We start from the raw sequence: 57,671 nt of genomic DNA on the forward strand, positions 1-57,671 counted from the left end.
TTTCTCATCTAAACTGAATTTAGGCAAAAAACTGCACCTCCATTGTTAGTCGTGTCTAACAAATGGGGTGCAGTTCACAACAGAGCTTATCTGTACTGGCTGCTTTTTTATATAGCCTACCTATTCGGAATCTTCTTCCACTATTGCATTTTTCGTAACGGACGTATTGTACACCGTTTTGAGCCAGTTTTCACTCGACCAGTTCAGCTTACCTGCACCCGCTCCATCCTTAGCCTGCAATTGAGCAACCAGATTGGCAGGGTCTTCGGCTGTATAGCTGTATGGCAACGTTGTGAACCCATTCCAAGAGAAGTCCTTGGTCTTGGCAGGATAAGGGGCTAACGGGCTATTCGCATCGTCACTGCCTCCTCTGAATACGGTACCGTTGTTCGAAAAGATTACGTCTTCGGCTTTGATTTTACCTGTGTAATCCGCTTTGTTAGGATCTTTTTGATTATTACGCACTGGAGAGAACACATCAATCAAATAAGACTTTTCTAGCAACACCGCGCCGTTTTCTGTTGAAATTGCACCATTACCCACGACATCAAAATGGTATCCTTTTGCGGCAATTGCTTTAGCCATATCAGAAGTAATTCTTTTTTTGGCTCTGGCCAATCCGGCATCGTCCATAACGATGTTATATGCATGAGCATTACCACCACGCAGACGAGGCATGCGATCCTGAATATCCAGATAGTAATTATGATGCAGCGTCACCTCCAGGTCTGCATTGTCGGAAGCCATTTCCGTAGCACCGATTAGATGAGCCTTCTTTTGTCCTGCTGCAATATCAATGATATCTTCTTTACTCATGCCTACTGCACTGCTTCTCAGATACGCGTACATAGGATAGGAAGACTTGTCTGCTTCCATCGCGTTGACTTGTTGGGTTACCCAGCTGTTGGAGCTGCGGTCATCTCCTTTGAACAAAGACCAGGAAATCGTAACTCCGTTACTACCTTTTTTCACATCTACCAAACCATCATAGGCTTTGTTAAATGTACAGTGATCGATCCATACCTTGGAACTTGTACCTTCGATGGTAACATAATCCCAGTCATTCTTATCATAGTTCCCTTTGGTTGCTTCATCCCACTCCCAAAGCTCATCAAATTCGAGGTTACGGAAAATCAAATTAGAGCTTCTTTTGATGACAAAGCCAGCATGTTTGATTTTCGCACCATTGGCAGAGAAAATCGTAACCCCATTCATATTTTCGATATAGACTTTGCTCACACCTGTCTTTTTCAGAACAGGATGCGTCTGTACAGGATTGTTGGCACTAAAAGGCATTACTTTGGCAGCACTAGGAATTTCATTCCAACCGAGATCAAGATCGTTCATAATCTCAATCACTTTGACTTTGCTGCCTTTCTTCAGTGCTTCGTTGAGATCTACAGCATTGTATACCTTTTTGTAGTTGGCATCTGTATCCGCAATGTTGCCACCACCTGTATTACCATACGAAAAGCCAGTCAAATTATAGTTATTTTTGGAGGTTACATCAGGGTCCACCCCAGGAGTCGGTTGTTCTGTACCTGGTGTCGGATTCACAGGCGGTGTTCCTGGATCTACCTCAGAAGAAGCACCGGATACCATCACATTATCGAATTGGGCAGCTGCTTTGGAGGTTACCAATCCAATGGCTCCAGCAGTGAGGCTGGTGTCTGTTGCGGACAGTTCCAGTTGATCATTGACATACATTTTGATTTCCGAACCGGATAGTTCCAGCTTGACTCTGTACCATGTATTCGTGTCCAGTTTGTATTTTTTATTCGTAGCCAGTGTCTTCATAGAGCCTTTGACTTTTTTTCGAATCTCAAGAGCTCCGTCTTTCTTGTTATACAACGATGCTGCATAGAAGTTGTTGGAATCTGTGTATCTACCTGCAACGTAGACTCGATTGGAGCCATTAAAATCATTTACATATACATCTGCTTGCACGCTATAGTTCGTCCATGAGGCATTACCTTTGACGGAATGGCTTTCGCTTCGACTAGATTGTTGGTATGTAGATCCATTCCCATCCTTGACCACAGACCAGTTCCCCGATCCTGCGGTCCAGCCTTGAGCTTCCCCTTGTTCAAAATCATCACTTATCTGTAAATTCCCATCCGCATGTGCATGACCTAGCAACGGTAATGATAAAGACAGTACCAACGTACTGCTTAACATTACACTTGCACATTTTTTTAACAAACTCGACTTCATATAACAGTCTCCTTCTCGATTAGATTCATGAATACTAAAGCAAAGGTTGCACCGTTTATCGGACATGACATGCCCAACGGTATATAACGTACTGATGAAGGGAATAATATTCCAACACCAATGAGGGCCCTAAGCGCTATACTCCAATAATTATAGACACTTAAATAAATATTAAAATATGTCTAATTACTTATCTTTTGTCTTAATTTCTCTATTAATTTTGCATCCTTTTTCGTGAACACACCAAATGATGTTTCATAAAATCACAAAAAACGATATTTTTTTATTTTTGAATAAGACATACGGTTGTCATATTGGGAATGGTACATATAAAGGGGTGAGTATCATCCATATCATTTAAAGGAGCGATGAGATGTCCAGTTACGAATACGCCTCCAAATCAGAGTTAAAGGAAGCCATTCATGCCTCCTACTTACGATTTGACGGTGAGTTCCAGGAGATCGACGAGAGCCAAAAGGATATTCGTATCCCTGAAGTAGATAAAACACCCGCAGAAATGATCGCCTACCAGCTCGGATGGCTTCATCTTGTCATGACATGGGACAGGGACGAACGGGAAGGAAAAACCGTGATCATGCCCGCCCCCAATTATAAGTGGAATAGACTAGGCGAACTATATCAATCATTTTACAAGACCTACTCCCACCAATCTTTACGTGAATTACGCGATATGTTCAAGTTGGCTGAGCAAAAGTGGCTGGATTGGATCGACACACTTAGTCATGAAGAGCTCTTCACTCAAGGCGTTCACAACTGGACAGGGACTAATCCGAAATGGCCCATGGCAAGATGGATTCATATCAACTCGGTGGCACCGTTTAAAACATTCAGAGCCAAGATACGGAAATGGAAGAAATACAAAGTCCAACAGTGATGAAAAAAAGTGTGCATTGTGCTACAATACTTGAGTTGTATCGGGATACATTTAGGGAAGGGTAAGTGAAACGCCATGCTTATTATTGGTATTGCCGGCGGTACAGGTTCCGGTAAATCGACGGTAGCACGCGCCGTCGTTGAGCGTCTGGGATCTAATAAAGTGACTTTCATATCTCAGGATAACTATTATAAAGACCATTCACATCTGAGCTATGATGAACGTGCTTTGGTCAATTATGATCATCCGTTTGCCTTTGACAACGAATTGCTTATTGAGCATCTCCAATGTCTGAAAAAAGGACAAGCGACACAAGCGCCAGTGTATGACTTTACAGTTCATGCCCGCTCCACGGACGAGACGGTAGAGCTACTGCCAAATCATATCGTTATGTTGGAAGGTCTGCACGTACTGTCAGACGAAAAACTCCGCAGCCTGCTTGACATCAAAGTATTTGTGGATACTGACCCTGATGTGCGCATTCTTCGTCGGGTTCTTCGCGATATTGAGGAACGCGGCCGCACCATCCATTCGATCCACGATCACTATTTGACTACGGTTAAGCCGATGCATGAGGCATTTATTGAGCCTTCCAAGAAATACGCTGACCTGATCCTTCCTGAGGGTGGACACAATGAGGTTGGTATTCAACTGCTGTCTATTTTGACTGAGAAATATTTAGCAGGAGATCGGACATGGGGTACTGTATAAGGTAATCCCGGTTGTTTAGGCTGTCGAGATTTTCTCGGCTGCCTTTTTTGTTGTTTTATATGCCATTTGGACTAAATTTTTTTGGAATCCCCGTGTGGTTTATGTTAGCATGTAAAGATTAAATGCTTTAGATTTAAGTTAAGTTGGAAGCGTTGTCAAATATGTGCCTCAGATGATATGACGTCCACGTGATGGAGGTCTTTTTTGAATCAGGATTTTTGCAAAATCCTCGAATAGGTATAATTACGGAGAGTGCTGCCATGAATGAGCTATGCAACATTTTGATTGTGGATGATGAGATATTGGTACGGCAAGGGATCAAACACCACTTGTCGTGGGAACAGTATGGATTTCGAATTGTAGGTGAAGCTTCTAACGGTAAAGAAGCATTGGAGCTAATTGAAACCTTGCGCCCTCATATAGTCATTACAGATATCGTAATGCCGATCATGGATGGCGAGGAGCTGACGCGCATAGTCAGACAGAACTATCCAGATATCGAAGTCATTGTACTTAGCAGTTACGGCGAGTTTAATTACGTGCGATCCACCTTTCAGCAAGGGGTTGCTGACTATATTTTAAAGCCCAAGCTGGACACGGATGAGCTGCTCCAGGTACTCCAGAGAACCGCTCGCAAAATTCCATCCATTCAATATCAAGCAGATGCCGGGAATAGTCAAATTACGATAGATCATGTGATCGAAAAGCTGATCTCCGGTTATAGCATGGACTATGACGCCGAGCTGCTCAAGCAAGCATTTCCTTATGCCCGTTTTGCGCTCATAGGTATAGAACAGCTGGAACAGCAGGATAAAGGGCGCTCCATCTCTGCCTCGGACCTATTTTCCAAGCTTACGGATCGAGTATCCTCTGCCTGTGAGTACATCGTACTGCGACAACTGCCATCTGATGTCTATGCGGCTGTGTTTTTAGCCAATCTTGATCCACGGGAAGTGAACGCCTGGATGGCTACGGTTAGGGAAGTTGCTCAGGAGACAAAGCGAGTCGATCCACAGACAGGCTGGGCAGTTAGCCATTTATTTGATGACTTCAATCAGATTAGTGACGTCTATCAGGATGAACTGCCAAAACTGCTGAGTTACCGCTTTTATTTCCCAGGAACAGCGCTGCTAATAGAAGACGAACTCCCTCCGCCTGTACAGGTGAACAGCTCGTTCAACTTAAAACAATTTACAGAAGAGATGAAGCGTGAGCATTTTGATACAGCTTTTCAGGATTTGAGATCCTATGTAGCCGCCATGTCCGGTAACTATACCTCTACCGCTTTTGAATTCAAATCGCTTCTCGGAAATATCGTGTTCAACATTACGATTTTGCTCGGGAATCAGGGGTATGATATGAAGGAGCTGGATGCGGCGAAATATTCCTATTTCAAAACAATTAATGATGCCCCTCATGTACATGAAGCCGTGCGCCTTCTGGAGACTTTTCTGGAGGAAGCGAACAGACAGATCATGGCTAAAACACAGCAAGGAAGTAGCGCAAGCATGAAAAAACTGCTGGAGTATATTGAGGAGCATCATGCTGAAACACTCAATTTGACGACACTTGGGCAATATTTTCACTTTAACCCTTCCTACTTGTCCAGTTATTTTACGGCACACCATACAGAAGGTTTTAGCGAGTATCTCAACAAAATTCGGGTTGAAAAAGCAGCGGAGTTACTACGGTCGGGGACGATGTCCATTTCGGATATTAGCAGCACGGTAGGCTATTCGGACCCCAGCTATTTTACCAAAGTGTTCAAAAAAGTGAAGGGTTACTCGCCCAGTCAGTACCGCCGGGAGCATCTCTATTAGGGAGTAAGCCACATCTGCCAGTAGAAAAGAGAATGAATATGAAAAGATATATCCATAAGATCAAATATCAAGGTCTGTTCTTCAAAATCTTTATTGTTATGGTGGTCAGCATCACTGCGGTGTCCTTGCTGACCTCTTTGGTGACGATTCGGATGTCTGAACGACTTTTTGCTGAGACATTCAGTATTACAAATGCCAAGGTACTCAGCCAGATTCAATCCAGCTTTGAATCCTTCAATGATTCTATCGTGAATGCCGTAACCCATGCTTCGGAAAATGGAACGGTCAAGAACTATCTGACTGGCGGTCAATCTGACTCGATTAACTCGGCGAGGATTTACTTCGGAATGGCACAGCAAATGAAGCAAATTAAATCGAACGTCGATGCCTATGATGTCGGTGTCGCTGTAACAGGTCTGAACGGCCGGAGCTTTTACTCCGACTCGTCCTATTGGCCTGTAACTGCGGAAGAGCTTAAGAGCAGTGCTATTACAGCCCGAAGTGTAGCACGACCGGCACAGCTTATGTATCAATTGGATACTGAATTGTTGCAGCAACAAATGAATAGTACCCCGCAAAAGCCAACACCCTATATCATCGCCTCCAAACCATTTATGGAGCGGACCAGCGGCACACTGTATGGCATGATCTACATCGCTATCCGAGAGCCTGAATTTCGCCGTTTCTACAACAATTTCACGAGCAACGGCAATGATGTGCTTATTTTGGACAAGTCGGGACTGATTGTATCGAGCAACCGCCAGGATCTGATCGGACAACGCTCCAGTGAGCTGCTAGGCTATGCCACAAAAATCAATGAACAGGGACTTAACTACATGAATGCGGATGTGATGAATAAGGAGAGTATCCTCCTTTCCAACTATATCCCTTCATTTGATTTTTATCTGGTGAACATGATTGACAGACAAGCCGCCATTGGGCAAATTATTGACGTTAAATCCGTCGTATGGATCTGCATTGCCATCGTACTGATTGCTTTGGTGATCGTTTTTCTGATATCCCGTCGACTGATTCGTTCGCTGACTCGACTGGTGAAGCAAATGTCGACCATACGCGAGAAAAATTTTGATAATTATATCCCGGTAACGGGCAGCTATGAGGTTAGACAATTAAGTCATGCTTACAACTACATGCTGGATGAACTAAATGACTATATCCGTAAGCTTTTAGAGACGCAAAAGGGTCAACGGAACGCAGAGCTTGCTGCACTACAACGGCAGATCAATCCGCATTTTCTGTACAATACACTGGCTTCAATCAAAATGCTGGTGCTCAAAGGAAACAAGGAAACAGCCGCCGAGACGATCAATGCACTCATTTCCTTACTGCAAAATACAATCAGCAATGTGAGTGAAACAATCACCATCGAGCAGGAAATGGCCAACATGCAAAATTATGTGTTCATTAACCATGTACGCTACGGGCAGCGGGTACAAGTGAATTATTTTGTATCACCCGATTGTCTGGAGTACCATGTGCCCAAGCTCATCATTCAGCCTTTTATCGAAAACTCATTTTTCCATGCGTTTAATGAAAAGAATGTAGGCCACATCTATATATTGGTGTCCAAAACGGAGGATACATTGATCTGTGAGGTGGTCGATGATGGAGATGGTATGGAATTGGACGGGCATACGGCGCAGGACGGACTGCCGAATCCCAAGAGCAAGCGCCAACTGTTCACAGGGATCGGCATCCAGAATGTGCACAACCGCATTACCCTTTTATATGGAGAAGAATACGGCGTGACCATCTCCAGTAAAAAAGGCGAGGGCACCAAAGTCAGAATGACCCTGCCATTGGTCTTAAAACCTGCCCCTCCTACCCCATAAAAAATATAGGCTGAACTAAACAAAGAAGGTGGAACAAGAACGGAGTGGGCGGAATGGTGCTGTACAAGCAACAGCGATGGGAAGCACCATCCGGCCGCGCAGTGGCGCTTCGTGAACAACTTTAGTTCAACCTAAAAAAAGTACCTAAACCAAAACAAAATACAAATGTAAGCGGTGCCTTTTTTGATAAATCATAATAATAACACCAATCCGTATAAAGATATTCCTAACGCCGACAAAGTATGGATGGTACACTAGATTTATAAATAAGGTAACCGCTTTCATTTAAGAGATTTAGAACTAGCAAGCAACATATAAAAAAAGAGTAGGGGTTGAACAAAATGAAAAAAATGACTTTCCTTCTGCTGATTGCAAGCTTGATCTTGCTATCCGCGTGCTCCAGCAATTCCGAGAAAGCAGCTACTACTACAGATTCAGGCAAAAAAGAAATCACCGTCTGGGCTTGGGACCCGAACTTTAATATCGCAGCTCTGAAGCTGGCAAAAGATCGATACGTTGCCAAACATCCAGATGTAACCGTAAACATTGTTGAATATGCTCAAAACGATATCGTACAAAAAATGAATGCCGGTCTTAACTCTGGTTCTACCAAAGGACTGCCGAACGTGGTTCTGATTGAGGATTATCGGGCACAGAACTTCCTGCAAGCCTATCCCGATTCTTTCCATGATATGAGCAGCACGATCAAAGCATCCGACTTCGCTGATTATAAAATCGGACCGACTAGCTACAACGGCAAGCAATACGGTGTTCCATTCGACTCCGGTGTTATGGGATTGTATGTAAGAACGGATTATTTGGAACAAGCCGGCTACAAAGTAGCAGACCTGACCAATATTGATTGGGACAAATTTATTGAAATTGGTAAAGCCGTAAAACAAAAAACAGGCAAAGAAATGCTGACTCAAGATCCGAATGACCTCGGTCTGATCCGTGGTATGATCCAAGCCGCAGGTTCATGGTACCTGAAAGAAGACGGTAAAACACCAAACCTGGCTGGTAATCCAGCTCTGAAAGAAGCGCTCTTGACGTACAAATCCTTGTTCGACGCTAACATTGTTAAAATGAATGCCGACTGGAGTCAGTTCCTGGCCGCATTCAACAGCGGTGCAGTTGCTTCCGTACCTACAGGTAACTGGATTACACCTTCGATCAAAGCAGAAGCTTCGCAATCGGGTAAATGGGCCGTTGTTCCTTTCCCTAAGCTGAAAAATATACCTGAATCCGTGAATGCTTCCAGCCTCGGTGGCAGCTCCTGGTATGTTCTTAACTCGGACGGTCAAGATACCGCTGCTGATTTCCTGAAAGAGACATTCGGAACAGATCCAGAGCTGTATCAAGATATGCTGAGCAAAATTGGAATTGTTGGTTCATTGAACGCAGCTTCCAGTGGTAAAGCTTATGACGTAGAAGATCCGTACTTCGGTGGGGACAAAGTATACAAGAAATTTGCAGAATGGACTAAACAAGTTCCAAAAGTCAATTATGGCCTGCACACGTATGCCATTGAGGATATCATGACCGTTGAAATTCAAAACTATCTGAACGGAAAAGATGTAGACGCAGTTCTGAAAGATGCTCAAGGACAGGCGGAAGCACAGCTTAAATAAGACAGTCCATCTAGCCAAGGCTAAACAATAAAACGATAAGCACTTAAAACCTTGGGCTTGCGAGTTCAAGGTTTTATTGCTGCACAGGGAGTTGACATGGTATGAAGACAGCCGCGCCCAAAATAACTACAACACGTCTCAAAGCAGGTATGACAGGATGGTTGTTCATATCCATCGCAGTGATCATGATTGCCGCTTTTTATTTCTATCCGATGATTCAGGCGCTTATCTTGTCCTTTAAGACAGGTACAGGGTCTAATCTGAGCTTTAACGGCATTGATAACTACAAGCGATTGTTCACCGATAAAATGTTTATAACCGCCGTGAAGAATACGTTTATCTATTTAATTTTCCAGGTACCTTTGATGGTCATTCTGGCTCTGTTCATTTCGGTATTGTTGAACGATAAAAACCTGAAATTCAAGGGCTTTTTCCGCACAGCTATCTTCTTGCCGTGTATCACATCCCTTGTAGCATACTCGGTTGTCTTCAAGTACCTGTTCTCGTCCGACGGTCTGGTAAACTCCTTATTGCTGAATCTGCACGTGATTGGCACGCCCATCCAATGGATTACAGATCCTTTCTGGGCCAAGGTTACGATTATTATCGCGATCACATGGCGCTGGACTGGTTATAATATGATCTTTTACCTGTCCGGTCTTCAGAACATTGACAATTCTATCTACGAAGCGGCCCGTATTGACGGAGCTTCCCCGATCCGACAGTTTTTCAGCATTACGGTTCCACTGCTTAAGCCGATTATCCTGTTCACTTCGATTACATCAACGATTGGTACACTCCAACTCTTCGATGAAATTATGAATATTACCAAAGGTGGGCCAGGGAACGCGACATCTTCAATTTCGCAATATATTTACAATCTGTCCTTCAAGTATTCATCCGACTTTGGTTATGCGGCGACCGTATCTTATTCCATCGTCATTATGATCATTATCTTGTCGATTATCCAGTTCAAAGTGGCAGGTGAGAAAAAATGATGAAAACAAAAAGAGCATTTACGTACGCCTTTCTGATCATTGTGTCGTTCGTTTCGATTTTCCCGTTCCTCTGGATGATATCCAGCTCCACGAACCTGTCGGTCGATGTGACCAAAGGCAAGCTTCTGCCTGGCTCCCATCTGATGGATAACATGCACAATTTGCTTGAAAAAGTAGACATCGTTACCGCACTAAGTAACTCTGCAAAAGTCTCTATCTCAACTACGCTGCTGGCTATGCTAATCGCATCACTGGCCGGTTATGGCTTTGAAATTTACAGAAGTAAAGCGAAAGACGTTGTCTTCAATATCCTGCTGATGTCTATGATGATTCCGTTTGCGGCGATCATGATCCCGCTCTACCGGATGTTCGGCAGCATTTCTAATGTCATACCGTGGATCGGTATTGATACACTCTCTTCTGTCGTCATTCCGACCGTAACTACGGCGTTCCTGATCTTCTTTTTCCGTCAAAGCACCAAGATGTTTCCAAAGGATCTACTGGAAGCAGGTCGTATGGATGGATTATCCGAGCTGGGTCTGTTCTTCCGGGTGTATATGCCTACGATGAAAACAACCTATGCCGCTGCCGCGATCATCACATTCATGTCCAGCTGGAACAACTACCTCTGGCCTCTGATTGTGCTGCAAACGCCGGAGAATCAAACGATTCCGCTGTTGATCTCGAACCTCGGCTCCAGCTATGCACCGGATTACGGTGTCATCATGATCGCCATTGTCCTGTCCACACTGCCGACTGCACTGGTATTCTTCCTGATGCAGAAACACTTTGTAGCGGGCATGGTGGGTTCGGTTAAATAACAAACTTCTGTGTACGATCTTCATTTCATTTTAAAAATAAGGAGTGTTCGCCTTGACCATCCATACCCCTAGTCTGGACTGGCTGACCGACGTAACCAAATTTGCTGTACATCGGCTGCCCGCCTATTCCGATCACAAATATTACGCTACGCTTCAGGAAGCGGAGCAGCAAGCTGATATGGCTTGGCGTCATAGCCTGAATGGGAGCTGGAAGTTTAACTATGCAACAAATCCAGCCAGCCGTCCGGTAGAGTTCTATACCCCAGGCTTTGAGTACGGCGGCTGGAGCGATATTCAGGTACCGGGTCACATTCAGACGCAAGGCTTTGGCCAAATGCAGTACGTGAATACGATGTATCCGTGGGACGGACATTCGGACGTTCGCCCACCCCATATTCCGGAGGATCACAACCCGGTCGGAAGCTATATCAAAAGCTTTGTTTTGCCGGAAAATATGGCTTCCGACGCGCAACCTGTGTTCATTTCTTTCCAAGGCGTTGAGTCGGCTTTCTATGTATGGTTGAACGGACAATTTGTCGGTTACAGCGAGGACAGCTTTACACCGTCTGATTTTGAACTGACACCATTCCTGCAAGCAGGCGAAAACAAGCTGGCAGTAGAGGTATATCAAAGAAGTACGGGAGCGTGGCTAGAGGATCAAGACTTTTGGCGTTTTTCCGGTATTTTCAGAGATGTGTACCTCTATACCATCCCTACGCTTCACGTACGTCACCTGCATGCCAAGGCAGATCTGGATGCTTCCTACACGCAGGGCCTTCTGGAACTGAAATTGACCTTGGAAAAGCCGACAACGGCCTATGCAACTGTCGATGTGAAAGATGCTACCGGTCATGTTGTAGCTTCTTTGAAAGCTGACTTTACGGATGGCACGGCTTCACTGTCAGCAACCTTGGAGCAAGTGCAGCGGTGGAGCGCGGAAAAACCCTATTTGTACACGTTGTTTATTCAAATTTATGATGCCAGTGGATCGCTCGTGGAAGTCATTCCACAAAAAATCGGCTTCCGTAAATTTGAGCTGATCAACAAGGTCATGCATTTGAACGGCAAACGTATCGTCTTTAAAGGTGTGAACCGCCATGAATTCAACGCTCGCACCGGACGTGCGATTTCCCGTGAAGATATGCTGTGGGATATTCGGACGCTCAAGCAGAATAATATGAACGCTGTCCGCACCTCTCATTATCCAAATCAGACGCTGTGGTATGAGCTATGCGATGAGTACGGAGTCTATGTAATTGATGAAATGAACTTGGAAACACACGGTTCCTGGCAAAAACTCGGTGCCGTCGAGCCATCGTGGAATATTCCTGCCAATCTGCCTGAGTGGCAAGATATCGTCATGGATCGCGCCATTTCCATGCTGGAACGGGACAAAAACCACGCGTCCATTCTGATCTGGTCTTGCGGAAATGAGTCGTATGCAGGCGAAGTGCTGCGCAATGTCGCTAACTATTTCCGGTCCACCGACCCGAGCCGTCTGGTACACTACGAAGGCGTGTTTCACAATCGTACGTACGATGATACCAGCGATATGGAGAGCCGGATGTACGCCAAGCCCGCTGATATCGAGCAATACTTGAATGACAATCCACAAAAGCCGTATATCAGCTGCGAATACATGCATGCGATGGGTAATTCCGTAGGCGGCATGCACAAGTATACAGAGCTGGAGAACAAATACGAGCTGTATCAAGGCGGTTTTATTTGGGATTACATCGATCAAGCGGTCATGAAAAAAGATCGCTACGGACGCGAGTACCTCGCGATCGGCGGCGACTTTGACGACCGTGCTACAGACTATGGCTTCTGTACGGACGGAATTGTCTATGCAGATCGGAAGGTTTCACCGAAGATGCAGGAGGTCAAATTCCTGTATCAAAATCTGAAACTCATCCCGGATACCAAAGGTGTGACCATTCGCAACGAAAACCTGTTCGAGGGAACAGGCGACTATGAGCTAGTATATAGCCTGCTGCATGAAGGCCAAGAAATCGCACGTAATGCCATTCATGTAGATGTAGCGGCTCAGACCGAAGCCTATATTCCACTAACGTTCCCTAATACGGATGGAAAGCCTGGTGAGTACGTTATTCACATCGCTCTGGTTTTGAAGGAAGCGACGCTCTGGGCTGAGGCTGGACACGAAGTGGCCTTTGGACAGCATATTTTCATCGTGGAAGATCCAAATCCACTGAAGATCCCTACGGTCGGTGCCTTACGAGTGGTGCATGGCGATGTAAATATTGGCGTTCACGGTGCAGATTTCAGCATGATGTTCTCCAAAGGAGCAGGCAGCCTGACTTCACTTCGCTACGCCGGACGTGAGATGATCGCCATGCCTCCTGCCCCATTGTTCTGGCGGGCGACCACAGACAATGATCGGGGAACCGCACTAGGCTTTGAAGCCGGTGGCTGGTTCGCTGCAAGTCTGACACGTAAATGTGTGGGCATCGAGGTCACGGAAGAACAAACAGACCGTGTAACCGTTACATTCCGCTACACGCTGAGCATTCATGCAGACGTACAGGTAACGATAGTCTACACCGTCTTCGCCGACGGTAGCCTGAACGTAAAATCCACCTATGAAGGTGTATCAGGACTGCCTAACCTACCGATCTTTGCCCTTTCGTTCAAGGTTCCGGCGGACTACCGCCATCTGGACTGGTACGCGATGGGACCGGAAGAGAATTACATCGACCGTGCCTTTGGCGCGAGACTCGGCGTATTCCGCAACGAAGCTGCGGATAACGTGTCCGGGTATGTTGTACCACAGGAATCCGGCAACCGTACAGGCGTGCGCCGTGTTGATATTACCGACGATTCTCAGCGAGGTATACGCATTACTGCACCTGCTACCGCACCGGTGGAATGCAATATTTCGCCGTATACAGCGTTTGAGCTGGAAAGTGCCTACCATCTGTATGAGCTGCCCAACGTGTATTACACCGTTGTCACCGTAGCTGGAAAGCAAATGGGTGTAGGCGGCGATGACAGCTGGGGAGCTCCAGTACATGAAGAATACCAAATCGCAGCCGATCAAAAGCTGGAATTCGAATTTACCGTGCAACGAGTATAAATAAGCACGCTCACTGTATATACAAGTAGATATAACAAAAGCCCTTCCGCTGCTTCGCTCATGAGAAGCTAAAGCTGGAAGGGCTTTTGTATTTACGTATCTGCAGAATAGGCAGCGATGGCCATATCTATTTCAATATAACTTCAATATCACGTCCAGGATCGCTGTACTTGTAGATGCCAGGATTTAGTTCCAATTTTCCGTCTAATTCAATGTCTTTGTAACGGTCAACATTAACTCCTGTGGATACCATACCCTTCGCAATGATCTCAGGCACTACTTCTTTGCCGTTAATTCGCATTGTTGTTTGGTTGACGCCTTTGAAGCCAGGGGAGCCGGATTTCGATTCGACAATCAAATCTTTTCCCTCTGTATAGTATGTGAAATCAATTTGATAACCGTCCGCATTAAGCTCAGCGAACTGTTTTTCTTCTTTAGGTTTATGAAGAGCGATCCAATTCTTAGACGTATCACGTTTCTGGATGACAGCATCTTTCAATATAAGTTTCATTGGAACATCAGACCAGTCCTTATACCACTCTGGGGATTCAAATTGATATAAGTGTTGATAATTTTCAGGACCAGCCCCTTTAAGATTCCATCCTCCGTTAATTTTTTTATCACCTATAACCAACTGAGCTGTTTTATAAAGAACATTTCCTTTTTTAAGTGAATCACGCTCTGTTACTAGAATTTCAATATCCAAGGGGGTAACAATTAGTTGGTCTAAGGTAGCGCCTGTACTTTCTTGGAATTCAGCGCTGCTATGCAGCTTCTTGGAATAAATCGCTTCACTTGCTTTTTTTCCATCCGCTTCAAATTCGAACTTCCAAGTACCTTCAATTCTTTTTGCTTCCTCAATGTAACGAAAATGAAGGTTTGCCTTTTTCCAATCTTGTGCAGTCATGTTGAATACCTGCTCAATATGCAAGTCTGGGCTGTCGCTAGGTAGAATAGTTGGGATTGCGTCTATCTCTTTGTCGCCCGCTTTCATTACCAAATGCGGGTTCCCACGTCCTAAATCGGATGGAGCTGCAGCAACTCTAAAGCGGACAACAGTCTTGTTGTTGGTTTGTCGAACGGATTCTATATAAATGTTAGGATACTGCTTGGTCCCGGTAACCAGGGTATCCCCGGCTTGATGATCCGTCTTTAAAGGAATATCCTGATCACGATAAAAAATTAGATTCTGAGCCTCAAGTGTGTAATCCTTTTTACGATCCTTTAAAGTATCAATAGTTTCATAAATGCCAAGGAGTTTCTGGCTTTTAGGATCGTAATTTAAATATCCGTGTGCTTGTTCCTTGGTATCAGAATTGCTAGTTACCATAGTTTTCTCTATAGCAAACCCAATATAACTGGTTGGATCGGTTCCTGGATCCAGAGAGATAAGCATTTTCATTTTTTCTCCATCCGTTACAACACCATTCAAATTCATTGTAATGCCTGCATTGGATGATTTTAGATCATACCGCTGGCCAATACCGTTATTTAGCGCATTGGTTACACTCCGTCCGCCTATTCTATCCCAATTGATGGTCACACTAGCGAATACAGGGATGGCAACGAGCAGAAAACATGAGAATAGGATACTTGCTGGAACAATTTTTGCTCTATGCATAGGTGCTTCTTGTGACTGTTGCAGAGTTGCTTTTCGTTTGGTTGCTTCCTGTTCTATATTTACCCACATTGCATCATATTCAGGTTGAGGAATGTTCTGTTCTTTTTCAAAATACCGACTCACTGCTACTCATCTCCTTTACTTGGGATATCACCATTTTTTTTAGCAGTTTAAGCCCCCGATTTAATCTAGATTTAGCTGTTCCTTCGGGTATATTCATAACTCTAGAGATCTCCGGCATAGTCAATTCGTTTACATAACGAAGGACCACGACCATACGAATTTTATCTGGAAGCTTGTTATATAGCTTGTGTAACTCTGTCTTCGTTTCTTGATGATATAAGCTCTCTTCCACCGGATTAAATGAATGAGGGCGTGACAATAAAAAAGTTCGTATTTCCTTCATCAGCCCAGTTTTTCGCCTTCTAAGCACATTACTGCACTCATTAGAAGCAATTCGCAAAATCCATGATTTGAGATCTTGTACTTTGGACCTGTCGGCCAAAAGTGCTTTGACAAACACTTCCTGGCAAACATCTTCTGCATCTGCTTGATTTTGCATCAAATAATAACAAAAATAATATATCTGCTCCTTATATAGTTCAAACAGCTCTCGATCAGTCATATACGTGCACCTCCCTTGTCGTGGTCTCATCTATTAAGACTAATAATGGAGTACAATCGTTCATTTACATCGAAAAAAGGCAGCCCTATATAGGACCACCTATTATTGATCGTTCGATTCCCGACACTCGGGCAAAACAAACCTACTGTGCCACATGCTCAATTCACTGCTTTTATCAATCAAAAAACCGCCCTGCTGTAACCGCCATCATTTGCCCTAAACCAGCATGAGTCTGCCGCACCGGGCTAGCTCGTAGCAAGATTGACATATGTCTTCGAGAAATCAAGGTTCTTCAAGTCTCTTTGATCGATCAAAAATTCCAAATACCCTGCGTCCCACCAGCACATACCGACCTCGTCCAAAGAAGATACCGAGAGCAGAACATGCCAATTTTCCGAAGCCTGATCGTGCTTTTCCCTATTCGTTTGATATTCTTGCAGCTGAGTCAGCACTTCGGATCGTAAATGCTCCGCATAATCGGTATTTCCTCTATGCATAGCTTGCTCGATTTCCTTATGAATCTGGCTCTCACTCTTATGCCAGTTAAACAGAAGATCCTCCAGCCCGTTTCGGCGTAGATAAGCATCCCGCCGGGTATTCCCTGCAAAAGATTGATGCTGCCCCCACACCGTGTCGCTATGTTCATATAGAAGCTCATAAAGCTCTTCGTACTGATCTATAAGAATATCTCCTAGCTCACCCTCCGATGGTAGCGTCAGGATCGGATGAAAAGAAATTGCATACGCGGTGAAATCCCGTTGCTCCGCCAACACCTCTACGCGCCCAGCGGGCGGTAATGTTTTCTGCAAAACGCTGCTGTCACCGTTATAGTAAAAGATTTTATGGTCAATATCATAGGCGGGCTCGTCCAGCCCAAGAAAAAAATAAAGTATGCCCTGATGAGGCAATCCCTCAAATGGTGAAAAAGGTAGCTCGCCCAAATTAATTTGAGCAATAAATGTATAATATTCCCCGTCTGAATTACAAGGCCACTCTATTGTGGGTGGCAGATCTGGATAGCCGGCGATCCGACTATTGCCAACGTGTTCATAATTTTCCTCATGCTCCACATGAAATTGTATAGCAGCTTGAGCTTCCTGATGAATCTCTTCTTTTAATTCTTCATCCAGTGAATACCCTTCCAGTATTCGAGTCAGTTCATCCTTTAATGGTGGTTGTAGCATCTCGCTCGCCCCTTTTTCATGAAGTATTATGTATTGCTTGCTCTCATTTGATCTCTTATATCAGATTACCAAATTACAGTCTGACAAGCTATTTCTCTGGTGACAGGTTGGTCAGTCCTCGGTCAAATCATCGATCTTCGCTGCAAGCGAATGGTGGATACATCCAGCTCTGCATTTACGATCCAAGCGGAAATGCACTAGACATTGTTCATAAATGTTTTGTGATAGGCATTCCGGTATTGGGAAGGAGTCATATGGGCTCTCTTTTTGAACAAACGCATAAAATACTTCTCATCGCTATATCCTGCCTCTTCGGCAACCTGTTTAATGCTCATATCTGTACGGGAAATCAACTCTTTGGCTTTGTTAATACGAATACTATGAATGAACTCCAGGGGACGCATGCCTGTATTTTGCTTGAACAAACGAGATATATAATCCTTGTTGTAATTGAATTTTCGAGCTAAATCCGTCACGGTCAGCGGCTCTTCGGCATGAATACGGGTCCACTCAATAATTTTGTTAAAACTCACATTCCCCTGTGAACTGACAGGATTGGAAAGCAAGCGGCTGAGCGCCAGTTCAGATATCTCGATCAGTAGCGAGGTGAACAAATAATTTGCGCTGTGATACGTAAGATAATGTGAGTTGGCTACATGCAAAATCTGATTGACAATAATATGAATCCGATCCCCGTTATCTGCCTGTACACATTGCGGTAAATAGATATCCCGCATCACACCGTGACGCTGCAAACGTCCATCCAAAGCACTTGTTTCCTGCTTCATTTCCTCATTAGATAATACATTCGGGGTCATGGGAACATCGAAATGGAACCAATAAAATTTCACGCCCGGCAACGATTCCCGGTATCCTTTATGCGTACGACCGGGGTACAGCAATAGAATATCTCCCTCGCCTACTTCAAAATCTTCCCGTTCCTCCCGTATATATACCGTCTCTTGGACACCCAGGATCAGCTCAAAATTCTCAATGGAACGACTCATATGCTTCCAAGGTACCTCGTTAACAAACTCGCCTGCCGAGATCAGTTGGATCGGAGCATCTACATTTACTTTTAGATAGGTCATGTTATCGCCTCTTTAAATTCATGTTCGGATTTGTCCACCCATTGTATGGTTAAGCTACTGACATACCGCGATTGTAATGCTAATGTAGTGGAGAAATATACACTTTTATCTTAGCTAAGGAGCGATGATTTTGAAAGCTAAAGCTTTTGACTTGCATAAAGTAAGAATTGATTCCGGCCCTCTTTTACATGCGATGAAACTGAATACGGCCTACCTGCTGAGTTTGGAACCCGACCGTTTATTATCGCGCTTTCGTGAATATGCGGGACTGGAGCCCAAAGCGGCTCACTATGAAGGCTGGGAAGCGCGTGGCATCAGCGGACATACACTCGGTCACTACCTGTCCGGATGTGCGCTGATGTTTGCCTCCACGGGCGACGAAAGACTGCTGGAACGCGTGAACTATGTGGTCGACGAACTGGAAATATGCCAAGACAGTCATGGAAACGGATACATTTCCGGCATTCCACGCGGGAAAGAGATTTTCGAGGAAGTAAAAGCCGGAGATATTCGCTCCCAAGGCTTTGATCTAAACGGCGGCTGGGTGCCGCTATATACCATGCACAAACTTTTTGCGGGCTTGCGTGATGCACATCTGCTGGCACATCATCCCAAGGCCCTGTCTATAGAAATCAAACTCGGCAACTGGCTGGAGGATGTGCTTCAAGGGCTGGACGATGATCAGGTGCAGCAGGTGCTGCATTGCGAGTTTGGCGGTATGAACGAGGTGCTGACGGATCTGGCGGAACATTCAGGAGAAGAACGCTTTCTGAGCCTGGCGGAACGCTTTTATCACGGAGAGGTGCTCAATGATCTCGCGGATAGCCAAGATACCTTGGCAGGGCGACATGCCAATACGCAAATTCCCAAAATCATTGGCGCTGCACGGCAATTTGAAATGACGGGCAAACCGCAATATGCGGACCTGTCTCGCTTTTTCTGGGATCGGGTTGTTCACAAGCATTCCTACGTGATCGGCGGCAATAGTTATAATGAACATTTTGGTGAACCCGGGAAGCTGAATGACCGTTTGGGCGAAGGTACCTGTGAAACTTGTAACACCTACAATATGCTGAAATTAACAAGACATATGTTCGAGTGGGATGCCTATGCAGCCTATGCCGACTACTATGAACGAGCGATGTTCAATCATATCCTGGCTTCACAGCAGCCTGTAGATGGACGTGTGTGCTATTTTGTATCGTTGGAAATGGGAGGACACAAGTCCTTTAATTCTCAATATGAGGATTTTACATGCTGTGTCGGGTCCGGTATGGAAAGTCACTCCATGTACGGCACTGCGATTTATTTTCACACGCCAGAAACGATCTATGTCAATCAATATGTCCCTTCTACCGTGACATGGGACGAGATGGGCGTACAGCTCAAACAAGACACTCTCTTTCCGCAAAATGGACGGGGAACGCTACGCGTCATCAGCGAGGAGCCCAAATCCTTCGCGATCAAGCTAAGATGCCCGCATTGGGCGGAGCAAGGGATGATAATTAAAATCAACGGGGAAGAGTACGTCACAGAGGCTTGTCCTACCAGCTACGTTGTAATTGAACGGAAATGGAACGATGGGGATACGATCGAGTATGACATTCCTATGACCGTGAGAGTCGAGGAAATGCCGGACAATCCGCGCCGAATTGCATTTATGTACGGCCCGCTTGTACTGGCTGGGGACCTTGGCCCTGTTGAACAGGAGTCCAACGAGGAACGTCTGCTTGCGTCTGTTCTGATCGGAGCGGCCGACTCATTGACAACGAAGCTAATTGCTGACGGGAACGAGCCTAATACATTCCATATGACCGACTTAGGCTATATCGGAGACTTGAAGCTTCGTCCGTTTTATCAGATGTATGATCGTTCATATACCGTCTATTGGGATCTCTTTTCCCAGGAGGAATGGGTAGCAACAGAGGCAGAATATCGTACCGCGTTAGCGTATCAGCTAGAGCTGGAACGACTTACAGTGGACGTTGTGCAGCCTGCCGAAATGCAACCTGAACGGGATCATGCCTTTACTGGCGAGCATGTAGGTCTGGGGTCCATCTATAACCGCAAATATCGCGATACCTGGCCAGGGGGCTGGTTCTCTTTTGTCATGAAGGTGCTTCCGGATGAGCCTGTCCAATTGGCGGTCACTTATTTGAAGGACTTGAGCCGTCCCCATAGTGACTTTGACATCACTGCGGATGGTCAGATTTTAGGGGAAGGCAAGCTGGAGTCTGAGGAAATGAATAAATTCGAAACATTCGCCTATGAGCTTCCTCTATCTTTGACGAACCACAAGAATGAAGTTACGATTCAATTCACAGCCCATCCACAAGGTAAAGTGGCGAAAGTAGCTGGATTACGAGTGGTTAGACACTCTATTGTATGATCAAATTATTTATATAAATCTACTATTCCGCCTACTCCGTTTTAATTGTTCATTTTTTAAATTAAGCTTATATAACAACAAGCAGACGCTCCTATAAGCTGTCTGCTTGTTCCGCTTACCGCCTTATACCTTCGAATCATCGTTATTGCTTCATGTACACTTCACAGCATGTTCATTTCACGGAAACTGTCTCTAATCTTGCGTAGCTCTTGCTGTGCCCTGCTGTATCGCGAGGCGTAGGTCCAAGCAAGCACTTGATGATAATGCGAAGGTGTTTCAATCGTGGTCACGTTATACATGGCCAGATTCCCATCTATTTCTCCTTTTAGGGTAAACTCAATGGCAGGATATCCGTTCACCACCATATCTGAAGCGGTCCCCAATTCAGGGTCCGTAATTCCTGACACCAAATGATCCTCAATGATTCCTTTATATTCTTGAAGAGTCATACTGCTGTCAAAATCGCTTTTCGGTTCAGACAATACAATCAGATATCTTTCGGTAAATTCATTTTTAATGGAGATGTCCGCATCCTCATTAATCATATTATCTCGTGACCAATTCCAGGGAGCCGTAACCGCAAACTGGCTATCCTTACTGGTAAATACCTCAGGCTTCATGATTTGCGTAATGAGCGTAGAAATTAAAGATACAGCATAGACAATTGAAATGATCGTCGTCAGGATGATTGCTCCTGCAATAATCCCGGTTTTCTTTCTGCCCACCTTTCCCAAATCCCGTACCTTAACCACATATGTATTCGCAGCCATATCTCCAATCCGTTGTTTCCGAGGTGTCACCAGCACACATATACCAGCGGGCAGCCCGAAGAAAAGCAGCGGATTCGTATCCACCAAATGTATAAGGGTACGGATCAAGGATTTAACCATGCCTGGCGGCCTTCCTTCTCCATTTACGACCTGAATGCGAAGTACAAACTTACCCAGCGTATAGCCCGTAAGTCCTTCCAATAACAGATAATAGCAGAAGGAGCCAATCAGAAAGAGTATCACTACCATGCCCATATTTGGGGTTTCCGCTTCAGATACTTTTTTCGCTGTAAAATAAACCAGCCCTCCATACCCGAAGACGATAAGAATGAAGTCAATCATCCAGGCCGCCCATCTTCTGAAGAAGATAGAGGCTCCGTATGTTTCTGATAATACCGCCATCTTATCCGGTTCTCGTCGATGGTAGTTGCCATTCGTCGCATATGGTCCCGGAGCTACTGTAGATGGATTGTTCGTTACATCTTGTTCTTCCAAATGATACACCCCTGATGTCAATTTAATCACAGTTAAGTATAACATCCTTTTTCATCCAGCGGAGCAAGCCTGACAGTGCACTGGAGTAAACCGAATCCCCCCGATAAACAAACCACACCTCTAATTTGCGATATTTTTCAGGTAAACGATGAGAAGCAATACTTCCCGCCTCCTCTGCCTTTGCAATCGACGATTGTGGCAGCATGGACACTCCCAGGCCAGAGGCTACACCACCCAAAATGACTTCCAATGTCCCAAACTCCATAACCTGATACGCAGCCACACCTGCTTCACTCAGAAAGCTTTCCGCTCTTGTACGATGCGTGCACCCTACGTCGAAAAACAGCATAGGCTTGGCAAGCAGCTCGTTCATGTCCTTTTTCCCTGGTTCCGAGATGAGCACCAATTCCTCTTCAAAAGCTGCAACATACTCTATATGCGGATCATCGACGGGGCCATAGACGAACGCTCCATCTAATTCGTAATTCAATACCTTTTGTACGAGATCATGGGTGCTGCCTGTCATAAGCGATAGATGGACATCAGGATATTGAGCGTGATACTCCGTCAATAAAGAAGTCAGATGCGTAACCGCCGCCGTCTCAATCGACCCCAGTCGCAAAGGTCCCGCAGGCTGGTCTGAATATTGAGTGGACTTTACTGCCTCGTCCAGCAAGGTCAGTATGGTATCCGCATATTCCAGCAGATTCTCTCCTGCTGGCGTTAGCGTCATTCCCCGGTTAGATCGGCGAAATAGCGGTACGTTCAATTGTGCTTCAAGCTGCTGAATCCGCGAGGTCACATTGGATTGTACATAATTCAAAACTTGCGCAGCCTTCGTGATACTGCCCTCGCGAGCGACAGCCTGAAAAATCTTCAAATCACTGCTTTCCATGTATACGTCACCTGCTTGGTATGATCATTTATGATACTCACATTCGATTTTGTTCATTTTACCGGACGCTTGCCGCTCTGTACAATTCAATATACATGCAATTGCATCTAAATTCGAACCACGGGAGGTTTTAAAATGAAAGCCGTAATCCATGCCAGCAAAAGCGGCCCTAAGGGCCTGATGTATACAGACATCACGGACAGACAGCCGGGACACAACGAAGTGAAGGTAAAACTCAAAGCCGCAGGCTTGAACCATCGGGACCTATTCCTCATGGCAGATCGAACAGCCAACGATGCTCCACTCATTCTGGGGTCGGATGGAGCAGGCGTGATTGAGGCTGTGGGTGTTGGTGGCCCAACCTCGCTGGTAGGCACCGATGTAATTATCAATCCATGTATCGGATGGGAGAATACGCATCATGTTCCCTTGGTTCCAGCCATTCTGGGCGGACCTTCAGACGGAACATTCGCTGAATCAGTTATCATCCCCGTCCAAAATGCGGTCAGCAAGCCAGCATACCTTTCATGGGAAGAAGCAGGGGTGCTGCCTTTGTCTGCTTTGACCGCTTACCGCGCGCTCTTCACAAGAGGCCAATTACAGCAGGGTGAGCACGTCCTTATTCCCGGTATTGGCGGTGGTGTAGCCACGTATGCCATGCTTATGGCTTTAGCGGCAGGCGCACGGGTCACCGTCACGTCACGCAACGAAGCAAAAAGGCAGGCTGCCCTCGCTCATGGCGCTAATCATGCATTCGACAGCCATAGCGAATGGAAAGAAAGTATGAACGGAGACACCGTGGATCTGGTCCTTGACAGTATCGGTCCTGCTACGTTCGATAAATATTTGGATGTCCTCAAGCCGAACGGTCGGATTGTTACATTTGGCGCAAGCTCAGGAGATCAAGTAGAGATTCCGCTGCGGTCTATATTTTTCCCTCAAATCAGCATCATCGGCACCTCTATGGGCAGTGGCGAGGAATTCGCAGCTATGCTTCAGTTCATGGATCGCCATGCACTCCATCCGATTATAGATAGCGTATTTTCTTTACAAGACACAGCACAAGCCTTCCACCGTATGCAGCAGGGAGCGCAGTTAGGCAATATAGGGATCAGGATAGAGTAAGGAGTCTGAACGAAGTAAGAAAGAAAAAAATCCACTACCGTAAAATGCCTTCTCCCAGAAGTCAATTTTATGGTAGTGGACCTATTCAGTCGATTAAACGATGCTGGACCCATTTGTTGCCGCGGAAGCGCCAAAGGAAAACGAGTCCCCGCACGCCCCATTCAATATCCATGGCCAGCCAGACACCAACAATCCCCAGGTTGAACACAATTCCCAAAATATACCCGAGCACCACCCGGCACAACCACATGGACAGCATTGAGGTGAGGGACGTAAATTTTGAATCACCTGCTGCCCTAAGCGCAGAGGGTGTAATAAAGGCAATGGACCAGAGCGGAATCTGGGCCAACGTATTAATCAGTATGACAACAAATATGTCATCTACAATTTCAGCAGGCGGATGAAACAGCCCCACCATCGGCTCAAACAAAGGCATCAGTATGAGCCCCATTACAATAAACGAACAAGACGACAGCCAAATAAACGATTTGGTAAACTTCCGGGCATCCTCGACATTTCGACGTCCCATACATTGACCGACCACGGTTACAATCGTAAGAGCCAAAGCATTCGCAGGGATTTGGAACACGTTAGCTAGGGATGAGCAAATGGCATTCGTCGCCAATGCATTGGTCCCCAGACTCACAATGAAAATTTGGGTCAAAATTTTGCCCCCATTGAAAAACATCTGTTCCGCTGCAAAGGGAAGCCCGATAAACAGAATCTTTTTAAGCATAGCCAGATTAAAATAAAGCATATCTCTAAGCTGAACACGCAAGTCGTCATCTACTCTGACCAAATAGATCAATGCGCACACTGCTCCTGCATATCTGGACACATTGACGGCAATCGTCATGCCCAGCACACCCATATCTAATACATTAATGAATACCACATTGAGGAGCACGTACGAGAGGTTCATGATGAGCGAAAGAGCCAGCGATGCCCTCGTCTTCCCGATCCCTCTCAGCGCTCCACACACCGCCTCAACGATTGCAATCCCCACAAAAGACATACAGCTTCCCAGCAGATATACCTTACCGTTGGCTAATACATCAGGCGAGGCGGAACCAAACAGAACACTTAAAATCGGATTGTACAACACGATCATAAACAAACTGATACATAAAGCCAGCAAGGAAACGGAGGAAATGGTGCCGGATGCGGCTTTAGAGACCATGAGGTCGTTACCGCTCCCCTTATACTGTGCCACAACAACCGTTCCCCCGGTAGACACTGCAACAAACACATTAATCAGAAAAATATTCAAAGAATCGATCATATTTACAGCACTGACTGCCGCCATTCCCGACGAGCTAATCATTGCCGTGTTCACCAAATTAAGACCCACGATAAAAGCCTGATCAATCAAAAGCGGGATAAACAGCGCAATAATCTGTCGATAGTCAATAGACTCTCCTGAAAAATGCTTATTCAGAAAGCCATGTGTTCTCATCCTTACACTCAGTTGACTCATATCATCACATTCTTTTTCTCAAATTGAAAAAAACCCTTCAACAGAAGAGCCTTCATGGCGAAAAAATGTATAAAGTTGCAAGGCTAGATGTGTCTAGTTCTTGATTCTGTACACTTTTCTCTACATAGAAGTATTACTCCAAAAGAAAATCCTGTCAATGGTCTTGCTCACATTTGAATATAAAATAACAGAAAAACCTGCTCAGCTCAGTGAACAGGTTTTGGAGCAGCATTATAATGTTTTAATATGTCATTAAGTCCTTGTTAAAGGAATGTCTATGATCTTCTCGCAATTAAATCTTGTTGAATAGAAGCTTCATTCTTTTCGAATTTTTTATAAAAAAACATAGGAATGATTCCGATCAAGAAGATGATAAATGGCAGCCAGATAAAGCTGAACTGAATGCCAGACAACGCCGTAGGAGTTTGAACTTGCCCAGCGATATAACCGGTGCTGCCCATGATCCATGCTGGCAATAATCCGCCGATTCCGCTACCCGCTTTAATACAGAATGCGCTTCCAATCGAGGTCAGGAAACCACTTGCCCGAATACCATTTTTCCATTCCCCATAATCGACTGTATCTGACAACATCGCAAACGGCATAGAACATGCAAAGCCTGATCCTAACGCACCAATAATCCAGCCGATAATAATGAGGGTTAAGTCTGTACTGCCCATTAAAATCACGACTTGCCCCAGCGCAGCTAATATCAATCCGATAATCATAATCGCATTTTTACTTAATTTTCTGGCGAAAAACGGAATCAGAACCATCGAGATCAACTGCAAGGAGGTCAGTCCATTGATTAAAGGCACTAAGTCCTTACTGTCCAGATTGTATTGCAGATAAAAGATTAAAGTTGCTGAACGAATATTCAAACCAATCCAGTAACACAAGTTGGCAGCTACAACGAGCATCCAGGGCCAGTTTCGTTTGATGGCTGTAAAGCTTTTAGCAATGGGAACAGATTTCGTTTTCACTGCTGCATTTTCTCGCAAATCGGCAAACGCTATGAAAAACATAATAATCGCCATGATTCCAAATAAAACGAGCGTTAAGGAAAATCCTTTTTGATCATTCCCCTGTCCAAAGAAAGCGACCAAAGGTAATGTAAACGTCGTGGCAATGAAGAAACCTACGTTCCCCCCGACCATACGGAAGGAGTTCAAGACTACGCGTTCGTTAGAATTGGTGCTCAGATTAGGCAGAATAGACGTAATCGGCGTACTGATCCCTGTGTACAGGATGCCGGCTATAATATACGTAATGGCGGCATATGCAATTTTGCCCGACTCACTCCAATTGGGTGTCGTAAACGTAAGGACCATGAACACAGCGAACGGGATCGCTAACCATAGAAAATAGGGTCTGCTCTGGCCGTATTTTGACTTGGTTCGGTCAATCAGGATGCCCCAAATCGGGGCATCAATGGCATCGATAAAACGGGTGATAAATAGTAATGTCCCGGCAATCCCGATAGAAAGTCCGAATACATCTGTATAAAAATATAATAGATAACTGGAAATAACACAGTATAGTAAATTGCCTGCTGTATCCGTTAATGAATAGCTGATTTTACGATGAAAAGGAACGGTACTGGCTGCCTTTTCCGGTGGTTCCGTACTCACAATTCTCGTACTCATGATCTTTCCTCTCCCCATGCGAATGAATTATGATTCATAAACCCATACACGCATTTCCCCTTTGGCCCGATTGCACCAGGCATAGTAAGGTATCGCGGTAATTTGTTGAGAAACAAATTCAGGAGGCTCCGAGCTATATAATGCATTCGAATTTTTTACCCGGTATCCCTCTATGGTCAGCTTTACAATGCCACCCAGCAGGTTTTCGCTAAACTCTTCCGTAATGAGGCTATCCTTCGTCAATCTTAATCCTGCCAAATTCGCTCCATTATCCACTTCTTCCAGGCAAAACACGACTGGTCCGCGTTGGAGAGCAATTTGCTGCTGGTTCATGGAGACCAGCGGATTGCTCCGAATGCGCTCAACCGGCATAGCCAAATGCAGAGTTACCACATCTCCGTCCTTCCAAGTGCGCTGAATCTCGATATAGCCTTTTTCCAGACGGTCTAATGATATGGTTTCCCCATTCACCTTCACCTCTGCCTGCTTGCACCACCCAGGAATCCGTAGTGCCCATTTGAAGGAAGTCGGCTCTGTTACGTGGATCGAAAAGGTTAGATCCGCGTCCCATGGATAATGATGAGTTTGTGTAATTTCAACCTCATGACCAGATAAAGTCATGTTCACCTTGCTGGCAATGTACAGATGCGTATACAACGTATCGTCCGTTTGGGTGTACATATTGTCCTCAACCGATGCAATCATTCGTGCCAAATTGGGCGGACAGCAGGCGCAGAAAAACCATTTTTGCCGTTCTGTTTTTACATGCTCCTGATCTTTTCTGGATTTTTGAAAAGGGTTAACCTCTAGCGGATTCACGTAGAAAAACCGTTTCCCGTCCAGGTCCATTCCACTAATCGTCCCGTTGTATAGCGCACGCTCCAGAACATCAGCGTATTTCCGGTCTGGCGCTAAGCGCAGCATACGATTGGCCCAAAAGGCCAGCCCTACAGAGGCGCAAGTCTCACAGTACATGCTGTCATTGGGAAGATCGTGATGGCAAGTGAACGCTTCCGCGTTTACAGTAGAACCGATCCCTGCGGTGATGTACATTTTGTGATTCGTTACATCATCCCACAGCGTTTCACAGGCTTGTAACAGGGAAGCATCCCCTGTTTTCGCGGCCAAGTCCGCCATCGCAATATACAGATACACCGCTCTTACCGCATGGCCGACTGCCTCTTTTTGTTCCCGCACAGGTTGGTGTGCTTGCTGGTATTCGAAGCCTAAGCCAAAATTAATATTGTTATCATCATTCCAGGTGGGCTCTGTTTGAATATGTTTTCTCTGTTCTTGTTCCTCTGCAAAGTAAATAGGATGCTGTCCCCGTTGTTCAATAAAATATTGCGCTAATTTGAGATATTGATCCTTTGCCGTTACGTCGTATAATTTGATCAAGGCCAACTCAATTTCTTCATGTCCCGGATAGCCTTTCCGTTTACCTTCTTCCGTACCAAAAACCTGCTGAATCAGGTCTACGTATTTCTCCATAATGTGAAGAAACTTCGTTTTGCCCGTCGTTTCATAATAAGCAACAGCCGCTTCTATAAAATGCCCTGCACAATACAGCTCATGATTGTCTCTTAAGTTGGTCCAGCGATTGTTGGGTTCCTTAAGCAGATAGTACGTATTTAGATACCCATCCTCAGCTTGAGCTCTTCCCAACAATTCAATCACTTCATCAGCCCGCTCTTCAAGCGCAGGATTCGGATGATCCCTTAAGCTAAAGGCAACCGTCTCCAACCATTTGGCAAGGTCACTGTCCTGGAAAACGGTTCCATAATACTCCCCACTGGATTCCCCGGCTGCAATCCTAAAGTTTTCAATCGCATGACTGGGTTCTGTATCTGGTAATTCATCATTTAATGCTTTCCACTGATAAGGAATAACCTCTTCCGCCACAACCTGCTTATACTTTTTCCAAAATAAATCGTCAACGATGACATGCTTAACTGGCTTTGCCGTTTTCATTGGATAAACATCCCTTCCTGGAAATAGAACGCTTTCATTTTTGAGAAAATAAGGATAAAGTAATGATAATATCGTACAAGCTAGCCTGAGCTCCCCTTGCTACAGTCCTTATTTTATCAACCTGAATTTATAAAAAAAATCGCGATCTTTAACTAAAACTTATACGATTTCACACACAAAGGAGCTGGCTTCCATGAGCAAAACAGACTTTCTATCATTCCTTGTTCCTCCGCTGCCTTATTTCATTGAGGGGAATTTTACTACATATCAAAAAGGGGATTGGCACCCGAATAGGTATAATCTGGGTTATTTTGACGTAATAATCATTAAAGAAGGATTGCTGCACATTGGTGAAGAGGACGAAGTGTGGAAGGTAACTAAAAATTACGCTCTCATTCTTGAACCGGATAAACATCATTTTCCCATTGAGGCATGTACAGAACAAACCTCCTTTTACTGGTTCCATTTTCAAACCAATAGCATGTGGTGCGCACAATCCTCGCCCAATCCTATTATACCCAGCACCCCCATTCCCGAGCTGCACTTTCATTCAGAACATACGACCATTCATTTGCCCAAAATTCAAAAAGTGGTGAATCCACATGAGCTATTTTCGAAATTAGACTATTTACTAGCCTCTACTTTAAAACCTAGAAAACTGGCACTATGGGAGGCCCAACAGACGTTTGCGAGTGTTTTCCAGAGTTTGGAGTATGATCAGAATAATAAAGACAGCTCCTCTAAGTTGGCGGAACAAATCGAAATATACCTAAAACAGAATTACAAAAATACAATCACCAATAAAGATTTGGAGACCCATTTTCACGTACATCAGAACTATCTCGCCAGATGCATGAAGGTCGCTTTCCAGCGCACACCGCTTGAGTATTTAATGGATTATCGCCTGGATCAAGGACGCAGTCTTTTGCTGCAAACCGACTGGTCTGTCCAACAAATTACGGAGGAAACGGGATTCTCCCAAGCAAGCTATTTCTCCAAGTGCTTTAAAGAAAAATTCGGAATGTCTCCAAAGAATTACAGACAACAATACTGGAAACCAGTCCATTGAATGCTTACACCTCCTTTACATTCTCTTTACATTTTCATTGTATCCTTTTGATATTCTCGCTTTATACTGAGTCGGTTATATCATTTTTACTTCGGAAAAGGGGCATACATATGAAGTCAACTAAACTCGCATTATTAGCCATGTTAACGGGGATTCTGGTATCACCAGAACTTACCCATGCGGCAGACATTCAGCCATCCGGGTATGCATCACTACGAACACAGGCAGATAAAATGGGGGCGACAATTACATGGGACAGTGATGACCAGTCTGTTTTGGTCAAACTGAAAAATGGCATTGTCGGGACCTTTACAGTGGGTGAGAAGCAATATCGTCTAGCCGGACTAAGCGGAAAAGCGGACCGGGAAATTAAGATGATGAATGGAAATGTATATCTTCCTACAAAACTTCTTACAGCGCTTGAAGCAGAGAACAGCAAATATGCAGATCCTAAGGACGAAGTCCCTACCTATAAAGTGATCCCTTCTGCTGAAACAGAAGCTGTGGAGGATGGAGAAGATGCAGCCGACGACCCTGCAATCTGGCTCAACCCGGCCGATCCAGAGAAAAGTAGAATTTTAGCAACCAATAAAGGCGGCGGGATTTTAGTCTATGATCTGGAAGGCAAGCAACTGCAAAACATGAAGGTCGGAAAAATGAATAACGTGGATCTTCGTTACGGTTTCACATTGGGCGGCAAAAAAATTGATATCGCAGGCGCAACCAATCGAACCAACAACACGATCGATATCTTTTCCATTGACGGTGCATCAGGAAAGCTGACCAACGTGGTTGGCAAACCTATTAAAGCATCTATGAAAGAAGTGTACGGATTCAGCTTATACCATAGCCTCAAGACAGATAAATTTTACGCGCTCGTGTTGGGCAAAGAGGGTGAATTTGAGCAATATGAGCTGACTGACGACGGAAGCGGCAAAATTGCAGGTAAGCTTGTCCGCCAGTTCAAGCTGAATACGCAATCCGAAGGCATGGTTGCTGATGATGAATATGGTACGATCTACATCGCTGAAGAGGATTACGCTATTTGGAAGTATAGTGCCGAGCCAGACGGTTCAACCGAGCCGCTGCGACGTGTGGATATTGCAGATGGGCGCAGACTTCACGATGATATAGAGGGACTTACATTGTATTACGGTAAAGATGGCAAAGGGTACCTCATGGCCTCCAGCCAAGGAAACAGCAGCTATGCGATCTATGAACGACAAGGAGACAATGCATATATAAGCAACTTCACGATTAGCGCGAGCCCTACCGTTGATGGTACATCTGTCACAGACGGTATTGATGTTCTTGGCTACGGATTAGGCAAAAATTTCCCGCATGGTATCTTCGTTGCACAAGATGACGAAAATCTTCAAAATGGCAAAAAGTTGAATCAGAACTTTAAAATGGTGCCCTGGGAGCGAATCGCTACGGGAGCCCCTACCCCGCTAACGATAGACGATGGCATCAACCCGCGTGAATTGGTAAACAGAAGCACGCAGTAATGCCCTTCGGGGAAATCAACTCAACATTCCGACTCTATTCATAGAAAAAAGAGGTGTTCCAAAAGCCATAAACCGGCTACTTGGGACACCCCTTTTTGTTTTTAAGCGAGAAAAGGTTTAAGATCCAGCACCAGCACATTTACCGAGTTGGCCGGTAAGTCTAAGAGGACAGAATCCGTCTGAAGCGTGATCTGCTGTTCGGTAGGCATTACCTTCTCATCATTCTTCTTGTTCACGTTAGGTACATGAACAAGCGAGGAATCGCCAGTTAGTGTAACCAGCTTAGCGATGGACTCAACACTCAAATCTTGTAGATTCAGCTGTATTACCTTATCCACGTTGTCGGCATTCACCAGCTTCACGTATACATGCTCAGCATCTTGGGTTACCGAGTTGAACACGTCTCTGTTGTAAGCCTCCAGCTTGTAGTCCAGCACCTTGCTGCTTGTCTCGCCGTCGGTGTATGAGCAAATCAGATTACTACCCGTTTCACCGCCGTAGTTCACTGTTATGGTGTAGTCCGTGTTGTCAGCCAACTCTTCATAGCTAGCTGCTCTCAAGTTACCTGCCGCTGTACTGGAAGAGTAGTCACCCAATGTGTAGCCTTCTATGCCCTGCTTGTAAACCTTCACGCCGGTAGCCTTGCCGCCATAGCCGATCGCGTATTCAACGACGTCCTTTTTCTCCGCAGAAATATCGGTGAGACCCGCACCCACATAAAAGCCGTCCGTGCCGGAAATACGGGAAGCGACCACCTCTACCTTGTAATTGCCCCAGCTATCGTTCAAGATGTACAAACCATTCAGACCGCTATCCTGAGCTTTGAGCACAAGCCCCTTGCCTTCCTCCACTGTAGAGCCCACGGAACCGGGAATGACCTGCCAGGCCGAATTCAATCCCTGGGTAAAGTCTTGATCCAGCAGCACACTGCCGTCCTGGTTGGAAGTAACAGTCACACGCTTAATCATAACCTCGGCATTGCCTGTTGCAATTTCAATTCCCCCCTGAGGAATGAGATCCGTTGGCTTGCCGTTTTTGTAAGTAGAGAAAGAAGTGCTCAATACTTTATTCCCCAAATATTTAGCATACATTTGCTGTACATAGTAGTTCGGCGTAAACCACACCGTTTCGTCATCGAACCAGATGCAGTCTGGCGTCCATCTGTAGGTTCCATCTGTCAGCACCTTGTTAAACAGCGGTGCATAGGCAGCCAACCGAACGACATCGGCATTATTTTCGAAGCCCGTCATCACCGCTGCCTCTGCTACAGCGCCTGCTAATGTATTTTTATCGGTTGAGGCGTACTCTCCGACAAAAACCTTTGATGTTGCTTTCCAATTTATACTGCCGTCCGCATTATAAGCTCTGTAGTAGTAGTTATAGCGGTCCACGTTATTCAGCAGGTACTCGTTAGAACGATAATAGTGCTCATCTGCAATGGTGTCCATGTAGTCTTTTTGCTTCTCATACCAGGTAACAGTCTCTTCCGTCACCTGGTTACCATCAGCAAAAGCAACCTTAGCCGAGCCCTTCATATTACCACTCAGGAACTTCCAGCCCTGCTGATAGGCATCGTCGTCCGCTTGAGCGCCAACCGTAGAGATGATATGCAGCTCATAACCCGGATAGTTTTTCTCCATGTACTCATCAATCGATGTCTTGAACACTTCAAAGTTGGCAAAGAACTCTGTGCCCCAGTTCTCGTTACCCACACCCAAATAACGCAGATCGAACGGTGCTTCATGGCCCATTTTTTTACGCATAGCAGCCCATTCATTATGTTCAAAATCCACACTAATCGCAAAGTCGATCAGATCCGTAAAGTTCTTAATATAGTATTCTCTTAATGCGCCACCAGCCGGATGAGCGTAATCGGAACGGGCTTGACAGAGAACGCCACAGGCCATAACCGGAAGCGGAGCTGCATTCAGGTCTTCTGCCAACTGGAAATACTCCATATAACCAAGGCCCATGGTCATCATATAGCCCCATACATTAAAGTTTTCCTTGCGCAGCTCGATATCCCCAATCGATTCCTTCCAATCGTATACGTTTTCCCATATAAATGAACCCTCGGAAATACAACCACCTGGAAACCGCAAAAACTTCGGATGCATGCCAACCAGTGCGTTCACCAAATCTTTTCTCAGTCGGTAGTTAGGATTACCCTGGAAGTTAGCATGTGCCGATGGGGATTGTTCTTCCTCTCCTGCGCCCCATACATCTTGTGGGAATAAAGAAACCATATCAACCGAAATGGCCCCTTTAAATGTAAGCGCCAGCTGCCCGAGAACCGTAGCTGAGCCTGTCAGTACAAGCTTGGAATCGATGCCGTACTTCTTCCACGTGTTGCCGCCTTCCACCTGTATCGTAACCGAATCACTAATAGCCTTTTCATTTGAGTCTTGCAGTTGCAGTGTGATTGTGCCCGCTGAATCGGCCTTCGCCCAGATGGTAAACTCATATTTGGCACCCTCTTGGATGGACATGGCACAATTCTGGTTAGAGTCGGAAAAGCCCTTGTTCCGAATCGTTGCACCATCCGCTACCGTCACATAATAAGAGTTCACTTCTTTGTCTTTTGCGCCTAAAAACTCATTTAATCCACCACTATGTTGTGGAGTCATCTTATCCGTATCACCAGACCAGGCGAACAACGGGTTGCGGTTCCGTCCGGTAGAGCAGCCGCATTCACCGGAAGCATGGGAATACGTATCGAACTCGAAAGATTCGAAGGATCGATTCTGAATGAGTTCTCCATAAATCCCGCCATCTGCTGCGTTATTGATATCTTCATAGAACAAGCCGTACATCACTTCGCTGACATCCACTACTTCCTTATTTCCATGAATGGTCAGCGTGTACGGAGGTAGCTGTTCAGGAAGAACGGATACCTCAAAACTCTCTTCAATCTTACTTAAGCCCTTCGTCAATAGAGCCGTGACGGTAACCCCTTGTGCGGAGGTAATCGCCTGAATCTGGCCATTGTCAGAGAGTATACTAGGCTGGCTGGATTTCCAGGTTACTTCTACTCTTCCGCCCATCAGAACCGTTGGCAGAGTTATGTCCTTGGTTACAATCGTCGTCGGAAAGGACAAATATTTATCTCTGGCAAGCTTCACGATCTCTTCATCTGTCAACGAATCGCACATGACCTCAATGACTTCATCCGCCGTCAGGCCTGCTTTATAAATTCGAAAGTCTGAAACGGAGCCGGCAAAGTCTACATCCACTGCATGCTGGGAGCGACCGATAAAATTATTGCTGTAGTTGGACGAGTCTGTAAACGTTTCGAACCATTTACGTAGCTTGGCATAGTTGCCGCTGGAAGTTTGACTGATGGAACCGTCCGCTACTACCTCACCATTGACATATACCACCGGACCCGCACTGCTTAATGTTCCGCCTTCCGTGCCGATCACAGACAGGGCTATGTGCATCCACTCATCCCTGACAAAACCTCTTCCCGGGTCTACGGACAAATCTACCTCGGTGAAAAGAGTTCCGCGCAGATTCCGTGTCATGAACATATAGGGCCCTGTATGGGCTTTACCAAAGTCAAAGACACGTTCCCACATATCTGTGAATCTGCCGAAGTTGACCCAAGCAGTAACCGTCACACCGGTGTTATCGCTTACATCTTTGAATAGATCGGAAGGAAGCTGGATATACGATGTACCGTTGGGGCCTCCCTCAAGCGTCAAAGCTGCTCTACCGGTAGCATGGGAAATCGTAGGTGTTACTGTGCCTGAAGCAACCCCATCGTTACCTTGCCCTGAGCTATCTTTGCCGACGTTCTCTGCATCATCAAACTTGTAACGTGCAATGATTTGATCTTGGAATTTGGTCATCTTCGTTGCTCCTATACCTATAGTTTATTAATGTAATAACTAATTAGTTAATATAAATGCATACTATATAGTTATAGTACCTTATCCTGAGTACCTTTTTCAATCCAATAAATCGGATTTATGAAGAAAATACTTGAACGAACTACATAAAAAAGCAGCCATCACAGAAGATACTCTGCGACAACTGCCTTTTGGCTTACAGGATTGCTTGACCCAGTCGGAACTTTTCCGAAATAAAGAAGCTTGGTCGTAGCTATGGTTATCCGTTCAATTTTTGTCCACAATTCGGACAGAAGTTAGCTCCTTCGTTTTTTGTACCGCAATTCGGACAAAAATTGGGCTTATTACCGTCTCCAGATGGAGAGGGGGCAGCTGGTGTAGGCTGAGTCTCAGCCGAAGGCTTTGGGTTCAAATTTTTCATCATTTCATTTGCTATATTCATCCCCATCATCATACTCGCCATATCTGAGGCAGCACCACCGCCTTTTACATTACCCGATGCAATTCCGTCCGTCATCGTCACTTGTTGGTACTTTTGCAGATTACCGATCATTTCATGAGAGGCTGTCTTCGTAATCATATCTTGGATTTCTTGAGGATAATTGAAGCTCATCACATGAAAGCCAGTAATCGTCATACCATTGTCCATCACTTGCATATCCAGATCTTCTTGAATACCTTTTGAAATGTCAGAAGCATTCGCCTGCAGATTGAACATGTCCTTTCCTTCTCTGCTGATCCACTTCATCAATAACTGATCCAATACTGAAGTAATGCGTATTTTCACATCCTCAACGAGATAACTGTCCTTCACTCCAGCAATTTTATCGATGAGCGTAACATAATCGTGCACTTTAAAATTAAATGTACCATTGGCACGGATCGGCATACCGCCTGGCAGCTGGGGGGTCGGGATCAGCACTGGATTCTGCGTCCCCCATTTGACAGTAAACTCCTTCGTATTAACGAATAAGACCTCTACCCTCATGCCACTGTTAAAACCAAATTTAAACCCTTTTAATGTCGATAGAAATGGAATAATGTCAGAGTCCATGTTATACGACCCTTCATTCTCAAAAATACCCTCTATTTTGCCGTTATTTACAAAAATCGCATCTTGACCGGAGCGAATGATTAATTTACTGCCTTTTTTAATTTCACGATTACTCCACTTCCAGAAAATCATATCATCTCTAAATTCTTCCCACTCTACAACATTTGCAAATTGATTTCTGAAGAATCCCATACTGTATCCATCCTTTCAGTTCAGGATTTTGCAAAATTCGATTCCAGTCGCTCCAAAGTGCAATATATAGACGAACTAGACCATTTCGATCTATATATTGTTCATTGAAAGTCGCCTATTGGATTTTTGCAAAATCCTCAGTTAAAATGATCCTCTGCTGCCGCTATGCGAATGACCGCCGCTGGTAGTTCCGCCACCACCACCTGAGCTGCTGCTACTGCTGCTCTTTTCAATCTTCCGTTTCGTTGTCGTTGTGTGAAGGTACTGATCTCGATGCTCCAGAACTCCTGAGGCGTGCGCATCCTCGTAGGTTTGCCGATTTACCGTAACCCGACCGCCAGAATTGGAAACCATCTTGCCCACGATCATCGCTGCCAATCCAAGTGCAACCGCCAAATGAAGCCAGCCTTTAAAAAATATACTGTCTGGATTCACCCCTGGACGGATGGCCAAATATTTGTGTGCGCTTAGAATATACTTTTGAAATGCCAGCCCATAGTTGCCGTTCGTCAGATCCGGGCTAATCTCATGGCGTATTTTAGTAAGCCTGTCATCATCCAGATACCGTTCTGCCTTATAAAATCCGGCCAAGTACACCTCTCTATTTCTCATATCCATCGTTAAAATGACCGCGTTCCCATGAGATCTGTCATACCCAGGGCCATGGTCATCATAAAAGTCCTGAGTCATTTTCATAACATCCATATTGTCGGGATTGAGAGTAGTATAAATAATAATGTCCGTTTCTCTTTCCGCTCCGTATTGATTAGCCATAGTGTTCAACACATCATACTCTTCCTGATTGAGCAGACCCGCTTCATCATAAATCAATGGCTTCATTTCTGTCGTTGCTGGTTCGCCCTTCATTTCCATAGGAACTGCCAGAGAAACAGCAAAGAACAACAAGACGGCTACAATGGCTCTATGCTTTTTCAATAGAATTCCCCTCCCATCATCAGCCAAGTGATTAATCTTAATGAGAAGAGAGTAATGCCGAAAATGCCTGCAAACCAAGCTGTTACTTTGAACTTGCTGATCGGAGGCTTACCGACTACCTTGCCCGTCTGTCCGTTCATAGCAAACGTATGCTCCAATTGATTGTAGTCATAGTGTATGACCCATACCGGGAGTAGAACATAATCCGCTTGTTTTAATGTAGTATCAATTTGCTTTTCCGTATAACTCACGGACGTATACTCCGACACCGTAGAATGAATATAAGCATCAATATATTCCTTCACTTTCTCTTTAACTCGCGGGAAGAGCTCTTCTTCGTTATAACTGTACTTCTCCGCAATATAACCTGCTAGATATGGCGTTTTAAAGGGTTTTAGCTGATCGTATGGAAAAGGCTCCAATTTATCCATCAGCTCGTCGTTCATTTTCTCCGCAGCATCAATCGGAACCTTTACATAATTCAAACGGATTTTCCGATATACATCAAAATGCTTCGTTTCCGTATATTCGTAGTCTCCGCTCGTATAGGTTCTCACTTGGGTACCTTCACCTTGAACCTCAATTTTATTATGTAATTCATATAACCAGAAGGGCACATACATCCCGGTTATTCCCTTGATTCGGTCTGCCATCATGAACCGGTTCGGCGTCAGACGGCCGTTCTTGCACCATTTTTTGAAAGCAACTATGGCTTCTTCCTTACTGATCGAAAAAGGAATAACCTGCGCCGGAGCCAGCTTCCCGGTCAGTCGGTCTCCAAGAACCACGGCAGAACCACAAAAGCTGCACACCGTTGCACTCGTCTCCACTTCGGTCATAATCACTGCTCCGCAGTTATTACAATGATACTCATGAGCCTCATCTTCTGAAAAAATACGATTTATCAGAGGATCAGGAATAGATTCAATATTGTCCTCTCTTCCGCAACTATGACAGGATAACATCCCTGTCTCACCGTCAAAGACCATGCCGCTGCCGCAGTTGGGGCATTTGTATTCGATAACCGGCATCTGCTCACCTCTTCATGTAGATACTGTTATTCATCTTCTGTATTCGTACTCTTCTCGTATTGTGCAAATAAAGCATCCAGGTCGTCCTTCGTTCCTACCCGAAGCTCGGCTATAGCCATCGCTTCATCATACGCTCTGTTCACCTGCTCTTCCATAACTTCCAAAGCAGAATTCTTGCTGCCCATAGAGTTCAAGGCTTGCTGTGCTTTGGCAACCGCCATCTTCCCTTTAAGTTCAGCGTGCCGCGCTTCTAGTTGCCCCATATCGGACACCAACTTCTCCTGCATTTGTTTCATATTTACGGCGTTTGTCGAAGCTAAATCATAGGATGTTTGTAATTGTTCCAATTTCTCCGCCTGCAAACCTTTCCTCTCCAGAAACTTTCGAGCTTCCTCTTCATTACCAGCTTCCACAGACTTACTGGCATAATGCTGGAGCTTTTTGATCTCGGCTTTGCATTCATCCAGTGCTCTTTTCGTCCTTCTCTCATCAGCCAACACTGAAGCCGTCTCCGCTTTCACCTTGCCTAGATCACTGTTCAAATTCCGCATATAATCGTCAATGGTCTTCTCCGGATCTCCCACCTTATCCATTAAGGCGTTAACATTCATTTTCATAATATCCCCAAACCTTGACAAAATCCCCATGATGACCTCCTTCGAAAGGACTAGACTCCACCATATCATACATCAATTCCGGTAAAAAATGTTCATCATAGCTCTATATACTGGCCCATGAATCACTTTCGGATGTGTGTCGTTTTATTATAAAAACAAAGGGTCCAAAAACCCGCGACAGATTTTTGAACCCTTCTATTTATTGTTCCTGATTATAGTTCTTCATAGGACTTGGGGTCCTGTCCCCATATCCGTCCATCCTCACTGCTAAATGCCGAAATCATGTTCATTTCCTCTGGAGACAACTCAAAATCAAAAATATCCAGATTCTCCGTTTGGTGTTTTAAAGAAGAGGCCTTAGGGATCGGAATTGCTCCAAGTTGGATATGCCAACGTAAAATTGCTTGTGTAGTGGTTTTACCATGAGCAGCAGCAATTTTCCCAATCTCTTCATTCTCCAGCATACTGTGACCACGCCCCAAGGGGCTCCACGATTCCGTCACAATGCCCTGTTCAGCATCTTTTGCACGCTGATGTTCCTGATTAAACAATGGATGCAATTCAACTTGATTTAAGCTCGGCGCGACACCTGTTTCCCGTATTAAACGTTCATTATGCTCGGGCAGAAAATTGCAGACCCCGATGGAACGAATATAGCCCCTTTTCTTCGCCTCAATCAACGCCTGCCAGGCTTCAACATATCGATCAATTTGGGGATTCGGCCAATGGATCAGATAAAAATCATAATAGTCCAGACCTCCTCTATATAATGACTCTTCGATGGTTACAATGGCTTCTTGATAAGCATGTCGGCGACCTGGTAGTTTGGAGCAAACCAACAATTCTTCTCTGGGCACAGAGCTCTGCTGGACCGCTTTCCCAACAGCACCCTCATTTTCATAGTTGAACGCTGTGTCGATCAGACGGTAACCTGCATCAATCGCGCTGGTAATCGCCCTCACTCCGTCTGCACCCTTCAATCCAGCTGTCCCAAATCCAATGACGGGCACTTTAATGCCATCATTCAATACCTTCTCTGGAATTTGTTGGTTCATATTAACAACCTCCTTTACTATTCTCATATAACATAATACCTCTTCGAAGCTCCGGCAAAATATAGCAATCCATTTCGTTCCTTATATATGTATATACCCACTAGCTCGTAACTTCCCTACCAAGTTCTCTGTGTGCTAAATCAAAAAGCGCCTGATCCCCATTGAAATCATAGTTGAAGTCAAGGGGTCAGGCACTTGTATACCACTACCAAATCATATATTCCACTTCATGCTTGATGGCTTGGTTGTCCAACACAAAGTTGAAGTGTCTGTATTTTTATTTCAAGCCATTCCATACCCAGTTCTCTACCTCTGGCAAGTCAATACCCTCTTCGCGAATGAATTGATGATGTTTCTTAATCGTAGCATCCATTTCATCCACAATGTTGGTGTACTTCCCAGCGTCAGGTAAGTTGAGAACAGCTTCCTTCACTAAGTCAAAACGATCCATTTGATTCAATACACGCATATCAAATGGTGTCGTAATATCGCCATTCTCACGGTAACCATGTACATGCAAGTTATGATTATGACGATCAAAGAACAGATCTTTGATCAGACCTTCGTAACCATGGAAAGCGAACACAACGGGTTTATCCTTTGTGAAAAATTGATCAAACTCGGCGTCGGATAATCCACGCGGGTCTAGTTTTTGACTTCTCAATTTCAGCAAATCTACCACGTTGATGTACCGAATCTTCAAGTCAGGCAGTTTTTCATGCAAAATAGAAATTGCAGCTAAACTTTCAATCGTTGGCTCTGTACCCGCAGAAGCAATGACAAGGTCAGGCTCTCCACCTTGATCTGTACTTGCCCAGTCAATGATCTTCAACCCTTTATCCACCAATTCTTTCGCTTCATCAGCAGTAAACCATTGTGGACGTGGGTGTTTAGACGAAACAACCAAATTGATCTTTTGACGGTCGTTTAAAATGGTGTCGAAAACAGCCAACAAGGAATTGGCATCCGCTGGCAGATACTCCCGAATAAATTCTGGTTTTTTATCAGCCAAATGACCTAACAAACCTGGATCTTGGTGTGTATACCCATTATGATCCTGTTGGAACACTGTTGAAGTTGCTACGACATTCAGTGATGGGATATCTGCACGCCATCCTTGATCCGTTGCTTTACGCAGCCACTTAAAGTGCTGGGTGATCATCGAGTCAACCACACGCAGGAAGGCTTCGTAACTTGCAAAGAAACCATGGCGACCTGTTAATACATAACCTTCCAGCAATCCTTCAGCTTGGTGTTCGGATAATTGAGAATCAATTACACGACCATAGGATGATAAGAATTCATCATTAGGTTCAATAATTTGGTCCATCCATTGGCGTTTGGTTACTTCAAAAACAGGAGCCAAGCGGTTAGACATCGTTTCATCCGGTCCGAAGATTCTGAAATTACGATTTTCTTCATTTAAGACAACCACATCTTTAACGTATTTCCCTAAAACCGACATATCTTGCGCAATCACTTTACCAGGTACGGAATTATCCAGCGTATAGTTACGGAAATCCGGTAATTTCAAGTCTTTAATGAGGTTACCCGCATTCGCAACAGGGTTCATTCCCATGCGTTTATCGCCTGTAGGCAAAATTTCAGCAAGCTCAGAGTTTAAACGACCGTTTTCGTCGAACAATTCCTCTGGTCTATAGCTATTCAGCCATTCTAACAAAGCAGGTGCGTGCTGCATATTTTTTTGATCAACCGGAATTGGAACCTGATGGGCACGGAATGAATTTTCATTCGGCACGTTGTCCCATTCCTTCGGACCCGTCCAGCCTTTAGGTGAACGGAATACAATCATCGGCCAAGCCGGACGAGTAAGGTCATTATTTTCACGCGCATTCTTTTGAATAGCTTCAATCTTCTCGACAGCCGTATCCAATACTTTCGCCATTTCTGGATGCATGTGATCCGGATTTTCACCTTCAACAAAGAACGGCTCCCAACCCAAACCTTTAAAGTATGAGGTCAATTCTTCTTTCGATTGACGAGACATAATCGTTGGGTTACTAATCTTAAAACCATTCAAGTGCAAGATTGGTAGTACTGCACCATCTGTGATGGGGTTGATAAATCGGTTAGAAAACCACGAAGCGGCTAATGGGCCTGTTTCAGCTTCACCATCACCAATAACAACAGCCGAGATCAGATCAGGATTATCCAGAATGGCACCTACACCATGAGAAAGGGAGTAGCCTAATTCTCCACCTTCATGGATAGATCCAGGTGTTTCAGGAGCAGCATGTGAAGCAATACCGCCAGGGAAAGAGAATTGTTTGAACAATTTCTTCATCCCTGAGATATCTTGTGTAATTTGCGGATAGATTTCAGTGTAGCTTCCATCCAGATAAGAATTTGAAACCATAACCTGGCCGCCGTGACCAGGACCTTCAATGTAAAGCATGCTCAAATCATATTTATTAATAACACGATTTAGATGTGCATAAATAAAGTTTTGGCCCGGAATTGTGCCCCAGTGTCCAATAGGCTTAACCTTCACATCTGAATCTTTTAAAGGCTCTCTCAACAAAGGATTATCTTTTAAATACAGCTGACCTACCGAAATGTAGTTCGTTGCACGCCAATATGCATCAAGTTTTTCTAAGTATGTTTTAGATGAATAATCTGCTAACACGGGTGATAACGACATGGTGTCCACTCCCTAAGTAGTTTTGTTTGTAATTTATTTCCGGAAATTTCATCTACATGTACATCATAACGCTACGCTGATTAAATTCAACCTTTTTCACAAGTGATACGGTCCAATTTTGTGAAATTTTGAACATACTATGAAATATAAATTAAAAAGACAGTAAAAAAGCTCTTACATTAAAATATATAGAATTATAAACCAATAAAATTTGCAATAAACGAGGCAATCGCAGACTCCAATTCTTTTTTCAAAACCATAAAAAAAAGACCGGAGAATTCTCCAGTCTTATCATTAGTGAACCGATACAAAGGTGTTAAATTTCAAATATTTGTAATGAAATCGCATATGAGAAAACTCAAATGGCGTACCGTTATCTAAAAAGAACACACCTTCCATAATACCTACAGGCTCATTTTCATTTAAATGTAGCAGCTTTTGATCATTCTCTTGAGACGGTTCTGCAAAAATGGATAAAAAAGATTTGGTGACAGCCAAGTTCCGCGAGTCTTCCAAATAATTAAAAATGGACCCCTCGATAATTGTCTGATTTAAATTCTGGACAATTTTAATGGGGATATAGCCCGTTTCAATCATAAAAGGATCATCATCAAACAGACGTAAGCGAACAATTTTGTAAACAAAATCATGAGTCTCCAAGAACAAATCGCGCTGTAACTCTTCTGTTGGCGGAATGACCTCAAAACTCAATACTTTGATTTTCGGCTTTTTACCATGCATTTGAAAATTATCAGTGACTCCTAGATTAGAGCCTTCGTAGTTAAAGATAGATTCATTTCTTATGTATAATGGATTAATAAATGTCCCGGAACCTTGTTTTTTGAAAATGATTCCGACATTCTCCATTTTAGTCAGAGCACGTTTAATTGAACTACGACTAACCTGGTAAGTCTCACTAAGACTACGTTCATCTGGCAATCTCATATCTGCAAACTTTCCAGCAAAAATTTTCATCTTGAGATCGTCAATAATTTGCTTATAGACAAATTGTGTCATATAGTACTCCTCTTTCAGGTCTTCTATAACTCTATATAGTTTACCATAACTTGCCCATTTCATCTCATGTTTGTTTCTGTATGCTGAGTGGACTTTCAGCGGATAGGAAGCGCCCTCGCTTTTACTTTACATCTCTATGCATAATACCATGATTACACATACATAACACCACTGAACGTGCCTGCAAAACAGCAGAAGATACAGAACCCCCACCTTAATATCGGTAATAAGACCAAGCCTGTTTCGAACCTGGAGGGATGTTTGACTAGACCAGGCTAAAATCCTTGAATACATTGTTATTATTTATCTTGTTCAAGCGTTTTCTAATAAGAATGGTGGGGGGGGGAGATCATATTGGCTATCCGCTACAGCGTCATCATTCCAACCTATAATCGAGCCCAGCAATTGTTGCTCACACTCGCTTCATTTGAGACACAAACCTATCCAAAGCAACTATTCGAAGTCATTGTAGCTGATGACGGTTCTACAGACGGAACGAAAGAAATGGTCGGAGGCTTCAAAGCATCCTATCCTCTTATCTATGTGTCACATCAGGAACAACGCGGTCGATCTGCCGTTCGAAATTTGGGACTGCGCCGTGCAAAAGGGCTGTACATCATCTTCTGCGACGCTGACTTTGTAGTGTTACCGGAATTCATTAGGATCGTGAGCCGTTATCACCGTAAATATCCCAAGTCCGTGCTTTCAGGCATTCCTCACTCGTGGGACGATGCTTTTACCCACTATTACCCTGACTTTTCCCCTGAAGAAAAAGAACAATGTCGCAACATACTTACGCAATCCAACTTATGGAATGCTAACTATGAAGCAGCGAACAAAATTACTCCGATCATAACCCCAGAAGATATCCTTCACCAAACGGGTGCACTGTCTAAAGTAGTTAGTCCCACAAGGGTTCCTCCCAATACGCAGAAACAATTTGCCTCAACGGACGTAGCCCCCTGGATGCTGCTGGTTACTCGTTGTGTAGCCATCAGACGCAGCCACTTGATTCGTATTGGAGGTTTCAATGAACGGTTTGTGCTCTATGGACTCGAGGACTGGGACCTTGGCTATAGACTTCATCGCTTGAAAATCCCTTTTTATTGCATCAAAGAGGTGGTCGGATATCATCAGGAACATCCAACCTATCTTAGAGGTAACGTGTTAAATACGGAAAATCTGAGAATCATGTATGAAACCTACGGATTCAATGACTCTTCGTTAAATTTATTCGCCCTTATCCCTCCATCCGAGGATTTTGAGACCTACAAAAATACATTGCGGGTATTGCGCAGGGGATTCCGCTCTAGGTTAACACGCTCATCAGCACTGTTATTAAGAAGAACACTACGCATTGCAGCCAAACAGTTCTACGATCAAAGCCATACTCATGCATACAAAAAATCATTACACTTGATAAAAAAGAAAGCAGCGAACCGGAAAAGTCGAGTCGCTCATGTGTTACGAGAAATGCTAGTGAAGTCTGAAAAGCTGGTGGAGTAGCAAGAGGCCGGAAGGACACGAAACGCATGAATTTTTCCCGTAATAAAAAGACTCCTCCATCTGAGAGCAGGCCAAACTCGGCAAGCTGTCTTATGGAAGAGTCATATGCAACTTTTTCTTACTTTTGTTTTTCCGTTAATGTTCTCACTTTAATAGGATGCAGATTCGCCTCGATTTGAGCCCGCTGCGGTTCATACCACTCTGGCAGCATTAATTCCTGTCCCAAAGATTCAGTAGGTTCATCGTTAGCAAATCCCGGTGGATCTGTAGCAATTTCAAATAGGATACCGCCTGCTTCTCTGAAATATATCGCATTAAAATATTGGCGGTCTATAATGGGAGTCGGCTGATATCCATAATGCTGGACTGCGCTTCTCCATTCTTCATGTTGTTCAAAATCTTTTGCACGCCACGCAATGTGATGTACCGTGCCTGCTCCACCAAAGCCTAAACCCATTTTGGCGAGCGGAACATCTACGATGTTGCCGATTTCTCCTACGGACTGATAACGGGCATATTCGGCGTCTTCAGCGATTTTCGTAAATCCGAGTATGCTCTCCAATGCATCCATCGTTCTCTGTGGATTGACGCTAAATAGCACAGCACCTCCAAACCCCTTAATTGCTTTATCAGCCGAAATACCACCGTAAGACCAAGTACTGTTCGCTCCTTCCTCACGTTCGACAAGCTCAAGTCGTAAGCCCTCATTATCCTCAAATTGAAGATATTGTTCAGAAAAACGGCTCGTTTTCGTAACTTGAATATCAAAGCTTTCCAAACGATGCTGCCAAAAATCAAGTGAACCTGGGGGTACTACATACGAGGTTATGCCCACCTGGCCACCTCCGATTCGCCCTTTGGGAGTTCCTGGTGCAGGAAAAAAAGTAATGATCGTTCCAGGACTTCCTGCCTCGCTACCAAAGTATAAGTGGTAGACCTCAGGAGCATCGAAGTTGATTGTTTTCTTCACTAACCGAAGTCCCAGGACGCCGGCATAGAAGTCGACATTTTCCTGCGGATTACCGGCAAAAGCTGTAATATGATGGATACCTGTAGTTTGAAGTGACATATGAAACCCTCCTTTAATCGTAGAAACCTTTATTTTTTATTGTTGATGACTTTTAATGACCTACACATCATGTTTTATCTAAGTAATGCATCGATGGAATATGAACCTGCCCCTGTCAACGCAATACCAATTACGACTGCAATAAGAACTAGCGGATATTCATAGCCGTTAGCCGTTGCCCAGATCCCGTTTGGGCCATGTACTTTGAAAATTGCTCCGAGCATAGTCACCGTAATCAACAATGCAGCCAGTGGAGTGAGTAGTCCTACAGCAAATAGAGCTCCTCCCAACAATTCCATCAACCCAGCAGACACTGCCATGAATACTCCAGGCTTAATGCCGATCGATTCCATCCAACCGCCCGTACCTTTTGGACCATAGCCACCAAACCAGCCAAAAAGTTTCTGTGCTCCGTGCCCCACCAATAACAATCCAACCACCAAACGTACCAGTAACAATCCACTTGCCAACATAAAAATCACCCTCCACATTATATTTATTTAAAGATTATTAAATTAGAGATATTAGATAAAATTAAATTCATTGTTTAGCGACTCGGGCCTGTTCTTTTCTAAGTTTTTCAGGCGTAACATCATCTCCATTCGGATCATAAATCGTAGCATTCAAGAGAATGCTCTGTACAGAACCCCTAAAGATTTGAAGGTATTCTTTGCGAAGATCCGTTTGTTCCGTTTTTTCAATTTCAGTTAAGCCAACTTCTTTTGCTTTTTTTGCAAGCTGATTAATTCTTTCTAAAATGGTGATCATGTATATACCTCCCTATTCATAATTCGCTGTTCGCTGTTGTTTTATCTTTAATTCATTTATCTTGATATAAAGATATAACAATTTCTTATCCGTGTCAATACTTTTCGAAAGAAAAGAAGATGAACGCTTGAGTTGCTTTTAAAGGTGAAAGAAAAAACAGCCGGAACACTTAGAAATATCTTTAAGCTACAAGTTGTGTAAAACCTCTTCAACTCAATTAATAAAGCCATAATAAAAAGCCACCAACCAGAATCACTGGCTGATGGCTTTCTTGTCTTACTCAAATGGAGGCGAACCGTGGCACGGTAAATCCACAATTCGGCGGGTGATGATGTTGAGATTATTTGGGGATGCAGCTTAGTAATAAGGTTTTAAATATCAGTACTGTCGGTACTTGAGAAGAATACGTTTCCCTTTTCTGACAAACTGATTACTCTCTCACCAATATAAGCCACAAATCTTTCTGAGTCTTTCCATTTATAAGCATATCCTCTAGGGTCAGGAGTATTCTACAGTTGCGTAGCATTTTGAAAAACCTGTGAGAAAACGAAGATAACAAAAAACAGGTCAATCATGGTGGTATCTGACCATAATCAACCTGTTTGTCGTAACGGTATTACGTTATTTAGGTGTACTTATTCAAGACTTTATGTGCGTACATCTCATTTCACGAAAAATATTGTATAGGTAGAACAAGGGTTATGTTTGCAATCATGAGGTGAAGTGATTCATTCGGCACTGGGTAGCCCCACAACAATTCCCCAAATCAAGAAAAAACACTAGTCAACTAATAACCTCAACAATATGAAACTTTGCTTCTACTGATTTGACACGCTTACTTAAGTCTTTAGCATCATCAAAACCTAACTCGCTGACGAATTTATCTATATCAAACTCCCTAGTAATGCTTTTCACTTCATCATAGATTCGTTGAGATAGTACCCCTTTTTCAATCTGCAAAAAAGCTAAGGTAATATAAAATATAATCTTCTCGGTTTCCCCCTCCTCAATTACATTGGCAAACTCATATAAGCATCGACCCCCTGCTTGAAGAGCGTTTAGTCCATCGCTTATAGAATTAGAGAAGACCTCGTTGACATATTCGCTTAGTTCGTTATAATCCCATTCTTGCATACAGTCCCCCCTTCCCTTTCTTCCTATTTTACTACCTTTCCGTCGTTTGTAAGAACATTTACTGTAATGTTTGGATACTCTCTTCTAAAGTCCATAATTACATCAGTACAACTCTGGCATGTAAGACGCTCAGTAAATAGATTAATTGTCCCCTTGGGAATATCGCTATAGGCTTGTACGGAAGCTTGATTGACTCCCTTTACATAGTTGATGAAGTCATGTACGGATTGTACTTCTCCATACCCTCTGGCACTCGTCCATACCTTACCAAGAAAATCCATCATCGCATGCCGTTCACGGGCCCTCTGTTCCTCCGTGTGCGCATGTAAGGTTTGAGCAGCAACCTTGGCCGTCTTCCCCAACACCACTCCCCAACCATGGGAAGGTACGCTGGAATCATGGACAAACCGGCTACCGCATATTTAACTATGGATGACGGTCCAAAGGAAGCGACCTCGGAACGAATCGAAGCTATTTTTTGACTTGCTGCCTTCGGAATGGCCCCCAATACAGGAATAGACGCAGCTACATCACATACTTTCTGGGCTAATCCCAATAAACCATCCAGTAGACTACTTCGGTGAGCTAGGAGTGTTTACAGCTGACTTAACGACTCCCCTATCTTTCGATGTAACGCTTGAATTGGAGCTTCCCCCTGTACTGCTGCTTGCTGCACTTTTCGCCGCCGGTGTCTAGTCCAACCATCCAACAATTACTTTTTTCCCTTATAATACAAAATATATATATTATGGTAGATATATTGATCTTCTCAATCTTGAGATCCACCGTCATTAGCCGGCCTCTATTAGAATTAGCTCGTTTGGCGAACTTAGGTAACACATATTTGCCGGCATCAATAATGAATTCTTGGCCGGTTATAGGCGCATTCGATCATGTCATATTTCATATCATAATAAATAGTATAAAATCACATTTATGCATAAAAGAGTATGATTATAGATTTTATCTTCAAGTTAAATCCCATTATCCTGATATATAAATTTTTAATATTGATTATTTAAGTAATTTGATTTAATCTATGGTATATAATATGACAAGAACATCATCAAGGAGGTCTTAACATGAGGAAAACATGGACAAGGCTAGTACTATCGATCTCAATAATGGTAGGTTCGATGATCGTGGTCAGCTTAAGTGCAACCGATTCTGCTCTTGCAGAAACAGCGACACCAGTTGCGCAAGAGAGGGAGGTACATACGTTCGACCCGTTTGAGAAAAGTATTGAGGAAATTCAGGATGCATTGAATAGCGGTCAAACCACTTCCGAACAATTAGTTCAATATTATCTGAATCGAATTGAAGATTATGACAAAGCAGGGCCAAAAATAAATGCGGTCATTACAATAAACTCTAAAGCCGTTGAATTGGCCAAGGAGCTGGATAAGGAACGCAAGTTGAAAGGCCCTAGAAGCGAGCTTCACGGAATCCCAATCGTCGTTAAGGATAATTATAATGTGGTGGGCATGCCGACTACGGCCGGCTCTGTTGCCCTGAAAAACGCATATCCTTCTAAAAATTCTTTTGTGGTCCAGAAATTGATTGATGCCGGAGCTATCGTGATTGCCAAGACGAATATGTCCGAATTTGCTGCTTCCTACGGCAGACTTGGCTATAGTTCCCTCGGGGGGCTGACGTTGAACCCGTACAATCTTAATCGCGACGCATCGGGCTCCAGCAGCGGTTCCGCCGCCGCTGTCGCTTCCAACTTTGCTGTTTTCGGGCTCGGTACGGATACTTCAGGTTCAGTTCGCGGACCGGCGAACGTCACCGGGCTCGTCGGAATTCGACCTACGCTTGGTCTAACCAGCCGCAGCGGAGTCATCCCTTCTTCTCTGACGTTTGACACAACCGGACCAATGGCACGGAGTGTCAAGGATGCAGCTATCGCGCTCAGTTATATGGCCGGTACGGACAAGAATGATTATTCAACAAGAATGTCGGATAAACTCGCTGAGCCGGATTATAGTAAAGCACTCAGTACCGATGCACTTAAAACCGCTCGTATCGGTATTGCGGGTGACTTCTTTGGCGAAAACAGTGAGGTTGACGCGATAACCAATCGGGCTATAGCTGCTATGAAGGAACAAGGTGCTCAATTCGTACAGGTATCGTTCACGGACAAGACGCAGTATTTGTGGACGCCGATTCTTGGACCAATCGGCGATGCTGACTTCAAGGTTCAGTTAGAGAAATATCTCACCCTCCTCCGACAAGATCAACCAAAAACTTTAGAGGAGATTATTCAGATCAGTGAATCACCGGAGGTCCTTAACTCGGCTACACCTGTCAATCCTGCGCGCCTTGAAGGAATGAAAGACGCAATCAAGGCGGTAAGCCAGAAAGAATCGGCAAGCTATAAATCGATCATAAGCAAAGATATTCCGGCTGCAAGAGCAGAGGTACAAAAGCTGATGAAGGTTAACAATTTGGATGCGATTGTATTTCCTACGATGTCCTGCCCTGCCTCTCCTCGTTTCGATATCCAGGATCCGACCTACGCATGCGACGCATTTGATACTTACGCCGCAGGGTATGTTGCTTCTGCAACAGGCTATCCTGAGATTACCGTTCCAGCTGGCGTATCGGAGGCTAAGGTGCCTGTAGGCATTTCCTTCTTGGGAACGGCTTACAGCGAACAGTCTTTATTAAATCTTGCCTATTCCTTTGAGCAAGCGACTAAGGCAAGAACCATACCTGATAATACACCTCGTCTCACCACTTCTTCTTTAGTGACGACGCCATAATCTTATTAACTGCTCTTAATGCTCAAGAACAAACGGACCCTGCTTGGTTATCTATTTTGTCTTCACTTTATCGTTCAAAATAAAAACCTGCCGGAAGGCAGGTCTTTAGGCTGTCGAGAAAGTCTCGACAGCCATCTTTATGTCCAAATCATTTAACACGACACCGCACTAGAATAACCGCGCTCTTTAGGAAAGTATTCATACTCTTTGAACCTCAAAAAGCGACGGCACTGACAAAAGCGTCATTTAACGCCAATGTTGGTACCGTCACTTTTTTCTTTTGCTGATTTAAATAGCAGTCTAACATTCAAAATATATACTACAAAACAAATAATTAACAAATTCCTTATCCATTAGTCAGCTTAAAACCCTCCAATCGTTTCTTGAAGTTGTACTATTGGATCATGACTATAATTTTGTATAGGTACAGTCAACATAAACAAAAAGCTAGTTGCGATGACGAGTAGAACCGATCTTTTTAGCATTACCCAACCACACCTCTTCAATAAATTTGAAATACTCTTCTTTAGTCTCAGGAACCGCTTGAGCCCAGAAATGGGAAAACAATCCTATACAATTTATAAGATATGCCTCATTCTTTAGTATATTCGCTTTTGTTAAAGCATTCATCAAATATTTAAAACCATCACTGTACATTCCTTGATTCAAGTAGTAGTAAGCTAGTTCATACTCCAAACGCGCTAACTGTTCTGGAACAACCTGCTGAGCATACATACCAGTAGAAGTCGATTGATGCATGAAAGAATCAATTTTCGTTTTAAACCGCTGAAGTATATCATCCACTTTAATCCCATGCTGGTTAGCTACGATCATAATGTTCATTAGCTTGGCAATCAGTTCTCTTTCTGATTCATTTGACGAAGTATTTACGTACTCCACATATTCTTGAAGTACGCTAGTATCCCCTGACAAAAGCTTGTAAACATACATGTTCCCTTGTGCCCAATGTTGGAATAAGCTGACCCAGTGTCGAGTTTCCGCATCTGTTTCCTTGACCCAGCCTAAATCCGTGTAAGCATATGTATATTGCAATGCCCGTTCATAATCTTCTCGGGCTTCACAGGAAGCTGCACACAACAGATCCGCATAGGCGATATATCCAAATAGTAGGTTCCTTGTCTTCTTTATAGGCTCTCTATGATTTCGTTTCTCCTCATGACTGAGTGCGTATTGAATTTCCGCTTTTATCTTCATTTTTTTAGCGTTTTCCTCAACCTTATCCCACCCACGTAAAGAACGATACACATTCGCTAATGGCTGCTGCCCGATCCAACTGGTCAACTGAAAGCGTACGGTTCCCTTTGATAAAAAGATAACCAGATGATTCTTAGTGATATAGCCAGAAAGGCACATATGAATCCAGGTACCATGAGTAGCATTACAAAAAAAGACGGTACCAGCGAAAGCATCATTCGATGCGAAGTCCGTACCATCTCTAATTTATGAATACTACACAAGACAATTTTAAATAATTCAAATTGTCCTTGTAATATTCATAATATGCATTTCTCAAATAGGATTTCATCACGAATTGGAATACCATTATCTGATATTTTTGGGATTTCAGGTTTTATAATCCTTGCTTTTTCAACAGAGTTTGGAAAAATTTTCGCAATTTGATAACCCTTTTTTTGATAAAATAAAAAAGCATGCAGGTTATCGTTAGTTGTTACTATTTTTAGTTTGCAACATCCGCTTTTTTTTGATACTGCTTCTACCTGATTCAATAACGCAGTACCAATCCCTTTATTTTCATCTTTGCTATCTAAAGAAATGATTTCACATTCATTATCGCTTATAACATAAGTGATTAATCCCATAATCTTTTCTTTATGATCTAAGATAGCAAATCCATCTAACTCATCACATTGATAGATCCCGCTAGAAATCACCATTTGAGGAGTTCCCCAATTACAAATAAAAAAGTTGGTTATCATTTTTTTATCAAATTCTTTTATATTAATTATCCGCAAGATTTCCCCTCCATTTTATGACTTTATAAATTGTCATTTTCATCAAAGTATTATGTCTAAAATAGGCTACTGGAATGTCAGTAGCCTGATTTTATTTCCTCTGAAATTGTTATATTTTATGATTTAAAAGTCATATTATCTCGTTTTTCTGAGTAATTTATATCCGTATTTTGAGCTGTATTGTAATATAATAAAATAGATGGTATTAGGAATATGGCTGCAACAATAAATGTTGCAATTATTCCAAATTTAACTGCTATTAGCCCAAAGATAATTCCGGATAAAATTTCACCAGCTGCACCCGTAACCGAATTAACAGAAAATAATGTGGCTTTATAGGAATCAGGAAAAAATTTATTTAAGTAGCCATTAACTATTGGATTACGTATATCCTCCACTGATAATAAAAAAGAGATAGCAACTAGACCAATAGCTTTTAAACCAAATGCTGTACTAAAGATCATAAGAATACTAATAGATTCAACCATTATTAGAGATAATAGGGTGTTTTTTTCAATTATTTTATGAGCTTTAGCTGTGAAATGCAATAGAATAAAAGCTAGTACGCCTGCGATTGCCATTACGTATCCAAGAAATTCTTTTGAATTACCGATTTGTATTAAGTAGGGCTGCCAATATCGCATTATAACATCATAACTTAAAGCTGCAAAAAAGCCAGCCAGTACGACATTCAAAATGCGTCGATGTTTAAATACTATTTGAAAACTTTTTCCTGTTATTTCGATAAACGATTCCTTAGGAGTGTTTTTTTTCTGATTCTTTATAATCTGCTGATCTGATTTTAAATAAATCAAAATAATAGCAAGCATAATTGCGTATATTAAGGCAACAAATATAAATGGCAACATGGAATTAAACTTATAAATGTGCCCAGATAATAAGCTGGTTAGTATAATACTTGCTATGAGTACTTGGGCATTCCTCATCAGTCTTTTACTAAATTCTTCCTTAGGAGTTACTTGGCTCATCCATGTCTCAAAAGCACCCGAAATAAGGGCTTCAGCTAGTGCCCATATTATCATTGCTATAACACAAACCCATGTTATTCCAATAAAAGGAAATATCAACCATGTGGCCATTGAGAAAATATAAGATAGCATTATGGATCGACGAACACCATTATTATCAGCAAAAGTCCCCGTTGGAATTTCAAACAATAATCTGGCTACCTCGAAAACTGTCCCTAATATACCGATTGCTAATAAATCAAATCCTTGATCGTTTAAATGTATAATCCAAATTGGTGAAAAGAAACCAATTGCTAATCCACGAAGTGCAGATAATATGCTAAATATGTTCATAGGTTCTCCCAATAAATTTTTTGTTAGAAACAACTGATCATAATTCTCTGGTAGCTAACAATTGTCGGAACACAGCTTGAGTAACATGATATATATCAAACTCTTCAGTATGTCTTTTAAAAATATCTTCTGCACTAATAGATGAAAAGCCCGGAAGCACTTGATTTAATTCTTGATTTAGCTTACTTTTTAGACTTTCTTGTTCTTCTGGTGAAAGTAGATTTATATCACATGCAAGTTCACGCCAAGTATCATGTTGAGTTAGGCGTGAGCGAATTTCAGCAAGGAGCAATTCAAGCCAAGCTGGATGTGAAAATGTTATATTAAGAGATAGAGTCTCTTCAGTTGAACTGGTGGAATGCCAAATACCTCTTGGGAGATAAAGAAATGATCCGGGCAAAAGGTTAACTATATCCGCTCCCGGTAAATCTGTTTGTGGATGCTCTCCCTTCCAATAAGTTGCTAGTTCATCTGGTATGTAAGGCTTTTCCGCAAGGTCATAATGCTGAATAGGGTTCGTCACATTTTCGTTAGCGAGTAGTTTCCATGTTTTGGTCCCTTGAAGGTGAAATATGAAATTTGTATACGCATCGAAGTGAGCTTTAAATCCTCCTCCATTTTTGGCTGCGTAAACAATTGCTTTTATACCAGAACCACTTGGTAAACTAAGCTCCTTACGTAAACTATCCATCCAACTATGTAGTTGAGGAAGAAACATGTCTGAAAAATCAAATTCAAGTGCTGCTCCTCTTTCATACCAATCTTTTGCCTCCTCGGTACTTACCAAGAACCGATCTGCAATCCCTCCTGTTTCTTCTATCACTGCATTTCCCACTACCATCACAGGACCTTTATACAAATCGATAATATTATCCAGTGATTGGACATTACTTATCCCAGGGAGTTGGTGGAATCGTTCAACATTCCCATGGATAACAAGATGTTTGCTTGGAGCCCAATGTTCTCTTATAAAAATATCAGAACTAAAAGGATTTAACACTTTTGATAAAACAGTATCTTTTTTATCAATTGTACTCATTTCTTAAGCCTCCCCAAATTATGGATAGTTTACAGAGACAAATATACTTCCTAAAATTAGAATAGTCAATAAAGTAATTTATTACCTTTATAATTCTATTTTTTTGAAACTAATAAATTTAACGGAAATTTTCAGATCGAAAAAACTATATATTGACAAAAAAATCATTGTATATGATAATAATCACCAGTATAAGGAAAAATTAAAGCTGAAAATGACATATATTCAAAAAAATAAAAATGAATTCTATCGTTATAATGTTTTCCACTTACTAAAAAAGGTAAAATAGAAGAAGATAAAAGCAATAATACATTATTATAAATGTATATATTAGAATAAATTGCAAAATCTAGTTTATAATTACCTGGAAATTATGATATCTTTATAATTTCCAGAAAGGAGGTGAAAAATATGAAAAAAGTGTACAAAAAGCCTCGTGCATTAGAATTGCGTCGTATGACAATGGATGGTGGACATTAAGAGGTTACGGCAATTTTAAATCTGAAATATATTCTTGGAGGTGAATAATATGAAAAAAGTGTACAAAAAGCCTCGTGCATTGGAATTGCGTCGTATGACAATGGATGGTGGACATTAATTAACCCTATCTAAACTCAACGTGAGCGTATTTTGCGCTCACGTTATATTTCTTTAGGAGGCCAGACTATGATTACAGCTGAAGAGTGCCAAACCTATAATAAATTCATAAAAAAGTATCAACCTCATCTTTATCCACTTTTAGGTGCCCATATATCTCGTTTATACGAGCGAAAAGGTGGAGTGGTTATTGACATGGGCACTGGGCCTGGATACTTAACGGTTGAACTTGCAGAACGCTTAAAGGCGAATGTACATGCTGTTGACATTAATCCAGCAATGCATGACTTGGCGCGGAGACTGGTTGAAGAACGTGGTCTTTCTAAATCGGTCCATTTTGATGTAATTGACGTACATAATCAAATCTACCCGGATAATTACGCGGATTTGGTGGTTTCATACTCTTGTTTACATCATTGGGAAAACCCTGTAAGAGCGTTGTTAGAATGCTACAGGGTATTGTCTCCAAATGGATTGTTAATTATTATTGATACGCTGCCTAATAATAAAGATACACTTAATGCACTTAAGCGTTCTATTCCTGAGCCAGAGTATTTCCGTTTTATTCGTGAAGCCTTTGAGGAAAGCTATTCAATGTCAAAAATTGAAGAGATGATACATGAAGCTGGTATAGTAGATTTTGAACTTAATCTTTTTAAGTTCAATGAAGAAGATATTGCTGATTGTATTGAAGTTTTGGAGGACCTGCATATTCCTGAGGTCGAGGCGGAAGCTAACACCGAAAATTGGATACTAACAGCTTGTAAAAAGTGATGTTTATCATACAATCTATTTTTTAGGAGGATAATCTAATGAACTTTAATGAAAATACAATTTTAAGAAAAAATCCTGATATATCTACTCGCAATTACCTTAAAAGTACTATTATCGAACCTGGAATTACCCTAAACGAGGTAGCAACAAATCTGTTTGAACGAATTGATGGAATACGTACTTTAGCTGAAATATGCAAAGATATGGTAAAAGAATATGAGGTAGATTACCAAACGATATTAGGTGATTCCGTTGAACTAGTTCAAGGTTTAATTGAAAAAAATATTATTCTAGTTGAATAGGTGCTGAGTATTCATTATGCGAAAACTTACTATTGATGAATTGAGACAACTAGTCCCTGAATATAATAATGATCTTGCTA

The 57,671-nt window shown here is 43.3% G+C and carries 44 protein-coding genes (1 of these 44 running past the window's edge); 17 read left to right on the plus strand and 27 right to left on the minus strand.

Translation table 11 applies throughout. The annotated features are described in order from the left end of the window. Positions 1–120: 120 nt before the first annotated feature. A complete protein-coding gene (locus tag NLX74_RS20910; protein ID WP_367997053.1) occupies positions 121–2,214 on the minus strand; it encodes a pectate lyase family protein in 2,094 nt (697 codons plus the stop codon). Positions 2,215–2,587: 373 nt separating this feature from the next. Between NLX74_RS20910 and NLX74_RS20915 the strand changes: the two genes are divergently transcribed. The 8 genes from NLX74_RS20915 (at position 2,588) to lacZ (ending at position 14,040) form a co-directional block, all read left to right on the plus strand. Beyond that, entirely contained in the window at positions 2,588–3,109 is a 522-nt protein-coding gene (locus tag NLX74_RS20915; protein ID WP_254329867.1) for a ClbS/DfsB family four-helix bundle protein, read from the plus strand. 75 nt (positions 3,110–3,184) lie between these two features. Then, complete coding sequence (udk, locus tag NLX74_RS20920) at positions 3,185–3,820, plus strand: uridine kinase (protein ID WP_013308305.1); 636 nt, start codon at positions 3,185–3,187, stop codon at positions 3,818–3,820. A gap of 260 nt (positions 3,821–4,080) precedes the next feature. Continuing rightward, the gene (locus NLX74_RS20925) at positions 4,081–5,640 is read left to right on the plus strand and encodes a response regulator transcription factor (protein ID WP_254329869.1); all 1,560 of its coding nucleotides are present in this window, start codon (positions 4,081–4,083) and stop codon (positions 5,638–5,640) included. A gap of 38 nt (positions 5,641–5,678) precedes the next feature. Continuing rightward, entirely contained in the window at positions 5,679–7,493 is a 1,815-nt protein-coding gene (locus NLX74_RS20930; RefSeq protein WP_254329871.1) for a cache domain-containing sensor histidine kinase, read from the plus strand. Positions 7,494–7,834: 341 nt separating this feature from the next. Further along, entirely contained in the window at positions 7,835–9,124 is a 1,290-nt protein-coding gene (locus tag NLX74_RS20935; protein WP_235306937.1) for an ABC transporter substrate-binding protein, read from the plus strand. Between the two features lie 101 nt (positions 9,125–9,225). Further along, a complete protein-coding gene (locus NLX74_RS20940; RefSeq protein ID WP_069081021.1) occupies positions 9,226–10,122 on the plus strand; it encodes a carbohydrate ABC transporter permease in 897 nt (298 codons plus the stop codon). Further along, entirely contained in the window at positions 10,119–10,943 is an 825-nt protein-coding gene (locus tag NLX74_RS20945; RefSeq protein WP_069290830.1) for a carbohydrate ABC transporter permease, read from the plus strand. The genes NLX74_RS20940 and NLX74_RS20945 overlap by 4 nt, the downstream gene beginning before the upstream one ends. Before the next feature lie 52 nt (positions 10,944–10,995). Continuing rightward, a complete protein-coding gene (gene lacZ / locus NLX74_RS20950) occupies positions 10,996–14,040 on the plus strand; it encodes a beta-galactosidase, LacZ type (RefSeq protein ID WP_254329872.1) in 3,045 nt (1,014 codons plus the stop codon). A gap of 127 nt (positions 14,041–14,167) precedes the next feature. Here lacZ and NLX74_RS20955 read toward each other — a convergent pair whose 3' ends face one another. From NLX74_RS20955 to NLX74_RS20970, 4 genes are all read right to left on the minus strand, one after another. Then, positions 14,168–15,784 carry a DUF4179 domain-containing protein gene (locus tag NLX74_RS20955; protein ID WP_254329874.1) on the minus strand — a complete coding sequence of 539 codons (1,617 nt, stop codon included), beginning with the start codon at positions 15,782–15,784 and terminating at the stop codon, positions 14,168–14,170. Continuing rightward, on the minus strand, positions 15,768–16,286 hold the full coding sequence (locus tag NLX74_RS20960) for an RNA polymerase sigma factor (protein ID WP_254329876.1): 519 nt from the start codon (positions 16,284–16,286) through the stop codon (positions 15,768–15,770). The genes NLX74_RS20955 and NLX74_RS20960 overlap by 17 nt, the downstream gene beginning before the upstream one ends. A 245-nt stretch (positions 16,287–16,531) precedes the next feature. Next, entirely contained in the window at positions 16,532–17,470 is a 939-nt protein-coding gene (locus NLX74_RS20965; protein WP_254329889.1) for a YwqG family protein, read from the minus strand. A 197-nt stretch (positions 17,471–17,667) separates the two neighbouring features. Beyond that, complete coding sequence (locus tag NLX74_RS20970; RefSeq protein WP_254329891.1) at positions 17,668–18,561, minus strand: AraC family transcriptional regulator; 894 nt, start codon at positions 18,559–18,561, stop codon at positions 17,668–17,670. A gap of 130 nt (positions 18,562–18,691) precedes the next feature. On the opposite strand from NLX74_RS20970, the gene NLX74_RS20975 reads away from it, so the two are divergent. Beyond that, the gene (locus tag NLX74_RS20975; RefSeq protein ID WP_254329893.1) at positions 18,692–20,950 is read left to right on the plus strand and encodes a glycoside hydrolase family 127 protein; all 2,259 of its coding nucleotides are present in this window, start codon (positions 18,692–18,694) and stop codon (positions 20,948–20,950) included. Positions 20,951–21,111: 161 nt separating this feature from the next. On the opposite strand, the gene NLX74_RS20980 is transcribed toward NLX74_RS20975, so the two are convergent. Beyond that, complete coding sequence (locus tag NLX74_RS20980; protein ID WP_254329896.1) at positions 21,112–22,260, minus strand: RDD family protein; 1,149 nt, start codon at positions 22,258–22,260, stop codon at positions 21,112–21,114. Continuing rightward, the gene (locus NLX74_RS20985; protein WP_254329897.1) at positions 22,238–23,110 is read right to left on the minus strand and encodes a LysR family transcriptional regulator; all 873 of its coding nucleotides are present in this window, start codon (positions 23,108–23,110) and stop codon (positions 22,238–22,240) included. Before NLX74_RS20985 ends, NLX74_RS20980 begins: the two co-directional genes overlap by 23 nt. Before the next feature lie 135 nt (positions 23,111–23,245). On the opposite strand from NLX74_RS20985, the gene NLX74_RS20990 reads away from it, so the two are divergent. Then, complete coding sequence (locus NLX74_RS20990) at positions 23,246–24,235, plus strand: zinc-binding dehydrogenase (protein WP_254329899.1); 990 nt, start codon at positions 23,246–23,248, stop codon at positions 24,233–24,235. Between the two features lie 85 nt (positions 24,236–24,320). Here the strand turns inward: NLX74_RS20990 and NLX74_RS20995 are convergent, their stop codons facing one another. The 3 genes from NLX74_RS20995 to NLX74_RS21005 all read right to left on the minus strand — a co-directional run bounded on the left by NLX74_RS20995 (position 24,321) and on the right by NLX74_RS21005 (position 29,329). Continuing rightward, complete coding sequence (locus tag NLX74_RS20995; protein ID WP_103048395.1) at positions 24,321–25,712, minus strand: MATE family efflux transporter; 1,392 nt, start codon at positions 25,710–25,712, stop codon at positions 24,321–24,323. A 275-nt stretch (positions 25,713–25,987) separates the two neighbouring features. Further along, positions 25,988–27,358 (minus strand): glycoside-pentoside-hexuronide (GPH):cation symporter, encoded by a 1,371-nt coding sequence (locus NLX74_RS21000; RefSeq protein ID WP_254329901.1) that lies wholly within the window; start codon positions 27,356–27,358, stop codon positions 25,988–25,990. Positions 27,359–27,385: 27 nt separating this feature from the next. Next, complete coding sequence (locus tag NLX74_RS21005; RefSeq protein ID WP_254329902.1) at positions 27,386–29,329, minus strand: glycoside hydrolase family 127 protein; 1,944 nt, start codon at positions 29,327–29,329, stop codon at positions 27,386–27,388. A gap of 193 nt (positions 29,330–29,522) precedes the next feature. On the opposite strand from NLX74_RS21005, the gene NLX74_RS21010 reads away from it, so the two are divergent. Together NLX74_RS21010 and NLX74_RS21015 are read left to right on the plus strand one after the other, a co-directional pair. Next, entirely contained in the window at positions 29,523–30,398 is an 876-nt protein-coding gene (locus NLX74_RS21010) for a helix-turn-helix transcriptional regulator (RefSeq protein WP_061830230.1), read from the plus strand. Positions 30,399–30,508: 110 nt separating this feature from the next. Next, complete coding sequence (locus tag NLX74_RS21015) at positions 30,509–31,906, plus strand: phytase (RefSeq protein WP_254329912.1); 1,398 nt, start codon at positions 30,509–30,511, stop codon at positions 31,904–31,906. 101 nt (positions 31,907–32,007) lie between these two features. Here the strand turns inward: NLX74_RS21015 and NLX74_RS21020 are convergent, their stop codons facing one another. From NLX74_RS21020 to NLX74_RS21055, 8 genes are all read right to left on the minus strand, one after another. Further along, positions 32,008–35,757 carry an alpha-L-arabinofuranosidase C-terminal domain-containing protein gene (locus NLX74_RS21020; protein ID WP_254329914.1) on the minus strand — a complete coding sequence of 1,250 codons (3,750 nt, stop codon included), beginning with the start codon at positions 35,755–35,757 and terminating at the stop codon, positions 32,008–32,010. 259 nt (positions 35,758–36,016) lie between these two features. Next, positions 36,017–37,003 (minus strand): SPFH domain-containing protein, encoded by a 987-nt coding sequence (locus NLX74_RS21025; RefSeq protein ID WP_254329916.1) that lies wholly within the window; start codon positions 37,001–37,003, stop codon positions 36,017–36,019. Positions 37,004–37,144: 141 nt separating this feature from the next. Further along, entirely contained in the window at positions 37,145–37,939 is a 795-nt protein-coding gene (locus tag NLX74_RS21030) for a TPM domain-containing protein (RefSeq protein WP_254329918.1), read from the minus strand. Then, complete coding sequence (locus NLX74_RS21035; protein WP_061830225.1) at positions 37,936–38,970, minus strand: TFIIB-type zinc ribbon-containing protein; 1,035 nt, start codon at positions 38,968–38,970, stop codon at positions 37,936–37,938. The genes NLX74_RS21030 and NLX74_RS21035 overlap by 4 nt, the downstream gene beginning before the upstream one ends. 26 nt (positions 38,971–38,996) lie before the next feature. Continuing rightward, positions 38,997–39,617 (minus strand): PspA/IM30 family protein, encoded by a 621-nt coding sequence (locus NLX74_RS21040; RefSeq protein ID WP_254329919.1) that lies wholly within the window; start codon positions 39,615–39,617, stop codon positions 38,997–38,999. Between the two features lie 182 nt (positions 39,618–39,799). Next, positions 39,800–40,642: an aldo/keto reductase gene (locus NLX74_RS21045; protein ID WP_254329921.1), complete on the minus strand. Its 843-nt coding sequence runs from the start codon at positions 40,640–40,642 to the stop codon at positions 39,800–39,802. 277 nt (positions 40,643–40,919) lie between these two features. Continuing rightward, a complete protein-coding gene (locus tag NLX74_RS21050) occupies positions 40,920–43,304 on the minus strand; it encodes a phosphoketolase family protein (RefSeq protein ID WP_254329923.1) in 2,385 nt (794 codons plus the stop codon). Between the two features lie 294 nt (positions 43,305–43,598). Further along, complete coding sequence (locus tag NLX74_RS21055) at positions 43,599–44,321, minus strand: GntR family transcriptional regulator (RefSeq protein WP_023986502.1); 723 nt, start codon at positions 44,319–44,321, stop codon at positions 43,599–43,601. A 354-nt stretch (positions 44,322–44,675) separates the two neighbouring features. Between NLX74_RS21055 and NLX74_RS21060 the strand changes: the two genes are divergently transcribed. Next, positions 44,676–45,827 (plus strand): glycosyltransferase family 2 protein, encoded by a 1,152-nt coding sequence (locus tag NLX74_RS21060; protein ID WP_254329925.1) that lies wholly within the window; start codon positions 44,676–44,678, stop codon positions 45,825–45,827. Between the two features lie 118 nt (positions 45,828–45,945). Here NLX74_RS21060 and NLX74_RS21065 read toward each other — a convergent pair whose 3' ends face one another. From NLX74_RS21065 to NLX74_RS21085, 5 genes are all read right to left on the minus strand, one after another. Then, the gene (locus NLX74_RS21065) at positions 45,946–46,896 is read right to left on the minus strand and encodes a ring-cleaving dioxygenase (RefSeq protein WP_254329927.1); all 951 of its coding nucleotides are present in this window, start codon (positions 46,894–46,896) and stop codon (positions 45,946–45,948) included. Between the two features lie 74 nt (positions 46,897–46,970). Further along, entirely contained in the window at positions 46,971–47,369 is a 399-nt protein-coding gene (locus NLX74_RS21070) for a DoxX family protein (protein WP_254329928.1), read from the minus strand. Positions 47,370–47,436: 67 nt separating this feature from the next. Continuing rightward, positions 47,437–47,664: a DUF896 domain-containing protein gene (locus NLX74_RS21075; RefSeq protein WP_254329929.1), complete on the minus strand. Its 228-nt coding sequence runs from the start codon at positions 47,662–47,664 to the stop codon at positions 47,437–47,439. Between the two features lie 783 nt (positions 47,665–48,447). Next, a complete protein-coding gene (locus NLX74_RS21080; protein ID WP_254329931.1) occupies positions 48,448–48,798 on the minus strand; it encodes an Imm3 family immunity protein in 351 nt (116 codons plus the stop codon). A 23-nt stretch (positions 48,799–48,821) separates the two neighbouring features. Further along, entirely contained in the window at positions 48,822–49,163 is a 342-nt protein-coding gene (locus NLX74_RS21085) for a deaminase domain-containing protein (RefSeq protein WP_254329932.1), read from the minus strand. A gap of 717 nt (positions 49,164–49,880) precedes the next feature. On the opposite strand from NLX74_RS21085, the gene NLX74_RS21090 reads away from it, so the two are divergent. Then, positions 49,881–51,563 carry an amidase family protein gene (locus tag NLX74_RS21090; RefSeq protein ID WP_254329934.1) on the plus strand — a complete coding sequence of 561 codons (1,683 nt, stop codon included), beginning with the start codon at positions 49,881–49,883 and terminating at the stop codon, positions 51,561–51,563. Between the two features lie 447 nt (positions 51,564–52,010). Here NLX74_RS21090 and NLX74_RS21095 read toward each other — a convergent pair whose 3' ends face one another. From NLX74_RS21095 to NLX74_RS21110, 4 genes are all read right to left on the minus strand, one after another. Beyond that, positions 52,011–52,829 carry a hypothetical protein gene (locus NLX74_RS21095; RefSeq protein WP_254329935.1) on the minus strand — a complete coding sequence of 273 codons (819 nt, stop codon included), beginning with the start codon at positions 52,827–52,829 and terminating at the stop codon, positions 52,011–52,013. Between the two features lie 248 nt (positions 52,830–53,077). After that, positions 53,078–53,521 (minus strand): GNAT family N-acetyltransferase, encoded by a 444-nt coding sequence (locus NLX74_RS21100; RefSeq protein ID WP_254329997.1) that lies wholly within the window; start codon positions 53,519–53,521, stop codon positions 53,078–53,080. A gap of 152 nt (positions 53,522–53,673) precedes the next feature. Beyond that, a complete protein-coding gene (locus tag NLX74_RS21105; RefSeq protein ID WP_013368870.1) occupies positions 53,674–54,879 on the minus strand; it encodes an MFS transporter in 1,206 nt (401 codons plus the stop codon). 37 nt (positions 54,880–54,916) lie between these two features. Continuing rightward, on the minus strand, positions 54,917–55,918 hold the full coding sequence (locus tag NLX74_RS21110) for a cupin domain-containing protein (RefSeq protein ID WP_013368869.1): 1,002 nt from the start codon (positions 55,916–55,918) through the stop codon (positions 54,917–54,919). A gap of 666 nt (positions 55,919–56,584) precedes the next feature. On the opposite strand from NLX74_RS21110, the gene NLX74_RS21115 reads away from it, so the two are divergent. The 3 genes in view from NLX74_RS21115 to NLX74_RS21125 are tightly spaced (at most 38 nt apart) and all read left to right on the plus strand, a layout consistent with a single transcriptional unit that may run on beyond the window. Continuing rightward, positions 56,585–57,289, plus strand: coding sequence for a class I SAM-dependent methyltransferase (locus tag NLX74_RS21115; protein WP_013368867.1), 705 nt, complete (start codon positions 56,585–56,587; stop codon positions 57,287–57,289). Between the two features lie 38 nt (positions 57,290–57,327). Then, positions 57,328–57,591: a PqqD family protein gene (locus NLX74_RS21120; RefSeq protein ID WP_013368866.1), complete on the plus strand. Its 264-nt coding sequence runs from the start codon at positions 57,328–57,330 to the stop codon at positions 57,589–57,591. A gap of 16 nt (positions 57,592–57,607) precedes the next feature. Beyond that, positions 57,608–57,671: the start of a hypothetical protein gene (locus tag NLX74_RS21125; protein ID WP_254329938.1), read on the plus strand. 443 nt of this gene lie beyond the right edge of the window; only the first 64 of its 507 coding nucleotides appear in the window; its start codon is at positions 57,608–57,610; its stop codon lies off the right edge, out of view.

It is taken from the genome of Paenibacillus sp. MZ03-122A (genome assembly GCF_024213325.1).
Lineage (GTDB): Bacteria > Bacillota > Bacilli > Paenibacillales > Paenibacillaceae > Paenibacillus > Paenibacillus polymyxa_B.

Excerpts from the sequence above, each read along its gene's own strand:
- NLX74_RS21035 (WP_061830225.1), bottom strand. The coding sequence starts at position 38,970 with ATGCCGGTTATCGAATACAAATGCCCCAACTGCGGCAGCGGCATGGTC.
- NLX74_RS21005 (WP_254329902.1), bottom strand. The coding sequence starts at position 29,329 with ATGAAAACGGCAAAGCCAGTTAAGCATGTCATCGTTGACGATTTATTT.
- NLX74_RS21110 (WP_013368869.1), bottom strand. The coding sequence starts at position 55,918 with ATGAGTACAATTGATAAAAAAGATACTGTTTTATCAAAAGTGTTAAAT.
- NLX74_RS21040 (WP_254329919.1), bottom strand. The coding sequence starts at position 39,617 with ATGGGGATTTTGTCAAGGTTTGGGGATATTATGAAAATGAATGTTAAC.
- NLX74_RS20930 (WP_254329871.1), top strand. The coding sequence starts at position 5,679 with ATGAAAAGATATATCCATAAGATCAAATATCAAGGTCTGTTCTTCAAA.
- NLX74_RS21055 (WP_023986502.1), bottom strand. The coding sequence starts at position 44,321 with ATGACACAATTTGTCTATAAGCAAATTATTGACGATCTCAAGATGAAA.
- udk (WP_013308305.1), top strand. The coding sequence starts at position 3,185 with ATGCTTATTATTGGTATTGCCGGCGGTACAGGTTCCGGTAAATCGACG.
- NLX74_RS21100 (WP_254329997.1), bottom strand. The coding sequence starts at position 53,521 with ATGATAACCAACTTTTTTATTTGTAATTGGGGAACTCCTCAAATGGTG.
- NLX74_RS21120 (WP_013368866.1), top strand. The coding sequence starts at position 57,328 with ATGAACTTTAATGAAAATACAATTTTAAGAAAAAATCCTGATATATCT.
- NLX74_RS20965 (WP_254329889.1), bottom strand. The coding sequence starts at position 17,470 with ATGCTACAACCACCATTAAAGGATGAACTGACTCGAATACTGGAAGGG.
- NLX74_RS21065 (WP_254329927.1), bottom strand. The coding sequence starts at position 46,896 with ATGTCACTTCAAACTACAGGTATCCATCATATTACAGCTTTTGCCGGT.
- NLX74_RS20910 (WP_367997053.1), bottom strand. The coding sequence starts at position 2,214 with ATGAAGTCGAGTTTGTTAAAAAAATGTGCAAGTGTAATGTTAAGCAGT.
- NLX74_RS21115 (WP_013368867.1), top strand. The coding sequence starts at position 56,585 with ATGATTACAGCTGAAGAGTGCCAAACCTATAATAAATTCATAAAAAAG.
- NLX74_RS21105 (WP_013368870.1), bottom strand. The coding sequence starts at position 54,879 with ATGAACATATTTAGCATATTATCTGCACTTCGTGGATTAGCAATTGGT.
- NLX74_RS21080 (WP_254329931.1), bottom strand. The coding sequence starts at position 48,798 with ATGCAAGAATGGGATTATAACGAACTAAGCGAATATGTCAACGAGGTC.
- NLX74_RS21025 (WP_254329916.1), bottom strand. The coding sequence starts at position 37,003 with ATGGGATTCTTCAGAAATCAATTTGCAAATGTTGTAGAGTGGGAAGAA.
- NLX74_RS21020 (WP_254329914.1), bottom strand. The coding sequence starts at position 35,757 with ATGACCAAATTCCAAGATCAAATCATTGCACGTTACAAGTTTGATGAT.
- NLX74_RS21050 (WP_254329923.1), bottom strand. The coding sequence starts at position 43,304 with ATGTCGTTATCACCCGTGTTAGCAGATTATTCATCTAAAACATACTTA.
- NLX74_RS20925 (WP_254329869.1), top strand. The coding sequence starts at position 4,081 with ATGAATGAGCTATGCAACATTTTGATTGTGGATGATGAGATATTGGTA.
- NLX74_RS20960 (WP_254329876.1), bottom strand. The coding sequence starts at position 16,286 with ATGACTGATCGAGAGCTGTTTGAACTATATAAGGAGCAGATATATTAT.
- NLX74_RS20990 (WP_254329899.1), top strand. The coding sequence starts at position 23,246 with ATGAAAGCCGTAATCCATGCCAGCAAAAGCGGCCCTAAGGGCCTGATG.
- NLX74_RS21045 (WP_254329921.1), bottom strand. The coding sequence starts at position 40,642 with ATGAACCAACAAATTCCAGAGAAGGTATTGAATGATGGCATTAAAGTG.
- NLX74_RS21015 (WP_254329912.1), top strand. The coding sequence starts at position 30,509 with ATGAAGTCAACTAAACTCGCATTATTAGCCATGTTAACGGGGATTCTG.
- NLX74_RS20915 (WP_254329867.1), top strand. The coding sequence starts at position 2,588 with ATGTCCAGTTACGAATACGCCTCCAAATCAGAGTTAAAGGAAGCCATT.
- NLX74_RS20980 (WP_254329896.1), bottom strand. The coding sequence starts at position 22,260 with ATGTTATACTTAACTGTGATTAAATTGACATCAGGGGTGTATCATTTG.
- NLX74_RS20985 (WP_254329897.1), bottom strand. The coding sequence starts at position 23,110 with ATGGAAAGCAGTGATTTGAAGATTTTTCAGGCTGTCGCTCGCGAGGGC.
- NLX74_RS20970 (WP_254329891.1), bottom strand. The coding sequence starts at position 18,561 with ATGACCTATCTAAAAGTAAATGTAGATGCTCCGATCCAACTGATCTCG.
- NLX74_RS21010 (WP_061830230.1), top strand. The coding sequence starts at position 29,523 with ATGAGCAAAACAGACTTTCTATCATTCCTTGTTCCTCCGCTGCCTTAT.
- NLX74_RS20940 (WP_069081021.1), top strand. The coding sequence starts at position 9,226 with ATGAAGACAGCCGCGCCCAAAATAACTACAACACGTCTCAAAGCAGGT.
- NLX74_RS21090 (WP_254329934.1), top strand. The coding sequence starts at position 49,881 with ATGAGGAAAACATGGACAAGGCTAGTACTATCGATCTCAATAATGGTA.
- NLX74_RS21070 (WP_254329928.1), bottom strand. The coding sequence starts at position 47,369 with ATGTTGGCAAGTGGATTGTTACTGGTACGTTTGGTGGTTGGATTGTTA.
- NLX74_RS20945 (WP_069290830.1), top strand. The coding sequence starts at position 10,119 with ATGATGAAAACAAAAAGAGCATTTACGTACGCCTTTCTGATCATTGTG.
- NLX74_RS21075 (WP_254329929.1), bottom strand. The coding sequence starts at position 47,664 with ATGATCACCATTTTAGAAAGAATTAATCAGCTTGCAAAAAAAGCAAAA.
- NLX74_RS20995 (WP_103048395.1), bottom strand. The coding sequence starts at position 25,712 with ATGAGTCAACTGAGTGTAAGGATGAGAACACATGGCTTTCTGAATAAG.
- NLX74_RS20935 (WP_235306937.1), top strand. The coding sequence starts at position 7,835 with ATGAAAAAAATGACTTTCCTTCTGCTGATTGCAAGCTTGATCTTGCTA.
- NLX74_RS21000 (WP_254329901.1), bottom strand. The coding sequence starts at position 27,358 with ATGAGTACGAGAATTGTGAGTACGGAACCACCGGAAAAGGCAGCCAGT.